We start from the raw sequence: 57,671 nt of genomic DNA on the forward strand, positions 1-57,671 counted from the left end.
GTGCAGTGATGCATTGAGCTAACCAGTACTAATGATCCAATAGTGATTACCTGCATAACTAAGTAACTTGTGTTCTTTGACCTAATACTAACGACTTACAAGTCCTACGGTTATTAGACGCTTTTATTGCTCACGCATCAGAAACCTCGATGCGGCGTTGAACTGAATATTTTTATACCACGTGTGTTGTCCAAACAACTTAACGACCACAACTCGCAACACACAGTAACCAGGAGTAGACTAAATCCTTACTTCTTCCGTTACAGACCTGGTGATCATAGGTGTGGGGAAATACCCGTTCCCATCTCGAACACGGCCGTCAAGCCCACAACCGCTGATGGTAGTGCCGCCCCGGTGCGGTGCGAGAGTAGGTCGTTGCCAGACTTATGCCCTGGTTTTAGTTAACTCTAGAACCAGGGCTTTTTTGTGTCCTAATTTAAGCCTGATTAGGGGATGCCTCTTTCTGAAATGCTAGTAGCACTCCCCAGCACCCCCCATGGTCGGTAAGTTTGGTATAGAATTCTTTTATATTATCATTTTGTAAAATATGGATAATTTGGTTCAAGTTATAACAATTCATTTCCATAAATGGGTCAATTTCGCTTCTGAATTTGATTAATCTGAGTATTCGTTTCACTTTTCTTTTAGTTTTGCGAAAAATTGAAACTTCTTTCTGTATACCATTGTTGTTTGAGTATTCGCTTTTCGAATACAAGAAATGTATTGCACCCAGACCTCCAGGTCGAAGATTAGTCAGCAAAGTATTAAACAAAACGATTCCTCTCGTAGTTGGGATATGTTGAAAAACAATCATCGAATGGATAAAATCTACCGAGAGACTGCTATTTTCCCTGTAATCAGAGAGTTTTAATAATCTAACGTTACTTATATTCTTTTTTTGGCAGTTCCTATGCGCTTCATTTAGCATAGAAACAGATACATCTACTCCAATAGTCTCTTCTGAAATTCGCGCTAAAGGGATTAAAACTCTTCCTACACCACAGCCAAAATCAATCGATCTCTTTGGAGAAAGATCCACTCCAAACCTGCTCTTAAAAATATCTATAAGTTCATTTATATCGCTCTCTCCTTGTCTAAAGAACTCAGATAGAGCAGCGGCATCTAGATTTTCTTTTCTGAAAGACTCATTCGTCAAAACCCCAAAATATGGATCTTTTTTGCCCCATTTTTCCCATTCTTCATCGCTGCTCTCAGACAGTGTACTTTTCATTTTTAGTATTTGGGTGAAATCGATCTCTGCAGTTTGAAGTAGTCAGTTTTATATTCTTACCCTTCAAATAAAGATCTTTATCAAGAATTTGGTGAGATTTATTCAAATGGATAAAGCTTTATGAAAACATCTCACAGTTCGAATTTTTCCCACTCTTGTTTCTGATAGCAATACTTCCATTTTATTCCATTTTTGCTATATAAATATCCCCAATCTTCAGTTAGAGTGCTATAAATATAAGGCATAGTCTCCTCTGAGAAATACATCCACTGATGTTTAGTATGGAATACCCAATAGCCGGGAGGAGCGATTGATTCGGATTGGGAAGGTAGATCCAAATACAAGAATCCATATTCTCTAAAATAGATCCACGGCTTATTGCTTATTTCAGCGAAGCCGATCCATGGAATGTATTGCCAATCTTCATCCAGTCGTATCGCAGAAGGGAAAATATCAGCAAATGAGTCGACCTGGATGTCGAAGCGCGTTGACGCATAATATCCTTCACCAAAAAAACTTAGCTCATAAAAGCCTTCGTCTTGATTATTCGCATCTTTGATCAACAGTTCTCCCCCGCTCCCCTGTATCGGTTCTCCGTTAAATGTCCAATAATAGCATCCATCTATGGGCTGGCGTTGGGAGTCTTGGCTCAAAGCCACCCCGCTGAGTGTCTTGGACTGTCCCTCTTTAATCAAAGTGATATCACTCTTTTTAAAGAGCATAACATCGCTTCTGTAGTCCATTTCCTCTAAAAAGAATAAGTTGCCGGAAATGGATTCTTTGATGTTTGATTCAGGGTCAGTGACAAGGAGTGTATAGCCTCCTTGGTCTTCCTCTGAAGGATTCTCCAAAAAAAGCTGCGGTGTGCTTTGGCCGCGGAGTAGAGTTTCGTCCTTGAACCATTGAAATTGTAGTTGATTGGAATCTAATGATAGACCAGAAGGATCGTTAAATTCAACGAATGCTTCAATCGTTGTAGGGCTTTCCGGGTAAATAATGGAGTTGATATTATCAGAAGATAGAACGATCTTTGGATAAGCTTCTGTGACTGTTAGTTCAAACATGTCGACTATGTCACTTTGTCTAGTCTCATTATCGAAAATTTCAAGCTGGTAGAGGCCAGTATCATCAGGTGTGACTGTGAAGCCGATACGCGTCTTGTCGAACTGGCTAAATTCTCGAATGCCTATCCCATCCTTTAGCCAAGTTAAATTCACATTAAACGAATCAACAACACTTCTAGAATATCCGATAATCTGAGAATTATACTCGAAGTAGGCCCCTTCCGGAAGTACTATCTTTTCAAATTCGCTTGCGACAAAGTTTGTTGCCGATACTTCAGCCTCTGGAATTGGTTCAACAGAAAATTCATCAAACAGATACTCGGGCTTTGGGGCGAATTCGTAAAATCCAAAGCGTAGCTTTAGATTATGATCGCCTTTGGGTACATAAAATTCGATCGGAGTCCAATTCTCACCAATCCTTGACATTAGTGGATCTAAGTTAGTTTCGATTTCACCTTGGCTTGTCGGGCCAGAAGGTCCTGGAAGCAAAAAATCAACTGAACTGAAAACGCTTAGTCCGATCGTAGATTCGTCACAACCGGGAGTTCTTTTGACCGAGAAACTAATCCGTGCTGGACCTTGAATAGTTCCGATTTTCGAATGATTTGAAAAACCAGCTGTTTTCAGGGCATTGCCGTCAGAGACCCCAACCCCTTCCGCGACTTCAAATACATGACTGTTTTCGAGTAAATCGAATTCATATTCAAGAGTGTCATTGACTACAGCGTTTACGTCAAACGTCGACCTGAAGGTAAAGTCTATGTCAACGATGCCTGGAATTTGGGTTTCGTCAGAGGATGTGATTAAAGAAAAGACAATTTCATTTTCCTCATTTGATAAGTAAACAAGAAGGATCTCATTAACAGATTCCTGTCTGTTTAGTGCAAGGCTTTCTTCGCGCAAGCTAGCATTTATTTTATTGAGCGGTAAACTGGACTTGAGTTTTATAAATAAATATCCGGGCTCTGGGAGTGTTACTTTAAAATTATCAAAGTGCGTAATATATGGTTCAGAATTACCTGTTCTCTTCTGCCAGTTACTGGGGAACGTATCAAAATTCCAGTATGTGTCTGTTTCCCCATGTAAAATGGAGCCTAAGGTAATGTAGAAAATCAAAGAATTTAATAGATTTCTCATTTAATTATCATTCCAAGATTAATAGCTAATTTCTTTTGCGATCAAGCAGGAAAGCCTTATGTTTTTTTAGAAATTACGGTCGGTTTCATTTGAGATAGATCTCTCATAGGCATAACGAATGTGGAAATCTATGCAGTTTCCATCGAAATTTATTCTAATCCAGATCTTTCAGGTAAGTAATTTAATAGTCATGCTCCTGATGACTATGCGGTGCGAGAGTAGGTCGTTGCCAGACTTATGCCCTGGTTTTAGTTATTCGCTAGAACCAGGGCTTTTTTGTTGAAACACAGTCTCGTTTAGGTTGTCTCGAAGATCTCATTCTCAAGGAAACACTATGAAGACCCTTAAATTCTTATTTGCGGCGGCTCTTTTTTTTGTCGCAGGCCTCACCGCAGCTTTTGCTGATAAACTCACGCTTGTCTCCACCTGTGGGATGGTGACGGACATCGTCAAAAACGTGGCAGGTGATAAGTGCGAGGTGATTGGGCTCATGGGGAGTGGTGTGGATCCGCATTTGTATAAGCCGACGCGCGATGACGTGGTAAAAATGGTGGATGCAGATGTTATTTTTTACTCTGGGCTGATGCTTGAGGGACGCATGGCGGACACCTTTGCGCGGATGAGCCGTCGGGGTAAGCAGGTTTACGCGGTGACTGAGCTGCTGGATGAGTCTTATCTGATGGAGCCGGAAGAGTTCGAGGGACATTGGGATCCGCATGTGTGGAATGACGTGTCGGCCTGGAAAGAAGCTACGCGTCTGGTGGGGCAGGCTCTGGGTGAAGTTGATCCTGAGAATGCAGCTTTTTATACAGCAAATGCTGAATCTTACATTGCCAGACTAGTTGAGCTTGATGCTTACGTCAAAAAGGTTATCGCGACGATTCCAGAGAGCCGCCGTTATTTGATTACGGCACATGATGCTTTTGGCTATTTTGCTCGTGCCTATGGCATCGAGGTGCGTTCAGTTCAGGGCATTAGCACTGCCTCGGCAGCGGGTGTGGATGATATTAATCAACTGGTCGAATTTATCGTCGAAAATGACATCGGTGCGATTTTCGTTGAGAACATTACTTCTGATAAGGGCCTACAGGCGGTTGTCGAAGGGGCGGGGGCGCGCGGTCATACGGTGGTTATCGGCGGCGAGCTTTATTCCGATGCGATGGGCGCTCCGGGAACTTACGAGGGGACCTACATCGGTATGGTGGATCATAATGCGACGTTGATTACGCGCGCACTCGGTGGTGAAGCTCCAGCAAAAGGGCTCTACGGAAAGCTTACTTTCGAGTAGGTTTGTTTGATGTCCGTGTCTTCATCGCGATTAGCAAGTCACAGCGATCAGCCGCTGCGTGTCAGAGATCTGACGGTGGCATACGAGCGCAAGCCGGTGGTTTGGGATGTCGGTTTTGAAATCGAACCTGGGTCGCTGACAGCGATCATCGGGCCTAATGGTGCGGGGAAGAGTACGCTGTTGAAGGCGATACTCGGTCTATTGCCTGTGGCTTCGGGGGCAGCCCTGTTTTTCGGTAAGGAGCTAGGCAAGGTGCGTCCGCGTGTGACCTATGTTCCGCAGCGTGAGAGTGTTGATTGGGATTACCCGGTGACGGTCGTCGACGTGGTCACGATGGGGCTATATCGCAAAATTGGTTGGTGTCTCCCTATTTTAAATTCGCATCGCAAGCAGGCTATGGCGGCACTGGAGAAGGTCGACATGGTTGCGTTCGTAGACCGGCAGATCAGCGAGCTCTCGGGTGGACAGCAGCAGCGTGTCTTTTTGGCCCGTGCCCTAATTCAGAATGCCGATCTATTCTTTATGGATGAGCCCTTCGCCGGCATTGATGCCACCACAGAGAAGGCGATTATGGGCATCTTGAAAGAATTGCGAGACGCGGGGAAGACTGTGGTGTGTGTACATCACGACCTCACCACAGTTAAGGACTATTTTGACAGTGTGTTGCTCCTCAACCTCAAGCGTGTGGCCTTTGGGCCAGTAGATGAGGTGTTCACAATGGAGAATTTGAAAAAGACCTATGGGGGCAAACTCACCTTGTTGGACAAAGTGGCCCAATCACTCGTCAATGCTAACGCGTGATCCATTTACTCTCTAGTCTATCCGGGTTTGTTGAGAGGAGTGCGCTGTTAGGTTTGGGTCTCCTTTTGTGCTGTTTTGTTTTCTGCAATACGTCGGTCGGGGAAGAGCTGGAGCATACGCACAAGTCAGCTCGAGCTAGTGAAAACGCTGCATTTGCATTTCCAGGTTGGGAAAAAGTGGAGCGCGTGCTCAGTTTTCGGGACTACAATACTCGTATCGTGTTTGCCGGGCTGGTGCTTCTGGGTGTGGTTTCGGGGATAACGGGGACTTTTCTTCTCTTACGGAAACGTTCGCTTTTGAGCGATTCAGTGAGCCATGCCACTCTACCTGGATTAGCCCTGGTATTTATCGTGTTGGAGTTGGTCCAGGGCAAAGGAGATGTGCTTATATGGTTATTGGTCGGCGGGGCGGTGACGGGAGTGATGGCGATGGTCTCTGTGGTGTATGCGCCCATTGTGAGTAAGATAAAAAGTGATGCCGCCCTGGCGTTGAGCCTGACTTTTTTCTATGGACTGGGCGTGGTGCTCCTGTCGGTCATTCAACAGATGCCGACGGCAAATGCGTCTGGATTGGAATACCTCATCTATGGTAATGCGGCCACACTGACTCGGTCGGATGTTGATCTGATCTTGGTCGTAGCGATTTGTTCGCTGGTGGTGTGTACCCTTCTTTTTAAGGAGTTCTCTATTCTTTGCTTCGATAGTGGGTATGCGGACACACAGGGGTATTCATCCCTAGGTCTGGATTTTTTGCTGATGGGTGTGATTGTGTTTGTCAGCGTCGTTGGGCTGCAAGCGGTGGGCCTGCTGCTCATGATGGCGCTGCTGATTACCCCGGCCGTTGCGGCTCGTTTTTGGGCGAGGCGTCTCACCTCGGTAGCGCTCGTTGCCGGTCTGCTCGGAGGCTTGAGTGCGTTTAGTGGTGTGTTGTTGAGTAGTCTTTTTCCCCGTCTTCCGACGGGAGCCATCATTGTGCTTTCCGCGACCGCTTTTTTTCTACTCAGTCTCTTTTTCGGTAGGAATAAGGGGGTAGTGATACGCTGGTTGAATCGGCTCAAATCCCATCGACGGCTGAAATTACAACAATTTCTCCGAGCTGCGTTCGATGCTGTGGAAAATGAGATGGGTGAGTGCTTATTTGCGCAGTGTCGTCTGTCCGGTTTCAGTGCGAAGCGACCCATTGCTCCGGAACGTATTTTTCAGCGTCGTGCTTGGACCCGCCAGACATTTGATCGGATCCTAAAGCGTGCTGCTCGTGAGGGCTGGGTGCGTCTGGTGGATGATGGGACTTTGATGCTGACCGACGACGGGTTAAGCCGAGCCCAGCATCACGCCAAGCAGCACCGGCTATGGGAATTGTATTTGATCCGCTATGCCGATGTTGCACCGAGCCAGGTGCATCAGGACGTTGAGCGCATAGAAGAGGTGGCATCGCCTGATATTGTCCGGGAAATTGAAGATTTATTTGAGTCGGAAATACAGATGCGCAGTATGCCTCAGGAGCCTCACCCGGCCTAAACAAGATTTATGAATTGGTCAGAAGTAGACACGTGGATTGTCCTTACAGGAGCACTCGTTTCGATGGCGTGTGCGATTCCGGGTGTATTTTTACTTCTTGGCAAACAAAGCATGTTTGGCCACGGCGTCGTGCACGCCGTCTTGCCTGGACTCGTGATTGCATTCTTAATAACGCAGTCCCGCGATTTGGGGGCGGTATTGGTCGGCGCAACCATTGCTGCTATTCTGACAGGTGTGTTCACACAAATGGTGCATCGATCGGGGCATGTTGAAGAAGGCGCATCCTTAGGTGTGGTCTTTACATCGATGTTCGCCCTGGGGCTGTTGCTAATACGGGTCAGTGTGGATTCTGTGCATCTGGATCCGGACTGCGTTCTATTTGGGATTCTAGAGACGTCCGTAGTGGATGCAGTTTTGTTTAATGAAATCCCGCGCGTCACCCTGCACGGTGCGACGATTTTATTGTTAAATCTAGTGCTCGTCTCCTTGTTTTTCAAAGAGCTGCGCATTGCTACCTTTGATCCGGCTTTGGCAAGTGCCATGGGTCTGAGGCCCAAGCTTATCAATTATGGCATCATGATATCTACTGCGGTGACGGCAGTACTAGCGTTCGAGTCTGTCGGAAGTATCATTGTCATTGCCATGATGATCGCTCCGGCGGCGACGGCCTTTTTGCTCACACGTAGCCTGCTCCCGATGCTGCTCGTATCTTTGACTACAGCCGCAGCGACAGCATTGTTTGGGCATCTGTTTGCGCTCCATGTCCCCGCAGTTGTCTTCAACGCGATCACCGATAGTAATCGTTTTGGTTCCACCAATGTGGCGGGAGGCATGTCGGTGGTTGCTGGTCTTATTTTTCTACTGGCCCTTTTCTTTAGCCCGAACCGGGGGTTGGTTTTTCGCTCGTTTAAACGGCGTGCCTTAGCAGCGGAAGCTGGGACTAAGATCGAGCCGGATTTTGGATCGCTAAAAGGCTAATCCACGTAGATGAGGAGGGCGGTCGTATTGTCCCGACCATTGGTGCGGACGGCTTCTTCTACGAGGATTTGCGCACGTGATGGTTCGGTCTCTCCGCGAAATTTGCGCACTTGTTCCTCCATGCGTCGATTCCAAAGCCCATCGACGAGGCCATCGGAGCAGATGAGGAAGGCGTCACCGGGTTCGTGTTTAACTGCGCCGATGTGGGGGTCGAGGAATTGATTTTTACCCCCTAAGGCTTGTTGGAGCATACTGCGACGGGGGTGACTGCGTGCTTCACGTTCGTTGAGTTTCCCTTCGCGATAGAGCCAGCCTGCATGGGTATGATCCTGAGTAATCTGCTGAATCGATCCATCTGAGGGGATGTGGTAAATACGTGAATCCCCAATGTGCGCAAAATAGAGCCATTCGGGAGTGAGCCAACTCAGTGATAGGGCGGCGCCCATGCCTTCGCATTCTTCATAGCTTTTTCCCAGATCGACTATGTCTTGGTGAATGCCATCGCATAGCGTGGCGAGGACATCGGAAAAACCAGTGTTTAAGCCGGAAGCTGCGAGTTTGAATGAACTCGGCAGTAGCTTAATGATCCGATCGACAGTGATGCGGCTGGCAAACTCCCCAGAGCATGCACCCCCCATGCCGTCGCTCACTGCGAAAATGAAATCATGCTCACCGACATGGCTGTGGCCTTCCTTGCCGAGGCGTTCGGCGCCTTCGGCGTTGATGCGTATTGCGATGAAGGCATCTTCGTTGTTTTTACGAAAACGGCCCACATCCGTCTGCGCGGACCATGAGATACTGGGTGCTGGCATCGTCTAAAGATTGTCCAGGTTAGGATTACTTCGTATCTCCGGTGGTGGTGGGTAGCCGGGCTGGAGAATGGTAGAGAACTCAAAATCGATCACGCAAAAGCGCCCATCCTGAGGGCGGTAGGTAATATTGCGCAACTCGGCATCGTCGTGACGCACACCGAAGCCCTCAAGTTCTGCAAAGACTTCTTTAAGTTTTTGTTCACCCATGCGTTCGACCCGTTTGCCGCAGTTACTCGTTACCAGGTAGAGTTGCTCCGGCTCTGTAGCCATGATCTTCGGGACAAAATCGCAGCCTTTCCCCTCTAAAAACTCTAGGACTCGTATCTCATTCTCGAAGCGTTCTTCTGCCTGCGGGCCGCGGAAGTATTTATGGACGCGTCCATCGAAGCCGATACGGACGACGGAGCGGGCGGTGTTTTTGGTCTCTCGCATAGTGCTAAGTAGGGTTTAAATTCCTGAGACGAGATGGTGTGGCTATATTAAAGGGTTGGCATGAGCGTTGCTTGTTGGCTTACCCAACTTTGCTGGCTTCCAGCGTATACAAAAACCCAACTAAGACTGCAATTAGCAAACAATATGGCTAAACTAAGAGTAGAATACATCTGGCTCGACGGATACACTCCCGTTGCGGGCCTTCGTGGCAAAACTAAGATCCTCGAGGGAGATCCTGATACGTTCTCTTTGGAAGATTGCCCCATGTGGGGTTTTGACGGCAGCTCGACTGAGCAAGCTGATGGCAGCAGCTCGGATTGTATGCTGAAGCCTGTGGCGCTTTTCCCAGACGCTGCGCGTACGAACGGTTTCATCGTCATGAGTGAGGTCCTCCTCCCCGATGGCGCACCACACCCTTCAAACATGCGTGCTACCATCCCTGACGACGAGGGTATGTGGTTCGGTTTCGAGCAGGAATATTTCCTTTACCAAGATGGCAAGCCTCTGGGCTGGCCCGATGCCGGTTTCCCCGGACCTCAAGGACCTTACTACTGCGGTGTAGGCAATTCTAGCGTTGGCGATGTCGCGCGTCAGATTGTTGAAGAGCACCTAGACCTTTGCCTCGAAGCAGGCATCAACCACGAAGGTATCAATGCTGAGGTGGCGAAAGGCCAATGGGAATTCCAAGTCTTCGGTAAGGGTTCAAAAAGTGCTGCTGACCAAATCTGGGTCGGTCGTTATCTGCTCCTCCGCACCTGTGAGAAATACGGTGTCGACGTGAACTTCCATTGTAAGCCGTTCATCGGCGACTGGAATGGCTCAGGGATGCACGCTAATTTCTCTACGGAGTATCTCCGTGAAACAGGCGGTAAGGAATATTTCGAAGCGCTCATGGCTGCTTTCGATAAGAATCGTGACGAGCACATTGCTGCTTATGGTCCCGACAATCACCTCCGTCTCACCGGTCTGCACGAGACCCAGTCTATCGACAAGTTCTCTTATGGAATTGCCGACCGTGGTGCCTCGATTCGTGTGCCTCACAGCTTTGTTAACGCTGGTTATAAGGGCTACCTTGAAGACCGCCGTCCAAATTCAGAGGGTGATCCTTACGCGATCGCATCTCGCATTGCTGCGACCATCGCAGAAGTTCCTACCGCTTAGGGCGGCTTAGACTGTTGATTTCAGCCGATACTGGACGAAGCGATTCAAACCACTTTCGTTCGGTATCGGTTTTTTTGTGGCTATTTTAGAGAGGCCTCAGTTGCTCTTCGACTGATCGGGTGACGGCGGTTGTTAGGTCGCCGGTATGCTGGGTGCTCTTTTTCTCGATTAAGAGGATGCTGCACTCTTCTTCAGCAATGGGATTATGCATGACTCCTTTTGGGATGACGCACATTTCGCCTGGTCCGAGTTCGACTACGCTGTCTCCGAATTGAATCTTAAGGTGGCCATCGAGGACGAGGAAGAGTTCGTCTTCATCGTCGTGTTTGTGCCATTCGAAGCTTTCTTTTAACTTAGCAATTTTTGCGTAGGAGTCTTCGAGTTCGTCGAGAACGCGGGGCGACCAGTATTCTGTGAGCTTGGCTGCTTTTTCTTTTAGATTGATGGCTGTCTTCATTCTTTCTGCATGAGAAAAATAAGGCTGATACCTTGAATGCCAAACATACGCCAGGCAGCATCTTGTCCGTTCCAAGTCGAGGCCCACATAAAGAACCATTCGCCCCCCATGGTGATGAAGCCGAAGAACCAGAGCATCATGCCCAGACCTAAGCCAGCAACACTCCAAGGTTTGGCCTTATGAAATGTCTCTTCATCAGCTTTGAGGTTTTTGACTAAAAAATATACCCCAATAAAGCACAGGATCGCAGTCGCACCTTCCCAGGCTATGATAAAGGCATAAGAGATAGCATGTAGTGTGGGCGAGGTGATGGCACGCCAGTCAACGCGTTCGGCGGTGCCTTCAAACTGTAGGGAGTCTATCGAAAGGACACGCTCCACAAACATGCGGTTCGAGGGGTAATCATCGATCGCGTTATTGAAAGTGACGATGAGAAAGAAGAGGCCGGTGGTGGCTACCAGAGCGATTTTTAGAAGGCGGGCTACGGTCATGATTTCTATAGATACTGAGATGTTTCTTTTTGTCAGCAAATGCTGTGCTCGGTTGGCCTCCGAATTCTTGGTGTGAGGATCTGCGGGTTGTAATTATTGAAAGGAATGTCTCAACCTAATTATAAATTGAGATTGACTCGCATTTGCGTAAAGAGAATAGGTCTCGTTTTTAATAACCCATGACTGAATATAATAAACTCCGCATTGCGGACTCTCGAATTGGCTGCTCGGCCATCAAAAAGGCGCTATCTGTCTTATGCTTCAGTGCTTCTGCAGTTAGCGCGCAATCTGATGAGGCAGATACACTGGATACTATGGTATCTATAGGCCAGTATCTCTATAGCGACCAGGTTAATGCGTTGCGTAGTCCGACGCCGATCATTGATGTGCCTCAAAGTCTATCGATCCTAACTTCGGACCAAATCTCTCAAAGAGGGTTCACAAGCGTAGGTGAGATCATTGACTACACGCCAGGGGTGAACACTTCGCAGGGCGAGGGACATCGCGATGCTGTCGTGTTCCGCGGTGTGCGTTCGACAGCAGACTTCTTCATCGATGGGGTCCGTGACGATGTGCAGTATTACCGACCGCTTTACAATCTTGAGCAGGTGGAGATATTGCGTGGTCCCAATGCGCTTCTTTTTGGCCGTGGAGGTACGGGAGGTATTTTGAATCGAGTCACAAAGAAGGGTCTTCTTGGTGAGACTTTTACTGGCTATGAGGCCCGTGTAGATTCCTTTGGTGAATTTGGAGTCCAACTCGATTTTAATACACCTATCGGGGAGAACGCTGCATTTCGGATAAATGGACTCTACGAGGATTTGAACAATGATCGTGATTTCTATGAGGGTGAGCGCATCGGTCTGAATCCCACCGTTAAAGTAGCTTTTACGGAGGACACCGTTCTCGATGTTTCCTATGAATACGTGGATCACGAGCGATTCATTGACCGCGGTATTCCTACAGGAGCTAATGGTCGTCCCGTAGAGGCCTTCCGCGATACGGTGTTTGCAGATCCTGAGCTGAACATCACTGAATTGGAGGCGCACCTTTTGCGCGCAAACTTGCAGCACGCTTTTACAGATAATCTAAAGGGTAATTTCAGCGCTTTTTATGGCGACTACGACAAGCTCTACCAAAACTTCTACGCCTCAGGTTACGACCAGGCCACGAACATCGTGACGCTCGATGGCTATGTCGATACCACTCAACGTGAGAGCTTCGTGTTGTCGTCTAACCTCATTGGTGAGTTTCTATCCGGCAGCATTGGACACACGATTGTCGCCGGCGTGGAGTATATCGACACGGCTAATGACAACGATCGCTTCAATAGCTTCTTTGACCAGACGCAGGATGACAATGAACGCTTCCTGGCGACCCGTCCAATTGGGCTTGTAAATGGAGTCGGTGTAAACGCTGACGGTGCAACGACTACCGATGATTTTACTGTCGATCCTAACGATGACACTGAGGCCGACGTGACTGTCTTTTCTGCATATATTCAGGATGAAATCGAGATTTCGGAACACTTCGATCTTATCCTGGGTGCTCGTTTCGACAGCTTTGAGATTGATGTGCTCAATGTCCTAACTGGTGAGCGTCGCAGTCGGACCGATGAGGAGGTATCTCCACGATTTGGCTTCGTCTACAAGCCCCAGGAAAATGTGTCTATCTACGCGAGTTACAGTGAGTCATTTATTCCGCGCAGTGGGGAGCAATATGCCAACATCAACGGCGACAATAACCAGCTCGATCCCAACACGTTCACCAACCTAGAGGCCGGTGTGAAGTGGGACTTCCGCGAGAGTATGAGCCTTACCCTGTCCGTCTTCGAGATCGAGCAAAGCTCGCCTCAGGTTTCCGACAATGATCCGTCGACTCTCGATGTTATCGATTCTGATATCACTGGTTTTGAGGCTCAATTGCAGGGCGAAATAGCAGATAACTGGTTCATCTCTGCGGGTTACAGTTATCTCGACGGTGAGCAGGTGGATCGCAGTGGACCTACGGGTCTACGTCCCCGTGAGCTTCCTGAGCATATGTTCTCTGTTTGGAACACGTATCACTTTACAGAGAAATTTGGGATTGGCCTGGGGCTGGTCTATCAGGACGAAAGTTTTGTCAATAACAGCAACACAGCCATTTTGCCTGACTACACCCGTATTGATGCTGCTCTTTATTATCGGGTCTCTGAGACATTGCGTGTGCAGCTCAATGTAGAAAATCTGACTGATGAGCTCTATTTTCCAAACGCTCACAGCACGCACCAGGTGACTGTCGGTGCTCCGATCAACGCGCGTCTAGCTGTGATCGGTCGCTTCTAAGGCCGAGCATGCCCTTATCCGCTCCGAAATACTGTCGGAGCGGACCCGGTGCTGGCAGTAAATGCCTGTGTGAATCGGGATTGGCTGGAGTACCCGCAGCGTTCTGCGATTTCTACGATGCGGAGGTCAGTTTCAACGAGAAGCCCCTTCGCTTGTTTGATCCGTAAGGCATTCCATTCGCGATTAGGACTTTGCCGGTCTGCCTGTTTGAACTTCAGCTCCATGGTGCGGCGGGACATGCCATGCATGCGGGCGACGTCTTCGAGCGATGCATTGGCTGCGAGATGCGCGTTCATCCAAGCGATAATACGCCCAATGGTATCCGGTTCTCCTGTTCGAACAGCCAAACTTTCACGGACTTGAAGGGGGCCAGGGGCAAGCAGTTGACTTTCCTTTCGGCAATGCAGGATGCCTTCGACGACTGCTTTCCCAATCTCTGCATAAGGAATTGGAAAACTGGCTATGCCAACTCCCGCTAGCATAGATGCCTCAGGTTCATCGCCGAGTCCGATTACCTTGAGGTCTTCCCCGAGTGTGCGTCCCAGATCTCGCGCTAATTCGCATACAATGCGGGCAGCTCTGTCTGAAAGGGTTATGATTCCAGATTTTGGAACCAGCTTGGCGATCGTCTCACGCAGTCTTTCTCTTGTGAGCAGAGGAATGGTATCAAAGGGGATGTCCGTCGCTGCGCGTGCTTCGGCTAAGAGGCGTCGACTGCGTGCTTGTGTTTCCGGCGCAATCAAAAATCCATGGAGGGCGCCATGCTCGGCGAGTGCCTGGGCGGCGGCAGCTCCGATTTTCTCATAATCCACTCCAATTGAAGGTGTTTCATTCAGGCCTGACCACTGGGCCAGGTCGATCCATTGGGCGACGCGATTGCGATGGGGGGCGATCCATTCTTCGCCGATGAGGCTGCCGGCGTAGGCGTCGATCTGGTCGAGTAATTGGGGGTGTTGGACGATCGATTCTTGCGGTAGGCTGAGGGGTAAGATCTGGAGAGGTGTGCCTAGCCTTCGGTTTGCCTGTTGCAGTCCAGAGAAGAACGCAATTTGACCACTGGGCGGGTATTCGGCCTGAATGGCGACTTTCATTGCGCAAATCATAAACTATTTTTCGTTTATGCGTAAAGACAGCGTTCGAATTTTAGGCTATGCTCAGGTGTATCGTGGAGTTTGCCGATGTCTGTAGGCGCTTCCAGTAATTGAGAAAACAGGACTAGACTTATGAAGAAAGCGCTGATCACCGGAATCACCGGGCAGGATGGATCTTACCTCGCAGAGTTGTTATTAGAGAAAGGCTACGAGGTGCACGGTATCATTCGTCGGGCTTCGACTTTTAATACCTCTCGGATTGAGCATCTCTACAATGACCCGCATGTGCATGGCACAAAACTGTTCCTGCACTATGGCGATCTGGCGGACTCGGTGCAGATGGTGAAGTTGCTCTACGATCTAGAACCTGATGAGATTTATAATTTAGGGGCCCAGTCTCACGTTCGTGTTTCTTTTGATATCCCCGAATATACGGGCGACGTTTCTGGCTTGTCGACGGTGCGTATATTGGAGGCGATCCGTGAAGCCGGACTTGTTGAGAAGTGTCGTTTCTACCAGGCATCGTCTTCCGAGATGTTTGGGAAAGTTCAGGAAGTGCCACAAACTGAAACAACACCCTTCTGGCCCCGCTCACCCTATGCTTGTGCGAAAGTCTATGCCTACTGGCTCACAGTGAATTTTCGTGAGTCTTACGACTTGCATGCCTCAAATGGTATCTTGTTTAACCACGAGTCTCCGCGCCGTGGTGAGACCTTTGTGACGCGGAAGATTACGCGTGCGGCGACGCGTATAAAGATGGGGCTTCAGGACAAGCTGTTTCTCGGCAATCTAGATGCAAAGCGTGACTGGGGGTATGCGAAGGAGTATGTCGAAGTGATGTGGATGATGCTCCAACAGGATAAGCCGGATGACTATGTATGTGCGACGAATGAGACGCACTCTGTTAAGGAATTCGTCCAAGAGACCTTTGCTCTGCTCGATCTCGATTGGGAAAAATATGTCGACTACGACAAGCGCTATGACCGTCCGGCTGAAGTGGACTTGTTGATCGGCGATCCGGCTAAGCTGAAGAAGCAGCTTGATTGGGAGCCCAAGGTGAAGTTCAAAGAGTTGGTCAAAATCATGGTTGAAGCCGATATGCAAATCGCTCGTCAGGAGCTTGCGTTGCAAGAGGCTCAAGCGGGTTTGTAGGACTTATTTGCTTCGATGGATTCTGGAACAAAAATCTACGTCTCGGGCCACTGTGGCATGGTAGGCGGTGCGATTTGTCGCTCATTACAGCGTCAAGGCATGGGCGAGGTGGTCACGCGCACGCGGCAAGAGTTGGACTTGTTGAGCGCCCAGGCGGTTGACGCCTTCATCGCGGAAGAAAAGCCCGAAGTGGTTGTGATCGCGGCGGCGCGTGTGGGGGGGATTCATGCCAATAATACTTACCCGGCTGAGTTCCTACACGAGAATCTTGCCATCGCGCACCACCTGATTCACAGCAGTTATGTGCATGGGGTAGAGCGCCTTCTGTTTTTGGGAAGTTCCTGTATTTATCCTAAGTTGGCACCTCAACCGATGTCGGAGGATGCTTTGCTGACTGGGCCTTTGGAATCTACAAACGAGGCCTACGCGATCGCAAAGATTACAGGCCTAAAGCTGTGTGAGTTTTACCGGAAGCAATATGGAGTGACTTATCACTCTGCGATGCCCACGAACCTTTATGGCCCGGGTGATAATTATCACCCAGAAAACAGCCATGTCCTGCCTGCATTGATTCGCCGTTTCTATGAAGCGGCTCAACAAAACGCTGAGGAAGTGGTGCTCTGGGGAACGGGGACCCCACTCCGCGAGTTTCTGCATGCGGACGACTGCGCAGATGCGATGGTTTATCTGCTCCAGCTCGAAGATCCACCAGACCTGGTCAATGTGGGGAGTGGCGTCGAAATTACTATTCGTGATCTGGCTGAGCTCGTTGCCGACGTCGTGGGCTACAAGGGTAAGCTCATTCAGGATATTTCGAAGCCTGATGGCACGCCGCGCAAGCTCATGGATAACCGCCTTATCAATGACTTGGGTTGGTCGCCCAGCTACGATTTGCGATCGGGTATCGAGCACGCTTTTGAGGATTTTAAGCGGCTGAGTGTGAGTGGTTCATTTCGGGAGCGGTAGGGCCTTTAGTTCACCGGCCAGTGTTTAATATTTGAGATCTTTTGGTTCAGGTGGTGGAAAATACTTTCCAAGACGTAGGTTCTATCTAGCTTCCTCTGGCAAAGTAAAATCTCCCAAAACCGACCGTGCCCGCGCCAGAAGACCCAACAGACAATCCGACTAAACCTGCAGCACAGCTGCTTAAGATTCTCGGAGGGTTAGATTGGTTTCCTATTCGCAAGACCTTAGCGCGCTACAATGGGGAAAAGTTTAGTGGCGACATCCGTGCCGGTATTAATGTGGCCTTGCTCGCTTTCCCACAAGGTATGGCCTATGCGCTGATTGCTGGGCTTCCTATCCAATACGGCATTTATGGCTCCGCAATCGCGACTTTGATCGGCTGTCTGTTCGCAAAGTCTCACTTCATCACTTTGGGCCCAACAAATGCGACTTCGGTTCTGTTGGCCCTCACCTTTGGCGGACTGGCTCTGACAGATGAAGAGAAGTTGGTCTATTTGCCGACGCTGGTCGCGATGGTAGGCATTGTCTTGGTCATTGGTGCTCTGTTGCGGGTCGCCAGCCTGATTCAATTTATTTCTAGGACTGTAGTCACTGGTTATATAACGGCAGCAGCGGCCTACATTATCGGAAACCAAATCCGAACGGCGCTTGGGTTCTCATTTGGACCGGACCAGAAGCCAAAGTCGTTCATCGACGTGGTTCATTACACGGCAATAAATCTACCCAACACGCACATGCCGACCTTGGCACTCAGTGCGATCGCGTTTGTCCTCGTCTTTTTATTACGTCGCTATTTCCGAGCATTGTCGAATGTGGCAATTACTCTGGTAGTCATGTCATTGGTTGCCTTGGGTTTCAAGCAAGGTGGTCTGGAGTTAGTCTATTTGGAAGGTATTGATGCCTCGCAGTGGCCGGTAAGTTTTCCGAGTTTCAACTACGATATCGTGGTCGGAATGTTTTCCGCCGCGCTCACTATTGCGCTGTTAGCCGTCCTAGAGGGCACTTCGATTGGCAAGAGCTTAGCGGCGAAAGCAGGTAGCCGTGTCGATACGAGCCAAGAGATGTTTTCTATGGGTATGTCCAATATTGGCTGCTCGATTTTCTCGGGAATGCCGGCTTCGGGCTCACTGACACGATCGGTGTTGAATATTGAAAGCGGCGCGCGCACACCGCTGGGTGCCTGGTATAGCGGTGCAATTGTGGCGGTCGGAGCCTTTCTCTTGGGTCAATATATTGGCTATATTCCTCGTGCGGCCTTGGCTGTCGTCGTTGTTTTTATCGGGATCAGTCTAATTAATCTGGATCATATCAAAATGGTGATGAAGTCGCGTAAGGAGGATGCTATCGTGTTTCTCGTTACGGTGATTATCGGTTTGGTGATCAAGCTCGATCTAGCCATCTATCTAGGATCGGCTGTATCCATCGGCTTATTTCTACGACAGGTGGCACGACCTGAGTTCAGCGAGTATGCCTTCTCGGACTCGGGTGAGTTGAAGGAGCTGCGCGACGAGGGTCGCCCCATGCCAGAAATCTCGATCGTGCATGTTGAAGGGGATATCTTTTTCGGTGCCGCTGAGCTATTTCGTGATCAAATGCGCCGGATTTCTGAAGATCCGAATCTCAAAATCATTATCCTGAAAACGCGTAATGCTCGTAATCTCGACGCTTCGGCGATGATGGCTCTGCATGAGCTCATCACAGTCATGAACGAGGCCGGCCGTTACCTTGTCGTGTGTGAGGCGACCCAGGAGATAGCGCGCTTACTTCGAAATTCTGGGGTGATCGATCTGTTGGAGGAGCGCAACCTGATCATGGATGATGTGGAAAATCCGACTTTGTCGGCGGCTATGGCACTCAAACGCGCTCAGGAACAACTCGGCGAGTGGGCAAAAGATGCTAAAGTATCTGTGTACGTAGGCGAGAAGGAGTTTACGGTCTAAGGTAGAATTCAAATGCAGACCATCCTGGAGATCCTGCAAAAGACGACGGCCTACTTTGAAGATAAGCAGGTGCCGAAGCCCAAGTTAGATGCCGAACATTTGATGGCTCAGGCATTGGGGTGTCGTCGGATGGATCTTTACTTGCAATATGGTAAGCCCATGACAAAGGCGCAGTTGGATACCTTGCGTCCATGGGTGCGACGGCGTGGGCAACGTGAGCCGCTGCAATATATTCTGGGACATACGCCGTTCGTTGACGCCGATTTACTATGTAAGGCTGGCGCTTTGATTCCTCGTCCGGAGACTGAAGAGATGGTGGATAGGGCGACCCGAAAGTGGGCGACTCTATCGGATCGACCGCCCCAACGGATCGTTGACCTCGGTACAGGCACGGGGGCCATTGCAATCTCTTTGGCTCTCGCTTTTCCGGAAGCCCAGGTGGTTGGAGCTGATATTTCGCGCGAAGCGCTGGATTTGGCCAGGCAGAATGCCGAGCGCAACGGCGTTTCAGACCGTATGGAGTGGGTGCGGTCTAGCTGGTGGGATGAGCTCGAAGGTGAATTTGATCTGGTTCTTTCTAATCCGCCCTATCTCACCCAAAAGGAGGTCGATGCTACCGAGCCTGAAGTCGCTGAGTATGAACCCATCCAAGCGCTACTTGGCCGTGATATGGATGGTGCGGGTGACTTCCGAGAGATCATTTCTGGTGCGCTTGAACATGTTGGAATGGCCTCTCCGTTTCTCATCGGTTTGGAGACGGGGATAGCACAACACGACACGCTTACAGAATTCGCGCATAAGGCAGGTTGGTCTAGCGTTGAGTCTGAAAAAGACCTGGATCGACGTCCGCGCTATCTTTGGATTTCATCATAGACAAGATTTAGGTTGTCACGTTGCTGATACAATAGACCTTTGAGGGTTTCGGCTTATTGTGAAGTCTCCGATCCAACTCTTATCTTTCCTCACTTGCGATGGGTTGCACGTGGATCCACACACGGGCAAGCAGACGATTCTAGGTGTTTTTGCAAGTTTGCGGGCTCAGCGTTTCCCCCTCGTGGTGCCGCGCATGTTTTGGTATCTCAGCATCACTGATGTGCCCGTGGGAAAGCATCAGCTCAAGGTTTCAATTGGGTTACTTATCGAGGAACCGCGCGTGGTTATTAATCGGGAATTCGAATCCAAAAACCCCGCGCATCGCATCAACATGGTGAATGAGCTGCGCAAGCTTCAGTTCGATCGGCCGGGCGACTACACTATTTCAATTGATATCGACGATCAGGATCTTCTCGTCACGTCATTCAACGTTGGTAACTGACATTTATTTCTATGACATATACACCTGCATCTGACGTCCTCGTGGTGGGCTCTGTCGCCTACGACGCCATACAGACTCCTTTTGGGAAAGGAGACAGTCTTTTAGGCGGTTCTGCTTCTTATGCCTCGGTGGCGACTTCATTTTTTGCTACACCTCGTCTGGTGGGGATCGTGGGTAACGATTTTCGGGACGTGGATCTAGCTCGCTTTCGTGAGCGGGAAATTTGTCTCGAAGGTTTAGAGGTGGACAACTCGGGCGGCACCTTTTTCTGGGCGGGCCGCTATCACGAAAATTTTGAAGGGCGCGATACGTTGGAGACGCGTCTGAATGTATTCGATGGTTACAGTCCGGTGCTTCCGGATAGCTACAAGGAAGTGGACTATGTGCTTCTGGCAAATATTGGTCCGGATCTTCAACTCCATGTGCTGTCGCAAATGGCGGCGGGGCACCGCCCATTCGTTGTAGCCGATACAATGAACCTGTGGATAGACATCATGCAGGCGAAACTGCTCGAGCTCTTACAGCATATCGACGTTCTAGTATTGAACGATGAAGAGGCGGAGCAGCTTACTGGAGAGTCCAATATTTTTAAGTCAGGCCCAGCGCTCCAAGCTAAGGGTCCAGCGACGGTGATTGTCAAAAAAGGCGCTCATGGGGCTGTTTTATTCTCAGGGGATGAGCGTTTTATTTTGCCAGCCTATCCTGTGACTGACTTGAGGGATCCAACGGGAGCCGGGGATACATTTGTCGGAGCATTTGTGGGCTATTTAGCTCAAAAGCGAGACACATCCTTCGATGCGATGAAGCGGGCCATGCTTTACGCCACGGTGACGGCTAGTTTTACTGTCGAAGCATTTTCGTTCGATCGATTGGAGGCCGAAGGCCTGGACGGGATCGAAGGGCGCGCCTCCGAGCTTCAGAAACTCGTGCGTCTGTGAGGACTGTTGGAAGCTCTCAGCTCACCCGAAGGGCGGCGAAGGGCGCGCGCGTTTGGGTCACGTGTGTGGGATCCCGATACTCTCCGTAAAGTATTACCGAGTGGCCGGTGACATGGAAGCTGGGATCCATTTCGATCAGCTCAAAGTTGATCGCTGTCTTATCGATGAAAAATGCGCGGTCCGATTTTTCGCAAAGAAATACATAGTCCTTGACGTGTATCGGTAGGGTGTATCGCGCGGGTTGCCCGGGAAGCTCGATGGGGACGAGTTCTTGTTGGTCGACCATGGTCTTGATGTTTCTGTAGACCGTAGCGATGCCCAAATTTGGGACCTCCAGACTGGCTTCCATCAATACCTCCTTCGGTCCAAGCGGTCGGTCTATGCGCTCGAACACGCTACGGATGGCTTGTCTTTGACGTGTATCTCTCATGTACCTGTCTGGGTTGGGCGTGTGTGACTTGGGTTTGGTGGGAAAGTGATAGCTGCCCGTTATGGGCAGGCTTGTGCATATCTATATGTCGGCGAGCTGAACATGACTTGAGTCGAATTCGAAAATATAGCGCCTGGCCTTAAATCCTACCCTTGTCGTAATACCAATATGTGATTTTTGAGGCATATTGTGATCTATTAATTGTTCACAATTTGCCATTAAACCCGGATTATGCAATAGATCAAGGAAAGGTTCTCTACCTCTTTGAACCCTCCTATTGCATAGTTTTGCATCAATCGATGCAAGTATACTTCACGACGGGAATGGGTAGCCTATCCATTATTTTCTTAGCCGTCTTTGCACCGACGATGTTGGGCTTAGCCTGAAGATTTTGGCTGGGCATCCGATTATTCAACAGCGGGCACCACCTGTGCCCACGTGGTGCCCTTGTATCCCTACTATTTTAGCATCACGTGTTACTCTCTCGTCATGCTAAAATTTGATGCCCAGGTTGTAGATACCCGGGCTGTCTTATAATGTAAAAAAACTTCTTAACCATTGAGTGGCTGTAAAAACAGAGTCAATGGATATATGAGTTTAAGTTATCAAATCTGAGAGTTGTACACAAAAAAACCCTTTTCAAAGAAGGGCCCTTTGAAATGAGTGTTATACCAGTGAGTTGTGACTTATTGAGCTTTCTTAAAAAAGCTGCGAACGGACGCCACTGCATAATCGCGGTTCATCTTCGCAATCATATCCAGCTTAATTTCCTTCGGGCAGACAGCCTCACACTCACCGTAGTTGGTGCAATTACCAAACCCCGCGTCATCCATAGCATGAACCATGGAGAGCGTACGGCGATCTTTCTCAGCGGCGCCTTGTGGAAGTGAGTTAAGCTGGGAAACTTTAGCCGATGTGAACAACATCGCGGAAGCATTTTTACAAGCAGCCACGCATGCGCCACAGCCAATACACTGCGCAGCATCCATTGCCCAGTCAGCGATTTCTTTGGAGATCGGAAGTGCGTTTGCATCGGGTACAGCGCCCGTGTTTACGGAGATATAACCGCCAGCTTGAATCACCTTATCGAAGGCGGAACGATCGACTACAAGGTCGCGCACGACTGGGAAAGGTTTAGCACGCCAAGGTTCAACGGTGATTGTGTCCCCATCGCTAAACTCACGCATGTGCAACTGACACGTTGTCGTAGCGCGGCGTGGTCCGTGGGGAATACCATTAATTGTCAGCGAGCACATACCACAGATCCCTTCACGGCAATCGTGATCAAACGCGATGGGATCGCCTCCTTGCTCGAGGATCTGCTCGTTGAGGATGTCGAGCATTTCTAAGAATGAAGCGTCTTCGCTGATGTCGTCCAAGGTATAGTCGACCAATTTCCCATCCTCATTGGGGGTCGGCTGACGCCATACTTTGAGTGTCAATTTCATGATATTGGGAGGGTTGGAAGTTACTTATACGAGCGCACGGCTAATTTCACGTTTTCGAAGATGAGCGCTTCCTCATGTTTTGCGGGATCGACGTCGTCGCCGAGATACTCCCACACCGATGCGTGACAGAAATTCTCATCATCACGCAATGCTTCACCTTCAGCCGTTTGATGCTCCTCGCGGAAATGGCCTCCACAGGATTCCTCGCGGTCGAGGGCGTCACGGCAAAGCAGTTCACCAAACTCTAAGAGATCGGCGACGCGGTTGGCGCGCTCAAGCTCGACATTGAGTTCTTTGTCCTCACCGGGAACGAAGACATTTTCCCAAAATTCCTTGCGCAGTTCTTGGATGAGCCCGGTGGCCTTCTTGAGTCCGGCATCGTTGCGGGCCATACCGGCGTATTCCCACATGATCATGCCGAGTTCTTTGTGGAAGGAACGCACCGTGCGCTTACCCTTGATGCCAAGTAGTTTCTGAGTGCGCGCTTTAACAGCTTCTTCGGCTTCTTTGAATTCCGGCATCTCCGGGTTGTTTGATCCAGCTTCAGAAAGTGGTATCCGCGCGAGGTAGTCTCCGAGTGTGTAAGGGATAACGAAGTAACCATCTGCCAAACCCTGCATGAGTGCAGATGCACCCAATCGGTTGGCACCGTGATTTGAGAAGTTACACTCACCGAGCGCAAATAGGCCGGGGATGGTAGTCTGAAGATTATAGTCTACCCAAAGGCCACCCATTGTGTAGTGAAGCGCTGGATAAATACGCATGGGACGTTCATAGGCATTTTCCCCTGTAATACGCTCATACATATCGAAGAGATTGCCGTAGCGCTCGGCAATTTTGTCGCGCCCAAGGCGATTGATTGCATCGGAAAAATCGAGGTATACGCCACGGCTTTCACCACCCACCTTTGGACCTACGCCGCGGCCTTCGTCACAGACCTCCTTCGCAGAGCGGCTTGATATATCACGTGGCGCGAGATTACCGAATGATGGATACTTTCGCTCGAGGTAGTAATCTCGGTCTTCCTCGGGGATATCCTTAGGTTCCTTTTCGCAGTCTTCTGCCTTTTTGGGGACCCAGACGCGCCCATCATTCCGTAGTGATTCGGACATGAGCGTAAGTTTGGACTGCTGGTCACCATGGACAGGGATACAAGTTGGGTGGATTTGCGTGTAACATGGATTCGCAAACCCCGCTCCTTTCTTGTATGCACGGTAAGCGGCTGTAACATTACAACCGACAGCGTTGGTGGAGAGATAATAGACGTTTGAGTAGCCACCCGTGCATAAAAGCACTGCATCGGCAGCCCAAGATTGTATCTCACCCGTTACCAGGTTGCGGGTTACGATCCCAATGGCCTTGTCGTCTTTTTTGACGAGCTCGACCATCTCGTGGCGGTTATACATTTTTACCTGGCCTGAGGCTATTTGGCGGCTCAATGCACTGTAGGCCCCGAGTAGCAATTGTTGGCCAGTTTGGCCACGTGCGTAAAATGTCCGAGAGACCTGAGCACCCCCAAATGAGCGGTTGTCGAGCAGGCCTCCATACTCGCGAGCAAAGGGAACGCCTTGGCCGACACATTGGTCGATGATGTTGACGGAGACCTGGGCTAGGCGGTGCACATCAGATTCGCGGGCGCGGAAATCTCCTCCTTTTACAGTGTCGTAGAAGAGACGATGCACGCTATCGCCATCGTTTTGGTAATTCTTCGCTGCATTGATGCCTCCCTGAGCGGCGATGGAGTGAGCACGGCGGGGGCTGTCTTGATAGCAAAAGCAGCTTACGTTGTAACCCAGTTCTCCAAGTGTAGCTGCGGCTGAAGCGCCGGCCAGGCCTGAACCCACAACAATGACGCTATATTTTCGTTTGTTGGCTGGGTTGACCAGCTTGATGTTAAACTTGTGGCTGTCCCAGCGATTCTCGATAGGACCTTCGGGTGTTTTGGGATCAAGATTCATGGTTCCTCTTTGTTGGCGTAAATTATTTTCTTGGGAGGGTGATTAATTTGAGATCGAGAGACCCCCTATATTCACTGCCCCAGCCAGCACAGCAACCGGGATGGAGACAAATCCGACAAAGATGAAAATTGCGAATGCCCTCGATAAGAAATCCAATCGTTTTCGCCAAACTGCATTGCGAAAGCCGAGGGACTGAAACATCGAGCTGACGCCATGATTCAGGTGCAAGCTAAGCAAGGCCATCGCGACGATGTAGATGGCTGAGATCCACCAGTATGAAAAACCGGCTACGAGCATGGTGTGGACGTCAAGGACGTCCTTATCTGCTTTGACCTCTCCTTTATATTCTAGCGGGATCATCGCTTGATAGACGTCGCCATTGGCCATTTTTATGGCGTCATCATATTCGTGTCCGGGCACGACACGCACGGTGTAGTGAGCCAAGTGGAATACGATAAAGAGAAAGATAATCAGCCCTGACGCGGGCATGGTGCGCGAAGCATAGGTCGCTTGGACAGTAGATTCCGCCTTGTAGCGCTCTGGACGAGCTGCCCGGTTTTCGCGAGTGAGCGCAATGGCCATCACGACATGCACCACGATGATGGCTAGCAGTACTGCGCGAATTGCCCACAGCGCTGGACCGAGCTCTTTCAACTTCAGCGCGTATGCATTAATAAAGTAGGGATCTAAATATACCTGTAGATTACCAACGAGGTGTCCGAAGACAAAACCGACGAGAGCCAGGCCGGTGATCGCCATCAGGAATTTTTTTACTAGGGAAGGAATTCTCATAGTGGAGCGTTGGTGTGTCGGGAGGGACTATCAATTTCTCGGTTAGACGTAAGGTCGCCAAGATGGAAGCAAATTCAAATAAGGTGGTAAAGGATGCTTATTCTATTAATCGCGACCTGCGCATTATAAGCGTTTATAATTGAGTTAAGTTGGCTTTCAGATGGCGCCTTTGGTTGCCGACCTTGGGAAGGTATGATGCAGCACGACATTCATCTCGATCTGCGAGAAGCTGTAATCCTCGTTGTCGACGACTCTCGGCTCGGTAACGAAATGTTGTCCCGTTCCTTGGAGCAGCACAATTGCCATGTGATCGCCGAAAGAGATCCAGAGGTAGCTTTCCTCAGGGCGGTAGAAGCGACGCCTGACCTTATTTTGATGGACTTCGAAACGTCGGTATCGCGCGGGATCGCATTTTGTGAAAAGCTCACGGAAAGTCCTGTGACTAAGGACGTTCCAGTCATTTTTATTTCAGGAACGGCAACACGTGATGAATGGTTGCAAGGACTCGACGGAGGGGCTGTGGATATTATCTCAAAGCCATTCGACCTCATCGAACTGGGTTTCCGTATCCGTAACCATATTGAGCTGCGGCGTGCTCGAGAAACGGTGCGAAAGGCGAACGCTCAACTCGAGGCCCTCAATAAGAGGAAGGATGAGTTTTTGGGTATCGCCGCCCACGACCTCCGGAATCCGTTGGGGGGTATCAATGGTTTTGCTGAGCTGATGCTGATGAACTCGGCACTTGATGACGAAAAACGGAAAAAATATCTCAGCTACATCCTCGAGACGAGTCAGTATATGACGACGTTGCTCAATAATTTTCTCGATATTTCCAAAATCGAGCAAGAGGCCTTCGACATTAAAATAAAGCCTCTGAGTGTTGGCGAGATTGCCGAATCCGTCATCCGTCTCAACGAGACCCATGCCGTCAAAAAAGATCAAACGCTGCACGTCGAGATCGACGCTGAGATCCCCGAGATCTCTTCTGATGGCAACATCTTGACCCAGATCTTCGCCAATTTCATTTCCAACGCTGTGAAATACTCTCCATTGGGTGGCGATATACGTATCGTCTTGCGGGTCGATGGTGAGCATCTTCATTTTTCGGTGAAGGACTCGGGTCCTGGGATTCCAAAAGAGGGTCAGGAAAAACTCTTCAAAGATTATGCCCGTTTGGATACCGAGCCGACCGCAGGGGAAAAGGCCAATGGTTTGGGCCTCGCCATCGTGGGGAAGTTAGCAAAAAAAATTCATGTGGCTGTTGGCTGCGAAAGTGAATTGGGGGCCGGAGCTCTCTTCTGGGCTCGCCTCCCTATGGAACACCGAATTCAAGGCTCCCATAGCCGTCCACCGATAAATTCCTAGGGAATCCTGCGCTAATTCAATCGCGTGGGCAGTGAGACGCCTCAAAGCGTCCCCTTCTATCCGTAGAAAGCTCTGGAGTGCGGTGCTTCGCCACCGCTGGTCCAAGTTCTTGAAGTGGATCGACGAAAGAATATCAGATTTTCCCAAAGGAACTGCAGCATACGCGGCGTTTGGTTTAGACAAACCCATTGCGCTTCTGATGATCACTTCCATGAGCTTCCCATCTTCTTCCGCAGCCGGCGACAACGCAGTCGATGTGGATGCCTGGGTCATGGAGCAGACGCAGAGTATCGTGGACGGCAGTCATAGCGCCTTTACCGCGTTTTGCCACCGCTACAGCGCTCAGCTCCATCGCTACTGTCTGACATTGGTGAGTGGTAATGAAGCCGAGAGCTACGAGCTACACCAACTTGTGTTGCTGCGCATCGCTAAACATCCCAAAGCGATCAGCAATGAGACGGAGCTCTGGCGATGGCTCAAACGCATCATGCGGACCGCTCGCATCGATATGGCGCGCAAGCAGCAGCGCTATGGTAAGGCGATGCAGCTCTATTGGGAGCATGTTACCACCACAGCCCCAGACCCGCCCCAAGTGGAGCGTTCCATTACTGGGCTGATCATGGATGAACTCGCCGATCTCAATGAGGATGAGCGGGAGGTGGTGGAGAAAAAATACCTCGAAGGCTGGTCAGTTCGATCCATTGCCGAAGCGCTGGGAGCCAGTGAAAAAGCCATCGAGTCGCGCCTCACTCGAGCGCGCAAAAACCTACGTGCTCGTGTATCTGAAAAACTGAATGCTTCCCTATGAAAAAGTCGTCACTTTCCGAAATCCTCTCCGACCAAACGCGCCTTGATGCTCATGCCCAGGCTGCACGTGATGCGATGGTCGCACGCCGAGACCAACAGGCCCCCGAACTATCACGTCCGCCTTCATGGGCTTGGGCACTTGCGGCTCTGCTCATCGCATTGTTTTTTTGGATCAGTCAGCCTGCGGCGATTCAAGAAACGGAGAACGACGAAGGAGAGACGATCCATACGCTTTTGCCGCAGCACCAAGTCCCCGCGAGTGCTGGAGAAACGGTCGCGCCCGGCGAAACGCTCTCAGAATAGCTGGTCGAGCATTTTGTAGTAAGAAAGTTTCTCCGCGTCTATGGGATCGATGCCATAGCTTTTCAGAAAAAGCGGCGCGTAATCGGTATCGGGGAAATTGTAACCGAGGCTCCATGTGGCCAAAGCCAGGTCTTGATAACGATCTGCCAGCCCTGTCCAGCCCACGTCGATAAATCCAACTAGCTCGCATCCATCGAACAATACATTGGGCAAGCAATAGTCACCGTGGCAGACGACGCAGTCCTCGTCATTCGGTCGTTCCTCAAGGCATTGCTTAAAGACAGCCTCGGCTCCCTTGCCGGAGAAACTGAGTGAGAAGTCTTCCTCAAATACATGGCCGATCTCTATGCGAGCACGCGCATCCATAAGTCTGTTATCCAGGCGACGATCATCGGGGACGTTCTCGGTGGGGAGTGCGTGAAATACTTTGAGGGCTTCCGCTAAAGCAACGACCCGATCGGGAATGGGTGTGGCGTTCTCTCTATCCTCATAGATGGCACGCCCCTCCAATTTTTCAGTCACCAAAAAATGGGCATCCCCGTTACTTGCGTAAGCGATCAGTTCGGGCACGGGAACTTTGTCTTGAAGCCATTCTAGATTGCGGCGCTCGCCTACGACCTCGTCATTTCCACCCGTGCGCTCGATCTTGATATAACAGCGTGCCGAGTGCGCCACAACCGCCCCGGACTCCCCAACTGTATCCAACTCAAGAAGCCCCGCTCCCATCGCCCGAGCGATAGCCCGCGGGATCGTGACGCCCGCGTGGTTTTCAAGTTCCCTGAGGGAAATGGTCATTGTGAAAGTTTAAATATGGATTGCGGCAAAGGCGGAAGAAACAGGAATTTCTGTTATCCGCGAATGGACGCGAATAAACGCGAATGTTTTTTATATCTACGTTGGTCGCTGTCTTGAGAGCTCTGTCTGAGCGCAACAAGCCGTTCTTAGTCCTTTGTTTAAGGCCCGACGGCCTACATCTCCCGGACTACCTTTGCGCGGGCGTGGTGCTGTGCGATCAAGGCTTCTAGATCTAGATCGACAAAGGCACTGTTGCGGATGCGTACCTTACCGTGGATAATGAGGATATCGACCGTGCGGGGCCAACAGAGGAGGAGAGCGTCCACCGGATTTTCGTGACCGGATGAGAAGAGGTCGACGGCCGGAAAGATGGCTAGGTCGGCGCATTGGCCGGGCGTGATCGAGCCGATGTCGGTGCGTTTGAGGATTTTTGCGCCTTCGAGTGTGCCGATCTCCAGAGCCTGCATCGCCGTCATGGCGCTCGGGCCGTAGCGCACACGTGCGAGCATCAGGGCCTGGCGGAGTTCGCCGAGGACGTGGCCTGAATCGTTGGAGCCGGAGCCGTCGACGCCAATGCCCACGGATGCGCCCGCCGCGCGTAGATCGCCGACGCGGCATATTCCCGATCCCAGGCGCATGTTTGCGTAGGGGCAGTGGGCGACGCCCATCTGACGCTCGCCGAGAAAGGCGACCTCCTCATCGGTAAAGTGGATGCCATGAGCGAAATATACGCCGGAAAAGTCCCAGCCTAAGTTTGCCAAGTAGGGCACAGGGCGTTCGCCAAAATGCTCGTGTGAATATGCGTTCTCAGCCTCGGTTTCTCCGCAGTGGATATGCAGAGGGATGTGATGCTGTTTGGCGAAAGTAGCCGAGTCTTTCAGGAACTCTTCCGTGCACGAGGTCGCGGCGCAGGGTGCAAGAAACACCTGCTGCATCGAACCGGAACTCGTATCGTGGTAGGTGGCCAGGAGGCGTTCCATATCGGCGAATATGGCATCAGCCGATTGGCAGACTTCTGGGGGATTGAGTTCAGACGGCTTATCCATGGCACCGCGCCCACAGTGGAAGCGCACGCCGAGTTCTTTTGCGGCTGCGAATTGCGCGTCGTGATGCTCGGGAGTACCCCTGGGGACGATGTAATGGTGGTCGGCTGCCGTGGTGCAGCCCGTCAGCATCATTTCGGCAAGGGCCAGTTGGCTCACGAGATGGAGGTCTTCGGTAGTGAAGCCTCGAAAATTACTATTCATGGCGGCTAACCAGGGTAGCAGCGTTGCATTGTTTCCGGGGGTGTAAGCCCGGGCCATAGTTTGGTAAAAGTGGTGGTGGGTATTGATGAGCCCGGGGGTCGCGATGCCGCCTTGAGCGTCGATGTGCTGGGCGAAATCTCCTTCGGGGATCTTGCCGGAGCCCACTGCTGTGACGGTCCCAGATTCTGTGATGATCCAAGCATCCGTGTGGACGGTCCGTTTTTCGTCCATCGTTACGAGATGGCCGATGTTGTGTATCAGGTCAGGCATGGGTGTCGTCGGCTTTTTTGTCCCCGTGCCGTGGCATGACGGCGTTGAGGATCAAGGCGGTCAGTCCGCCTGTAGAAATGCCGGATGACAACAAGCTTTTGGCAAAATCTGGTAGGGGCTCAAGGACTTGCGGGGCTGCGCTGACGCCGACACCCATGCCGAGCGAGGTAGCGAGGATAACTAATCCACGTTGGTCGAGCTGTGCATTGTGCAAAATACGGATCCCTGCTGATGCGATCAGTCCAAAGAGTACCAGGGTCAATCCACCCATGACAGGTTGAGGCAGGGCAGCGGCGAGACTTCCGATGGCGGGGATCAGTCCAAGGAGTATCAGGTAGCCTCCGGCGATCAGACCGATTTGGCGCGATGCGACGCCGGTGAGTTGTATGACGCCGTTGTTTTGAGAGAAGGTGGTGTTGGGAAAAGTGTTGAGACAGGCGGCAAGGGCGGAGTTAAAGCCGTCGGCAAACACGCCGCCTTTGACGCGTTTCCAGTAGGTGTCCCCGGTGGTGGGCTCGCCGGAAATCGAGGACGTCGCTGTCAGGTCGCCGATACTTTCCACGGTCGTTACCAGGTAGATGAATAAAAAGGTGGGAAGTAACTCCCAGCTAAAGGCGAGACCGTATTTGAAGGGCACGGGTGCAGTAAACCATCCGCCTGAAGCGCCGCCGTCCCACGCCAATACGCCCAGGGTCGAGCACAGAAGGATTCCAGAAATGAGCCCGATGATCACCGCAGACATCCGCGCCCAGGGGCGATTAAGCCCATTGAAGACTAAAACAACGAGCACGACGACAGCTGCGACCACCAGATGGAGCCACTCCGCTTGTCCCTCCTGGAGCGGGAGGCCTGCTGCGATGTTGCGCATCGAAGTCGGGATGAGAGAGATCCCGATGAGAAGAACGACAATCCCCGAGACTAAGGGCGAAAATACGGTCCGCAATTTCGGTAGAATGGGGGACAAAATCATTTGCACGGGCGCGCCAACCAAGGCCATGCCCAGCATCATCGGTAGACCTCCTGCCTGTCCGGCTGCGATCAACGGGCCGATGAAGGAGAAGCTGGTTCCGGTGATGGTCAGCAATCCGCTACCGAGGGGTCCGATGGTGCGGACCTGAATCAGGGTGCCAATCCCGCTCGCAAACAGAGACATATTGATCACATAGGCTGTATCCTCTGCTGACAGTCCGACGACCGAAGCGGCAATCAGGGGGGCGGTTACACACCCTCCCAACATCGCTAAGAGCTGCTGAAATGCGACTGCCATGGCCTGCGCAGGAGGTAGCCGGTCCTGCAGGCTGTAGAGAATCTTCGATGAGGGAGTATCAGACGATGCGCTCATTCGATTGCGGGAGCAGGCAAGTTGCCAATGGGACGACTGACCGAGCTCGGTTCAATTCTAGACTGGAATGGATATTCAAGTCCAAGATGTTCAGGAGGTCGAAAAGCCAAGCAATTTTGAATGAGCTTCAGCAATTCGCGTAATTTCGCGTCTATTCGCGGATAATTTTCCGTCGTTTCCGGGTTATGCTGCTTCCCGGATGCGTCTTATGTTTTCTCTGAGGACGGCATGTTGATCGGTCGTTTCTTCATAGCCGAGTTCGGTACGGATCTTGGTGCTGTCGACATACCAGTGCTGCTGGGTGTCGATGTTGAAGGGGATTTCGGCTTTTGAATCGTAAAGGATTTCGGCTTGGATATCGGCGGCGTGCCACACGGCCTGGCACCATGCTTCAGTGCTGAGTGCTGTTTCCTCGGATACATTATAGATGTGATGTCCCATAAGTCCGGCTGTGAGGGTGATGCCGTGAGCACAGTCTGGAGCGGATGCCCGCGAAAATCGCCAGTGGGCATAATCAGGATGGAGGCGTAAGACCCGCTCGCTCTCCTGTTCGAGTCGGATGTATTCGTCGACGCGGCGTCGATCAGGCCAGCCATAGATGGCGGGCAGGCGGAGGATGGCGACGTTTTCAAAATGCTTCAGGTAGGTGTTCTCGACACTGATCTTATCGTAGGTGTCATTACGGATGCTAGGCTGCTCGCGGAGCGCATCCGTTTCCCTGATGGGACAGGTTTGGTAGGGGCCGAGTTCAGTCCGGTGGAGCCGGCCGTAAGCCTGGTAGACATCGATACTCGAAACGGCGATTATTTGCACCTGTGTCTGCTCCTTCAATGCCTGGCACACGCCTTCAGCGTCCGCTTGAATAAAGGGAATCATGTCGATGACGACCTCAGGCTCTAGAACCTCTAATGTCTGTTTCAGCTGCTCGTGATGCCTCCGATCGCACGAGAGGCTTGTGCCATATTCCGATTTACCACGCCGGTTGAGGCAGTTGACCTGATGGCCCTGGTTAATGAGTGCTTTCACTAGATATGGGCCCATGAGCCCCGTTCCGCCGATGACTGTGATGTTCATTGTGGTGATAGTTCTCTTTAGGAAAGTTTAGTGCTCATCCCCCTGATAGATCCACATAGACTGCGTGTGACCAGCCGGTTGGAAGCCCATCGATTTGTAAAATGCCATGGCCGCACCGTCGGCGACGAGGATTTGCTGGTGTAGCTGCCCGTATTTTTTGGACATACGCTGCATGATAGCTCGTCCGATACCTTGACGTTGATAGTCCGGGTGCACGATGAGGTGGGGATAATAGACTACGAGGTGTCCATCGGAGAGTGCGTTGCCTAGACCGACGAGTTGTGACTCGAAGCGCGCTGTGATCAGGCTATGTGAGTTCCTCAAGGCCGCTATCAGCGCATCGGGTTTCTTTGCTGAAGACCAATTATTCGCCGTGTAGAGGTCGACGACTTCGGTAGTCTCGATCTCGTCATTGGAGCTGTAAGAAATATTCATTAAACCAACACGTGGGTGTAAGTCGTTGTCGTGATCGTGATCGTATTCGGGATTGGGCCGGCTCGGGGCGTGACCACAAGGCATGAAGGCGGTTCTAAAGGCTGGTTATGATTGCCAGAAAAAGTCGGAAATTGGATAAGGCGTCGTATTTGAGGATAGGCATCCTGTAAGAAATTCTCCTTGTCAAGGCTCCAGCGTGCTCATGCTGACTTTCTGTTTATTTTCTTAGGGATCAATATGATCGAAGGTTTCGTTATTGGCCGGAAGCTCGTGAGGAAGAAAGAAATAGTAAAGGCCGAGCCAAGCTCCCCAGGACCAGCGGTAGAGGGCGATAGGTATGACGAGGGTAGTGATTGCGATGCCGCCGACTGCCCACCAGAGGGGGATGATGCCAAAGAGCCCAAGTAATAAAATAGGGATGACCAGGCCAAATACAGTGATTCCGTAATTGATCACCATCGGGCCCAGAAACCAACCAGTACCGCGCTGCAAACGCATGAAACATAGGGGGCAGCTTTCTCTGAGTCTGAGGCCATTTTCGAACACCAGATGGTGGCCACAATTCGGGCACTGCATGCGCAGGCCACGTATTAAAATGATAATTGGGGGAACTGAATGACTGACGCCTTTTGAGGCCATGTATGATAGCCAATGAGTTTGGTCGTCTAGAGCAATGCGGGAGAAGAATTTGTGTCTCTAATATCCACACATCAATTCTGCGGTAAATCGTGATCCAAGGAAAAGCCCCATCCCCCTGCCAAGGGATGGGGTCTTTTTTTCGCTTACCTGTGTTCTGCCTATTTTTTCTATTCTGCCGTAGAAAAAGGGTTTTGGGGGATGAATCTTGGCTAAATGATGACACGAAAGATTTCGTTTTCTTTTCTGAATTGGATAAGTTGGGTCAGTTCACCGTTATTTGGATGCATGACATACCAGCCTGTTTCCGTGCGGATTAGGATCTTGTGGACGAGGTCGAATGACCCCTTGGCTCGAGTCCGTATCACCCCAACAGGCACATCACCTTTTTTTGCTCCTCCACCACGAATATTGGCCTGATAGGCAATCGATTGGAACACGTGGCAAAGCCCGATGGATAGTGCATCATTATCTAGTGCAGGAGCTAAATTCTGTTGAGCATAAGCAAGATAGAAGGGAATCAGCTGCTCTTTAACGAAAGCTGAGCTTGGTAATATATATTTGTTATCTCTAAGTTCAGGCTTCAGGGAATGACTGACGATGAGCTCTCTAAAGATGATTGAACGGTTCAGCGTTTGTGTCGTCGCGTGGGCAGTAATCCCGGTTAATAGGAAGGCAAGGCAGGCGGTGAGGATGTGTTTCATTTTCGTGGCAGTTGCAGGTTTTTGTTAATGCCGTAATACTAGACCACCGGGTCGATTTGGCCTATCAGGTGGTTTACTGATTTGGTCTCATTGGGGACCGCATGTTTTTTTGGAAAGTCCTCTGATGGAGCTTTGATTGTCGCGTAACCTGGGCATCGTTTTATCCGAGAACAGCTGAAAATTTCGCTTAGATCTTCTGGGGTAATTTACGTAGGCAGTCCTGATCGAGGCATGCCTTTGCTGTTGATCCTAGATAAGGGCAGCCGTAGGGAAGAGGCATGACAGATGAATCTTCAGGAGCCGCCGACCTGCAACTGCATGTGGGCCTGATTATGGGTAGTATCTCCGATTGGGAGACGATGAAGCATGCGGCGGAACGTCTACGCCAGATGGAGATTCCGTTTGAGAAGGAGATAGTCAGCGCGCATCGGACGCCAAAGAAATTGGTTCATTATGCTGAAACCGCCCGCAGTCGGGGACTCAAGGTGATCATCGCAGGGGCCGGGGGTGCAGCCCATTTACCCGGCATGGTTGCATCGCTCACTACCTTGCCTGTCTTGGGCGTTCCCGTGAAGTCGCGGGCTTTGAATGGCTTGGACTCGCTGCTATCCATTGTTCAAATGCCCGCAGGGGTGCCCGTGCCCACCCTGGCCATCGGGCAATCTGGAGCCGTCAATGCCGCTCTGACAGCAGCGGCGATTCTTGGCGTTGCTGACGAGGCAGTGGCCGATCGCCTCAGTGCTTACCGCACCTATTTGACGGAGTCAGTAATGGAGATGACGCTCCCTGAAGAACCGATTGAGGAGGGCGTATGAGCGGAAAGACGTTAGAGCAATTTTCACCTGGATCGACGATAGGGATTTTTGGCGGGGGGCAGCTGGGTCGAATGATGATCCAATCTGGACGTTCAATGGGCTACCGTTTCCACGTTTATGACCCCTCCGAACTTTCGACCGCCGGGTTTATCGCAGATTCCTTTACCTGCGCTTCTTATGACGACACCGAAGCCTTAGATGCCTTCGCTGCATCTGTGGATTTGATCACTCTAGAGTTCGAAAATATAGCAGTCTTAGCGTTGGAGCATGTGTCGAAAACGCGGCCGGTAATGCCGGGTATCGAAGTATTGCGGACCTGCCAGGACCGAGCCTTGGAAAAGACCTTCCTATCGGACAACGAGATTGCGGTGGCGCCTTTTAAGGTAGCGCAGTCACCAGACGAGTTGGCTGAAGCTATTAAACTCATTGGGACTCCCTGTGTCGTGAAGAGCGCTCGTTCAGGCTATGACGGGAAGGGCCAGTTAAAGTTGGATAGTTTCAAGGTGAGCCAGAAGAAGAAAGTGTGGGATACGATCGGAGCTGACACTGTTGTGGTAGAGCAGTGGATTCCGCATATCGGCGAGTTTTCCGCCATTTGTGCACGGCGCTCTGACGGTGCCACACGATTATTTCCGATGATGCGTAACCTGCATCGTAATCATATACTGGCAGAGACGCATATTCCCTGTGGTTTGGATCCCCAAATTGAGCAGGCGGGGCAGCGTATCGCCCGTAAGATTGCCGAGGCTCTCGACGTCGTGGGGCTGATTGCAGTCGAGTTTTTCCTGACGAGTGAGCAGAAGCTTCTGGTAAACGAGCTGGCGCCGCGTCCCCATAATAGTGGCCACGCGACGATGGATGCCTGCTATACGAGCCAGTTTCAGCAGCACATTCGTGCTATTTGTGGACTGCCTCTAGGAAATCCACGCCTGCACACGCATGCCAAGATGATCAACCTGCTCGGTGATCGTTGGGAGGAAGGGGAGCCAGATTGGTTTGGTTTCCTGAAAGATCCGAATGCGCGCCTTCATCTCTACGATAAGGGGGAGCCACGTCCGGGCCGGAAGATGGGACATGTGACTTACCTACAGATTTCTTAGGCTATTTGGACTTTAGATATTCTGATCGGTAGGCTGTGGGTGTCATCCCATGTGCTTTGCGGAGTACGCGATTGAAGTAGGAAGGGGCGGAAAACCCCGATGCCCAGGCGATTTCAGCAATCGTAAGACCAGACGATTTCAAATGCTCAATTGCCGTTCGCAAGCGTGCGTAGTTGAGAGCCTGAGTGAAAGGAGTCTTGGTGTACTCTTGAAAAGCGCGGGAGAGATAATCGGCCGAGCAATCGAGAGTATCCGCCATATATCGTAGGTTGAAACTCGGATTAGTATAGTCGATGTCGATGCTGCGCTGAGCCAATCCCACTTTTCGGTTTGGAATGATGCCCTCAATCGGAGCAACTTGATCTATGACTGTCAGTGCATTTCCCATTAGACTCATCATCAATCCACGGCATACAGTCGTCGGTTTGACTGACATACTCCACGTGTGGCTGACTAAATCATTAGCATGGCGTTGCATCATCCTACTGGCTTCCGAAGGAAAGACATCGAGTGGGCCACACACGGTCCGAGCAGTGGGGGAAGCATAACCCACGTGGAAGGAGAATCCGTTGCTGCGAAACATGACGATCAGGTCGCTAAATCTGTCACCAATCCGACGTGGAATCTCACGGTGGGGAATTTCTGCAGGCATAACGGTTACTTCGCCTGGACGATTTTCGAACGCTCCTCCCGGGGTTTCGAACTGTTTAACACCATCGATCTGAATGAATAGTTCAGGTGTGGGATGAAAGGGAAATCCATAACTAACATCCCGTTGACCGGCAGGATTTGGAACATGTGTGGTGAGCGTTCCCCTGTCTAAGCGACTCAATGTGGTTTCAAGGGTTTGGCGATAAAGCTGAACCCGATCCCCTGCCTCTTCGGTCCTATTTATCATGTAAGATATGTCTTATTGAAAAGGAATAATAGAATCAATCTTTCTGGAGTCTACGGATACTCCGTACAATTTTCGAAGCATGAAGAAAATAAGAACTGTCTTGGTTGGTTGTGGGGGTATCAGTAGATCATGGCTTAACGCCGTGAGGAATAATTTCGCGGATAATATCGATCTAGTGGGCTTCGTAGACTTAAATCCCGAGGCAGCCCGAAACCGGGCGGATGAATTTGAGGTGAATGACGTATGGATCGGAGACGACTTAGCTGAGGCGATCGATACTTTGAAACCCGATGCAGTGTTTAACTGCACTATCCCTGCAGCGCACTATGCCCTATCTAAGTTGGCACTCGAAAAAGGCTGCCACGTGCTCATAGAAAAACCACTGACTGAAACGGTTGAGCAGGCAAAAGAACTGATTGCGTTGGCAGAAGAAAAGCAGCGGGTGTTTTCGGTAATCCAAAATCGTCGCTATCACGGAGCCATCCAGAAGGTGGTGCGTGTTCTAAGTAGCGGGGTATTGGGTCGGCTGAATACTTTGAACGTAGATTTCTACATGGCTATGCACTGGAAGGGGTTCCGAGCTGAGATGAAGCATCTTTTGTTAATGGATATGGCAATCCATACCTTTGACCAAGCGCGGTTTATGAGCGGTCAAAATCCGACATCGGTATTTTGCTATGACTACAATCCACATGGTTCCACTGTGAGCCATGGTTCCGCTGCTATGGCGATTTTTGAGATGACTGACGATGTCATGTTTAACTATCGAGGCAGTTGGATGGCCGAGGGATTCAAAACTAGCTGGTATGGCACCTGGCGGGTGATCGGAGATAAGGGAACCCTCATTTGGGATGGCCTGGAGGACATTCAAGTGGAGACGACCGAAGATTTCGCACCTGATGCGCGGGCATCCAGCCACATGCGTAGCATTTATCCTGTCGGCAAAGCATCTTCCTCTCAAACGGAGCATGCCGGTGTTATTGGCGATTTCATCGACGCAGTCCAAAACGGGGGTTCTCCCCTGACTGCGGCATCGGATAATATCTACAGCCTCGCCATGGTTGAAAGTGCGTGCCTGAGCGCTGAGACTGGAAAACGGATCGAGATCAAAATCTAGCCTGATTTCTCGGTGAACTGCTGAGTTTTCGTAACGGCGCTCACTCGCCGTGTATCCAAAGCTTTGATTTTTCTTCCAAGCCCGTCCTGGCTCTGAGTCATCGGACGTCCGACTTCATCTTCAGCAATTTCCATGGCATCAGCAGTGTAAGGGTCATCATAATTGTGCTACTGAGCGCTAAAAATGAAACATCATGATCCATTTGACCGTGCATATTATGAGTGGCCTTCAAGAGGTTCGGGAACAGTTGATCGATGATTGCCGCAATAACCCAAAGGCTGACCACCAAAGCGCTCAGGCTAGCGAGCGTGGCCTTGAAGCCGATTGTTTTTTGAAGGATTCCAAAGGTGGCCGCATTCGCAGCGGGACCCCCGACCAGGAAAACGAGCGCGGTTCCGGGGGAAAAGCCAGCGACGAGCATCGCAGCTGCAATGGGTATCGCCCCAGTTGAGCATACATAAACGGGAAGGGAGATCGCCGTTGCCAATAGATAGGTCAGTGGTAACGGCCAATCGCTGATCGCCCAGGTCTCAGGAGAGAGAAACTGCGCCATGGTGGCAGCGATGAATACCCCAAGGACGACTGGAATTCGCACGTCTCCGGGTAGAGTTTGAAAGGCAAAACGTGACCCTGCACTCAGCTTTTGTGACCAGTTGGCCGCGTCAGCCTGAGTCTGCTCGCCGTGCTTGCCGCAACAGGCATCGCAGGACTCGGATTCGGCTGAGAGGGGTTCGTTTTTAAAACGGTCTCCGACAAGCCCAGCAGCAGTTCCCGCTACGAGCGAAACGACGAGCCTGAGGAGAGCGGCGGGGAGTCCCATCAGCCCGTAGGTCGCAAGTAGACTATCGATCCCCGTTTGCGGTGTGGTCAGAACAAAGCCCGCGGTTGCGCCATTACTGGCGCCCTTTTGTTTGAGTGTCGCCCCGAGCGGTATGACCCCGCAGGAACAAACCGGTAGAGGAATGCCAAGGATGACGGCTCGCAGCACTTGACTGGGGCCTGGTCTGCCTAGAAGGCGGGTGACTGCATCTGCGCTTAGCCAAGCGTGCAGGAGCCCCGCGAGCGCAAACCCTATTAAGAGATAGGGGGCCATTTCGGTCCAAATCTGCCAAGTTTGCTGGAAGAATGAGATCACGACAATATACCACGTTATCTGTCATTGAGTCATTGGGCTAGTTTAAAGCCTGCAGCAAATAGAATACGGCATAGATGAAGCCAAACATGCCCATGAGCGATACGACTGCATGAAGCTTAGAGACTCGCATAACCCCGGATACAGCTTGAACCGTATTAATAGCCGAACCGATCGTCCCCAGCATTTGCATCAACGCAAACATGGGGATCCAGCCGGCAATGCTATCACTCGGAGCTAGAATAAATACCGGTAGCGAAACTAACAGAGTGACGCCTAAGGGTAGCAACCCAACGGCTAATGCGCCGTGGCAGAGCGTGGCACTGGCGTTGCCTCCAAAGAATTTGCCCGATTTAGATAACACCCATCCGCATAAGCGAAACCCGAGAAGTCCCACTGCTGGAGAGACTAAACCGAGCGTAGCGAGGGCATCAGAAAAGCCAAAGCCCTCCTGTGGATAGACTGAAAGGATGAGGTAAAAGACAATTCCCGCCGCCGCTAAGACTGACCACATGGGTGTGAAAGGCACATGCGTGGATGAGCCCAGTGTCTCCATAATTGATCGAGGCCGAATAAGGAGGTCCAAGACACGCACTGAGGGCGGGGGCGATGTAGAAGAAGCTTCAGATGAGTCCATAAGTCCGAGTGTCTAAAAAATGACGAAAATTGTGGGAAATACTTTCAGGTTAAAACCCAGAAAGACGACTTTCAAAACCACACAAGAGTTAGCTAAACACGCCATCCCGAATCAAGGCCAACCCGCTTATCCAAACCTGGGTGCCTAGTAAGTCTCAACGACTTCGAGTACAGGCCAACTGTATTCGCGGATCGTGGTTGATCTAACAAAATAGGTCGGTGCGCACCGAACATGCGGACCGGCCTTTTGTGTGTCTGCGTATGGCGAAGTTACGGTGGGGCCCCTTGGGTCATTGTTTGTGCTACATGAGAGACTTCTGCCAATATGTCTGTCTCTAGGTGCCGTGGATTTGGTCCAAGAATCGAGTCGCTGTGCTTTGGTGGCTAGCGAGTGTCTCGGCTTTCATCCGGTCCAATTGGCGCGTCATCATGGCGAGACGAGGTTGATTACGGAAAAAATCTTCATGGTCTTTGATGAAAGCCCAGAATAAGCCGTCCCAGATCGCACACCAGTCACCTTTACCGTAGTTGCTCATTTTGCGGATATAATTCGAGGACGAAATATAGGGCTTTGTTGTGAAAATACCGCCGTCAGCGAATTGGCTCATTCCGTAAACATTCGGGACCATTACCCAGTCGTAAGCATCGATAAAAAGCTCCATAAACCAGCGATAGACCGCGTCGGGATGAATGCGGCAGAGAACCATGAAATTGCCTAAAACCATAAGCCGCTCAATATGGTGACAATAGGCCGTATCGAGAACGCGGCGGATGGTCGTATCGATCGGCTCGATTCCAGTCGTGCCGTCATAGAAGGACTGGGGCATCGGGTGTGTGAAATGCCAAAAGTTACGTGTGCGTTCTTCAGTACCATGCATGATATACATCCCATGCATAAATTCGCGCCAGCCGATGATTTGGCGAATGAAGCCCTCGAGAGAATTTAGCGGAATATTCTGAGACTCTGCCTTTTTAAGAGCGGCGTCCACGATCTGTTGAGGTGTGAGCAGACCGGAATTTAGGTAGGGTGTCAGCACAGAGTGGTAGAGTACCGTTTCGTCTGCTGCGATCGCATCCTCATAGTCGCCGAATAGCGCGAAGCGGGTATCCAGAAACTCCTGCAAACGCGCCTGCGCAGAAGCGTGGTCGACTGCATACCAAAAAGCATCAGAGCCTCCGGGTGCGTTCGGGAATTTTTCCGTAACGTGTGCGCGTGCCTCAATGACTTGTCTGTCGGTGTTGGCTGAGGGTTCCGCTGGGCATCGGTGCCCCCGAGGGAGCTTCTTTCTATTGTCCTCGTCAAAGCTCCACTGTCCACCTCTGGGCTCGCCCTTGGAATCCATGAGAATATCCAAGTGCTTACGCTGCGTCTTATAGAAAGTAGCCATGAACCGCTGTTTTCTGGTGCCGAAATAGTCCTCAAGTTCCCCGCGTTGACGTATGAATGCTGGGGAAGGGTAGATTTCGAGCGTGACGTTGTGAGTGTTTGCAAAGCGGCGTATGCGTTTTTCTAAAAGATGATCGGCAGGTTCAGCGAGGTGTATTGTGGAGGGCGGGATTTTGAATATTTCTGGAAGCCATCGATCTATAGTTATTCCTGTCCACTCTTTATAATGAGCCTCGTAGCCTTCCCGTTTTAATCTCTCGAAATATGCCTGCATCGTGGCACGGTGGAAGAGGAGTTTTTGAACGTGAAAATCTGCCTGAGCGTGGGGGTCGGAGAAAAAGAGACTATCTTCTATCATATAGACGGGCATGTCCTTGAAGATAGCAGGATGATGCTCGAACAGTTGGTGAGGGAAAATGAGCGACGCGTCCACGTGTGAATTATCGGGTTGTGGTGTTGGTTATTTTGAGAGATTGGCTTTGGTGAAGTGATGGAGACTGTGGAACGATGCCCTGGATGTGGAAGTAGCCGTTATGAACGAGTCGAAGAAACGGGCGTTCAAATGGATCATACGTCATGCGAGATTTTTACTTTCCAGAAATGTAAGGTGTGTGACTTGGTGTTTCTTAGCCCGCGGGTGGAAGCAGAAAATCTTGGGAAATATTATCCAGATTCTTACCTGCCCTATCGAGGTGCATCGGTCTGGGGGCGTTTTTCAGGATTGGTGGAGGCGGATCAAAAAAAATTGGACGCTGCACGTGTGGGACGCGTTCGCGAGGCGCTTGGTGGTGAGCGGCTTGGTTCAGAAGATTTGCTCTTGGATGTAGGTTGCGGAAAGCCGACCTTTTTGGAGATGGCCAAGCAGAGACTGGGCGGCCGGGCGCTGGGGCTAGATTTCTCAGACCATGGCTGGCGCGAAGATGCTGAGCGTTACCGGGAATTGGATTTGCAGGTCGGCACGATGAATGACCTCGAAGACCGATTGGAGCCCAGGGTAATCTCGATGTGGCATTATCTTGAACATGATTACGCACCCTTCGAGACACTGGAGCGCTTGGGGGAATTGTCGAACGACCGGACGCGATTACTCATAGAAGTGCCTAATTATGACTCCGAAACGCGCCGGAAATATCAAAAGCATTGGGCGGGGTACCATACTCCCAGACACATCTCTCTTTTTTCTCCCAGTAGCATGTCAGCGCTTCTCGAGCGTACGGGTTGGACGGTTATACGGATCAACACCTACGGAACACTCGATCCTTATGTGTTGGATTGGATGAGTCGAATGGAGCGCAAGGGCATCAATTGGGGAGCGAGCATGGAGTCGAAATTTCCAGCGTTCGTTTTGGAAATGTTGGTTTTTAGGTTAAAACAGCTGCTGTTTCGTCGCAAATCTTGGGGCATTATGTCTGTGTTAGCCTGCCGATAGCTTCGATTCATATCGTTATTTTCAGAAGAAAGCGTCAAAATGGAATAATTTCGTCGATATCTTCCTATCATACTGGAACGTATCCGGCTTCTCGGGTATCCATCATCACATTAATTTCATCATGAAAAAGAAAACACTAGCCCTGGCCCTCACTGGAGCACTCGGTATTTTTGCCGCTGTTCCTTTCGTTGCTTCCGCCGATTCAAAGGAAAGCTGCGCAACTAAAACTGAAGTAGCTCAAGCCGGTGCCACCTGCTGCGCTTCTGCCAAAATGACTGAAGTCGCCAAAGCTGATTCGGCTTGTGCGTACAAATCCGCAGAAGTTGCGAAAGCAGGAGCTGATCGCGCATCTGCGTGCGGAGACAAAGCGATCATGCAGGCACAAGTTGCCCAAGCTAAGGCGTCTTGTGCATCATCTGCTGAAGTCGCGAAAGCCGATTGTGCCTCAGCTTGCGCTACAGCAAACGTAGCCGAGGTAGCATCTGCTGCATCATGCGCTTCTGCGAAGACAGCTGAGGTTGCAAAAGCTGACTGCGCTTCTGCTTGTGCGACGACTTCAATGACCGAAGTCGCCAAAGCTGCTGCAACATGCGCTGCCGAAAAGGTTGAGGTTGCAGATGCCAAAGCTGGTTGTGCAATGTGTGCCAAGAAAGCTGCTGAGGTAGCTGCGGTTGCTGAAGCGAGCGCTCCTCGTTCGTAAGCTGGCTTAGCTTTATTTTTAAAGGCCGTTCCGATGCTGGGACGGCCTTTTTCTTTGGGTCACAAAGAGGAGAGAGTCTAAGTTCAACGCCTGAGCTGTGTGTGAGGGTTACATGCAGAGTAGCAGATTGATTCCGTTTCCTCATTAATAGGATTGGGAGGTCTTTTGTGTTTTCTGAATTGAAAGTTCCGATGCCTCTCTAGGTAGGATCCAACAAATTCATGCCCTCCAATGACTATGCCTCGTGCAAAATGCCTTACTTTGTGCAGCAGTAATTCGGAGAGAGGAATGTATCCCTCCAGTTGATCGACTTCATCAGCTCTGTCGGTGTCGATACGGTGTCCAGATCCACGTTGCTTGCCGTTCACACCGATACCAAACACGAACTTACGATACGCGGCTCGGGCTTCTTTTGAATTTAGACCAGGGTAAATGCTGGTGACGCTGTTAGTCAGAGAATCGTGACTGGCACAGAGATCACTGAAACTACAAAAATGGTAGTCCTTAGGGTCCTCCACCAGGCCAGCTCTCACAGGATTAAGGTCAATGTAGGCCATGACTCGTAAGAGGGTTTCAGGAGAGTTTTCAACTAGAACGCTAGCAAACCGTTCACACCAAAGAGTTCCAAATCGCTTATAGGTTTTGTTAAAATACATCGTGAAACGCTGCTTAAACGTCTTCATAAATTGTGAAATATCCCCCATGCGCTCCTTAAGTTGCTGGCGAACATCATGTGCCTCTGGAGAATTTGACTCGAGGAGCTGTTCCAAGTGTTCAGGAGGCATCGGCTGATATTCAGTTGGGGTGGGATAGAGGATCTTATATCGGCGTAATAATTCTGCATCATCAACTGCATCGGCCTTATCAGAGATACGCACTAGAACGTGGAAGTGATTTGTCATTACAGCGTAAGCAAGCACTTCGACCCCACAAAACTCCGCCACCTGAAATAGCATCTTCCGCATTACAGCTTTATCTCGATTATTGAATAACATCTCCCCGTTCACCGTCCGAGACATGCAATGATACACATTAAATTCAGCCCATCCCTTGATTCGAGCGTGTCGCATTTGAAAAGAGATGAAAATAATGAACTAAAAGACAAATTAAAAATGACTGTCCTAAAAAATACGGCGCAAAAAAACCGGGACCCTGGAGGGGGTCCCGGCTTGTCTGCTATGCTGTGTATCGATTATCCGTTTCCTGAAACAACATAGCGAAATAGCTCTGGTTTGTTGGGGTTTCAAGTTGGGTAGAGCGATTTTTTTGAATACTGCCACGTAAGTGGTCGCTTGACGCGGTTTTGTGGTTGTTCAGTTTGCTGAATCGATGCTGCAGTTCTTGAAGATCGAAAATCTGGCGCTCTTGAATCGGGCTGAATTAAATTTTGAGTCTGGATTCCATGCGGTGACCGGTGAAACAGGTGCGGGAAAGAGCGTCTTGTTGGGTGCGTTGGGGATTCTTGCGGGACAACGGGTCGAAAAATCAGTTATCAAGCGAGGTGTAGATGCTTGCCATGTGGAGGCAATCTTTCTGCTGAGTGGGGATGTCTTGAGGGATTTTGATTTGTGGCTTGATAGCGCAGGGCTACCGGCGTGTGAGGAGGGGGCCTTGGTCCTAAGCCGTAGTGTTTCGCGGACGCGGGCTCCAAAGATACAGATCAACGGCAAAGTTGCTACCCTGGCCAAGCTGCGGGAGCTGGGAGGATATTGGATAGACTTTCACGGTCCCCATGAACCACAGAAGCTAGCTAACCCTCGATTCCAGCTCAATATGGTCGATCTGTTCGGCAGTTACAAGGGCGAGCTTGAAACCTACCGATCCGCTTACAGCACTTGGAGGTCGGTACTTCTAGAATACGAGCGAATTAGAGATCATGATAAGCTGGATGCAGACGAGATTCGTTTTCTCGAGGCGCAGTTGTCGAAAGCTGATCAACTCGAGCTTGGAGCGGAAGCGATTTCTGAATTGGAGGCCAATTATAAGCGTTTGAGCCAAGCTCAGGAAATATCCTCGGCTAGCACTGATGTGGTTGAGGCTCTAGCAGGTTTTGACGGAGCGATTTCAAAACTGAGTGATGCTCTGCGGCCTGCCCAAGAGTTGGCTGAGTTGGATGAGCAGGACGAGGCACTGATCGATCGAATGAATGGCTTGATTATAGAGCTCGAGGATCTGTCTTCTGAATATCGTTCCCTTGGCTCAGATGCTTACTTTGAAGAGTCGGAGGCTGGTGAGCTGAATCAAAAAATGGAGCTTTGGCTCGGGCTGAAGCGTAAGCACGGTGGCGATTTAGAGGGTGTGCTTTCTTGGCGCGATGGCATTCGCGAGCAGCTGGAGCTACAAGGTAATATAGACGGGCGGCTGTTAGTGCTAGAGTCACAGGTAGCCGAAGCAGAATCCGCGGCTCGAATCGCTGCAGACCAGCTTACGCAGCAACGTAAGAGAGCAGCCGGTCGCTTACAGTGCGAGGTGATTGACGTGTTACACACTCTTGGCTTCAAGAAGGCAGACTTAAGGATAGAGATTCAGCCCACTCAGCTATCTGTGACAGGGTCTGATCAGGTCAGTTACCTTTTTTCTGCAAATCCTGGAACAGATGTTTTGCCGTTGGGCGAGATAGCTTCGAGTGGTGAAATGGCTCGTGTCATGTTGGCGTTCAAGTCTATCTTGGCCCAGCATGATCAAACGCCTGTCTTGGTGTTTGATGAGGTCGATGCAAATGTGGGTGGAGAGATCGGAAAGGCAGTCGGTAATCGACTCTATGAATTGTCACAGGGGCGCCAGGTGTTCTGCATTACCCACCTTCCTCAGGTAGCTGCAATAGGGAGCCATCATTGGCGCGTCCAGAAAGACCAATCAGACGCCGAAACGACGGTTATCATCGATCCGTTGAACGCTGATTCTGAGCAACGCAGATCAGAGCTAGCTCGGATGATGGGAGATCGCGATTCTGAAACGGCGCTTAAGCACGCTGACGAACTGTTATCGGGTTGTTAGGCCGGCTTCGTTTCTGCGGTCGTTTCAGCCAACTTCGCAAATCGTTTTTCCTTGCGGCCTCGTAATGCAGTACCGAGATCATCGGCCACCAAATAGAGGCTAGGGATGAGTATGAGTGTCACAATGGTGCTGAAAAGAATCCCGAAGGCGAGGGTGACGGCCATAGGGATAACCATCTGAGCCTGCATGCTTGTTTCCGAAATAATGGGAATTAGGCCGATAAAGGTGGTAAGCGACGTAAGCAAGATCGCTCGAAAACGGCGCACGCCGGCAGCTCGTGCAGCATCGCGAACGTTAAGGCCTCGTGCTTTGCCTTGATTTACAAAATCGACCATCACCAAGCTGTCGTTGACGACTACTCCTGCGAGAGCGATCAGTCCGCACATTGAGAGAATGCTGATGGGTAAGCCCAAAATAAAATGCCCTACCAATGCGCCGATGAAGCCGAATGGAATGACCGCCATAATAAACAAGGGCTGCGTGTAGGATTTCAATGGAATTGCCATGAGTGCATAAATGGCAAAAAGGGCGAACCCCAGTCCGACAAAAAGTTCAAATAGGGACTCTTCGCCTTCTTCGCTTTGACCGGTTAGCCGATAACCTACGGTTGGGTAACGGGGTTGGATCCGCTCTTCGAAATATTGCCTCACTTCGCCAACGATTCTTCCTGGCTCCGCAATCGTTTTGTCGGCGGTGGCAGTAATCTCTGTGGAACGTTTACCATCAAAACGGCGTATGGACGTAAATCCGGTGCGCATTTCGACATCTGCCACCGATGCAAATGGCATTGAACGTCCGTCCACAGTTCGAAAATACATGGATTCCAGATCGTGCATGGAGCGACGCTCTTCCTCGGGGTAGCGTACCATTACTTTGACTTCGTCTTCCCCGCGTTGCAGGCGTTGCACCTCAAAGCCGTAGAAACCGTAGCGTGCTTGAGCTGCGATGTCCGCCAGTGTCAAGCCGAGTGCTTCGGCTTCCGGTTTTACTTCAAGGATAGCCTCTGGCGGGCCGTCACTCAAATCGCTCTTCACATTGTAGACACCTGCATATTCGCGCAGTTTGTTTTCTACGAGGGTGGCGACTGCTGCGAGGTCGTCCATGTTTTCACTTTCCAAGCTCAGTCCTATGTCAGCTCCGCCATCACCGAATGACCCGCTGATATCGACCGACTCAGCGCCAGGGACTTCGCCGACTTTTTCGCTCCAGAGTCGCGCGATTTGTTTGGAATCGATGGAGCGGTTTTCTGATGGATTTAGCTCAATGAAGATGAAGCCATTGCGGCGATCGGATAACCAACTGCGGGTGTGTTTCACGAGTGGATACCCTGTTTCGTCGAGCATTTCCTGATCTAACTCCTCAAGGGCGGTTTCTAACTCGCGGACTGTGCCTCGGAGGCTTTCGAATGATGTGCCCGCTTTCATTTCAACACTCGCCGAAATATAGTCGCTTGGGTTGTCGGGAAAAAACACAAAACGTACGATACCTCCGGTGACTGCCCCGACTGAGATCATGAGGGCTCCAATGAATAGGGACAACGTGGTATATCTATGTTGCAGCGCTTTGTTGAGGATCGGTTCGTAGACTCTTCGGATAAGCCACTTTAGTTTTGCTTCTAGCCCGTCCTGTAAGCGGGTTAGAGATGTAGGTTTCCTAGGTTTCGTTCTGCGCTTTGCCAAACTCATGAGATGGGCTGGCAGTATCCATTTGGACTCGATGAGTGAAAACACGAGGGCGAGTATGACGACCATGCCGACTGATTTCCAAAGCGGACCGGACGGTCCAGAGATCATGGTCATCGGGATAAAGGCTGCGATCGTCGTAAGGACGCCAAAAGTTGCTGGCAGCGCGACTTGCTGAGCACCGGAGATGACATTGTCCACGGTGGGGCCGTGTTCTTCGACGTTTGAGTAGACGTTCTCACCGATTACGATTGCATCATCGACCAAGATTCCGAGCACCAGAATAAAGCCGAACAGGCTGATCATGTTTACTGAGACATCGAATAGTGGCATCAGCCATAGGGTGCCCAGGAAGCAGACGGGGATGCCGACTACGACCCAGAATGCCACGTTCAGGCGCAGAAATAGCCCAAGCATGAGGAAGACTAGGGTAGCTCCCAGGGCGAGATTTCCCATCATCATGTTTAGACGCCCTTTTAAATAATGAGAACCATCGGCCCACGTTGAGATGTAGATGCCATCGGGAAGTTCTGCTTGTTTCTGAGCTACGTATTCTCGAACAGCTCGGGCGATGGCGATTTCGCTTTGGTCCCCTACAGAGAAGACGCTCAGACTCAGACTCGGCTGCCCATTGAATGTGGCGAAACGTCGGTTCTCCACGAAGCCGTCTCTTATGTTGGCAACGTCCCCGAGGGTCACACGGGCGCCGTCAGGTGTTTTGATAAGCGTAATTTCAGAGAATTCGGTTCCCGTGTAAACTTTGCCATCTGTGCGCAATCGAATGTCGGCGTTATCAGTTCTTATGGTGCCCCCGGGTAGGTCGACCGACGAGGCGCGCACGCGCTGAGCCACTTGGGCCAGGGTGAGGTTATAGTGTTTCAGTGTATCCTCGGAGATTTCGATCGAGATCTCGAAAGCACGGGTATCATTGAGTTCGACGAGCGAAATTTCAGGAAGGGCGGCAAGTTCTTCACGCACCTGTTGCGCAATCTCTGTCATCTGGCGTTCATCGATGTTTCCGTAGACTTGAACGTCGATAATATCGTCTTGAGTACGTATGCGGCTGATGATGGGGCGCTCTGCGTTTTCTGGAAATGTGAAGATGGAGCCCACACGGAGGCTCACTTCATCCATGACTTCAGATATAGAATAGCTGGCTTCGACGCGTGCCGTTATAGTACCCACGCCTTCTCTCGCCTCTGAGCGTATCTCTTCGATACCTTCGAGGCCCTCGATTGCTTCCTCGATCTTGATATTGATCCCGCGTTCAACTTCGAGCGGACTTGCGCCGGGGTACGGCACGGAGATGCGGATAACTTTTAGACGAAATGCGGGTTCAGCTTCTTTAGAAATGGTGAAGGCAGAGAAGGTGCCTCCGATGATCAGGACCAGTAATAGAAGGTTCGCCGCGACTGGATTACGCGCGAACCAAGCAATAGTGCCCTTAGTTGTATCGTGGTTACGCATCGTTTTGTGTAGATGCAATGGGCTGTGGATTTACTTTTATCCCATTGAACAGGGTCTGTGGTGCGGTGAGACACAGGCGGTCTCCAGTGCTCAATCCGGCTGCAATGTATGCAAAGTGGGAATCTGTGCGCCGAATGGTAACGTCCCGTATCTCAACAGTATTTTCTTGAGTGAGCACGGCCACTTGATCGGTTCCACGGAGCGCGGCGCGCGGGATACGAGCTACTTGTTTCATCATTTTTCCGGTCACCTCAGCGGTGACAAATGATCCGAGGATAAGCGGTAGGGCCTTTTCAGAGTGTCTAGCATAGGGGTCTGCCAGTCGAGCGACGATAAAGAGTGTGCGGCTATCAGCATCGATAGTCTGTTCTGACCTGACTATGGGAGTTTCCCAGGTGTGTGTATCGCCGTTGATGGCGAAGGTGAGATGGGCTGAATACTCCGTGTCGTTGGGGAGGTATGTGATATCGTCCCAAGGGATACCGAGGCGAATTTCTGCGTAGTCGATTGCATCGAGCCGCGCAATTTGTGAGCCGGGGTTGACTACTTCTCCCATTTCAGTCTCGACCGTGCGGATTAAGGCTTCGAAGGGAGCACGGATTTCTGTGCGTGAGAGGTTGCGTTTTGCGCGGTCTAGCTCTGCTTCTGCAGCAGTGAGTTGGGCCTCGGCTTCTGCTAATTGTGGTTTCCGTAGGGACAGTGGGCTCGCTGCACCATTTCCGGATGCTTCCCAGTCGAGTCGTGCTTGCTCGGACTGGGCGATTTCCTGTGCTAGGCGAAGGCGTGCCGAGGCGACCTGGGCCTGTTGGCGGCTGACTTCGGCTTTGAAGTCAGCATCGTCGACACGGACGAGCAATTCGTCTTTGGCAACAAACTCCCCGGGATAGAAACGTGGGCTGACCTCAACGATTTGTCCTGAGACCTGGGATGCGAGGTCAGATCGGCTGCGGGGTGTGACAAAACCTTGGGTATGGATTCGGACGGGATAGTCCGATAATTGCACATGGATCACCTCTACTTGCCTGGGCGGAATGGGATCGGGCTCTCGGACTTCTGCACTCTTTGGTCGTGAAATTATGGCTGTTATTCCCGCAGCAACGACGATCACCAGCAAGGGAGGAACGATTTTTTTGGACATGCTTCGAGCGCTCATTGAATCCGTGGAGCGTCTGGCGCGCCGTGGAATGTCTGAGATATAGGGTGATTTGTTAATCTTTTCATTTCCAGGCTTCCGTATCGGGTCTGTGACAGCAGTCCTGGGGACTTGGGTGCTGTATGTATCTTAGCCCTGTCACTGAATAGGTAAACGCGTGCGATCTGTTTCAGCGTAAGAAGCCTCATTAATTTAGCAAAAGCTTAGCTAATTTTAGTAATTAAGATCTCTGTTTTAGGGGCGAATTTTCTTTACGCTCTGCTATACAATTATGAAGAAATTTACTGTCAAAGCACGTATCCTTATCGGATTCGCCACGCTGTTTGCCGTCACGACTGGTGTCGGATTGGCCACAGTTATTCAACAACGTCAAGTCGTTCAAGAGGCCGTTGATGAAAAGGCTGCATGGCTCACTGAGATTCTTCTGCCTAAGTTGAGCCAAGGAAAAAGCATCCAGTCTGAGACGCTACTTACAATGTATGCTAACAGAGCCTATGGTTATAGTGCCGACGAGCGATTTTTTGAAGAGGGACAGCAACGTTTTAGTGCATTGGCCACATTGCTGGATGAATCCCTTGTGAAAAATGAGGAGCTAGGCCTCTCAGAATTTACTGAGATCGAAGAGCAGATGCTTTCGGATGCCCTGGCATATAACGAATTGGTATTGGACACCCGCCAGAGCAATGAAAGCTTAGCGGAGGAACGTAAGGCGATGGATGCAGCAGCAGCCAAATTTGTTAAGTTGGTCGACACCTTCGCCGCGAGCCAGGATGACCAGCTTGAACATGAACTTAAGGAGCGGATGTTTAAGATCGACCGCTCGGCTGAATTGTTAGCGTTGGGGAACCGGGCGCGCATAGCCAATTTTAAAGGTCAGGCCAAAGGGGAAATTAAGTATTTTGACGCGGCGCTCCAGTCGCTTGGAGAGGTGAAAGCGGTTCTCGATGCCCTAGATCCCGTTATTCGAGATGTGGAGGACATAGCACGTTTAGATGCTGTGAGGGTGTCGTCAGTGGACTACAGTGCAGCGATTCGAGCTTTTTCGGAGATGTCGGAGCAGGAGGTAATCAAAGAGGGAGATCTGTCTGACATCCGCGTCGCGATGGATACGGCTGCAGACACATTTGTCACCAATACTGAGGCGCTGTTTGCTGATCAACAGACAAAGACCAAGCAGGATATTCAAGAACGTGTATTCAAGCTGAAGTTGATAAAGAGCATCGCTAATAAGGGTAATCAGGCTCGAGTGGCTAATTTCAAATTTCAGGCAAAACGGGAAGCGACTTATGCTCGAGAGGCGATGGGTTGGATCGACGGTATGTCAGAAGAGTTTGGCCAGCTGTATCCCCTTACCCGGCGCCCGGTGGACATTGATAGCTTGGATGGCATACGTGAGGCGACAACGGCTTATAGCGAAGCGATCGCTGCATTTCTCGAGGACTTTGAAAGAATCAATGCGCTTGCCGACCTCCGGACACAAGCGGGGGAGCGCGTCCTTTCGGGTGCGCGGAATGCATCGAATCTGGGATTCAGTGGGGCACTGCAAGTGGCAGACGAAACCATGGACCGCCTCCGGGCTGCCAATGGGTTTTTGATCTGGGGTTTGGTTGGCTCTATAGCCCTTGCCTTGGTGCTGTCAGCCACTATCTCTCGCAGCATTACATCGGCTTTGAAGAAAGCCATTGAGATACTTTCCGACAGCTCCAATCAGACTACTGCGACCGCCGAGAAGATTGCGCATTGTACGAATAAGCTGTCGCACGGCGCATCGAGCCAAGCGTCTTCTTTGGAGGAGACCAGTGCGAGTATGGTGGAGATGGCCAGTATGACGAAGCGCAATGCTGAGTCTGCTCAAAACGCGAGTGCTATGTCTGTGGACTCGCGCAAGGCCGCGGATAAGGGCGTGGGTGAAATGACTGAAATGACGCAGGCTATGTCAGATATCCAGGATTCCAGTGAAGCAATTTCGAAAATCATCAACACCATCGACGAGATTGCGTTCCAGACTAATATTTTGGCGCTCAACGCAGCCGTGGAGGCAGCGCGTGCCGGTGAAGCCGGACAAGGTTTCGCGGTCGTAGCCGACGAGGTGCGAAATTTAGCGCAGCGCAGTGCCGTTGCGGCTCGCGAAACAGCGGAGAAGATTGAGGCGGCGATTGGCATCAGTCAGCGAGGAGGCGAAATCAGCGAGCGTGTTCAATCGAGCCTTGAGGAAATCGTCGAGAAGACTCGCGAGGTGGATAGCTATATCAGCCAGATCGCTGCTGCATCGACAGAACAGAGCCAGGGGATTTCTGAAATTAATGATGCTGTCGCTAGCATTGATCAAATTACTCAAGCCAATGCGATCAGTGCTGAAGAGACGGCTGAGGCTTCATCGAGCCTCGATACCCAAGCTGCAGAGCTCGCTCACATTGTGCAAGACTTCCGTAAATTGGTAGGGAGCTAAATCATATTAGATTCGTGGACCAGCCTATGTTCTTAGGCTAAGAGGGCGTATTTTTCTTTTTGGGCTGAGCGGGTTGATACATGAGGTCCTCGAAGCCTAGACCGGTAATCTTTTTAATATTGGTGAATACGTACCACATAGCGTAGCCGAGCATAAGAATCGAGGGTAGGGCAATGACTGCGAAACTCATTGCTTGGAGTTTCCCGAGTTCTGAATTGTAAGCGTCAGTGCCGGGCTCGCTGACTACGATTATTGTGGTGAGGATATAGTTCAATATGGATGAGACGACAAAGGAGGCTGCGAGATACCAAGTGCCCCGGGCGAGCACTTTGTCGAATTCACCACGGTCTCCTTCGGGAATAGCGGCATCAATTCGGTCAACATCCATGATTTCGCGGTTAAGAATAAAGAGACGGACCAAGGGCTTTTTTGTGAGCGCACTCGCTCCCGTGATGATGGCGAAAATTGCAGGAATACCCGCCTCTTTGACGGCAAGCCATTTGTTATCTAAGTGCAGTAATCCGATTCCCCCAGTGAGGAGCACAGACACAAAGCCGATGATGGAAAAGAGGTTTGCTTTTTTTCGGGTGACAAAGTCGTAGATACCGTAGCCGAGTGGGAACACTAAAGCGATGATAAGCACCGCTGTCGGAGACGCGTTAAACCAGTCGTCCCCTTTGTTCAGGAGGAGCACCGGCAGGACGAGGTTCATGCCCAGGTTGAGGAAGGCATTTTCTTGCTTTTGGGGCGTCGCTTTGGGCGCGGAATCGGTCATGGCGAGTAAGATTGTAAGTTTGGGATGGGAGTAAATGGGAAACAGCGTTATCTCATAAAGATGCGATGTCTTATCACAGCAGGCCCCACCCGCGAATATATTGATCCGGTCCGATTTCTCAGTAACCCGTCTTCGGGTAAGATGGGGTTTGCCCTCGCTGAGGCGGCGCTGGAGATCGGGTGGACTGTCGATCTAGTGAGTGGACCGTCCACCCTGGTGGAGCCTTCTGAAGTGATCCGATATCCGGTAGAAACAGGCGATGAGATGTTTGACGCTGTGGATGCTTTGTTTGACGCCTGCGATGTGTTCATTTCAACGGCTGCGGTGATGGATTTTCGTCCGGTGCAGCGCTTTGAGCAGAAGGTCAAAAAGAATGAGGCTTCGCTGACTATAGAGTTAGAACCCACGCGCGATATCTTAGCGACGATGTCGGCGCGCAAAAAAGATCAGCTTATGGTGGGTTTTGCGGCAGAGTCGCACGATGTAGAGAAATTTGCCTGTGAGAAACTTATCAAAAAAGACCTCGATTATGTGGTGGGCAATCAGATTACCGGGCCAGACACAGCCTTTGCAAATGACGATAACTCTGTGGTTTTGATAGATAGAGCGGGTACCATGCGTATCTTTGAGCGTACAGGAAAGCATGCTTTGGCGCGACGACTCATCACCATTTTTAGAGATGATGTTATCTCTGCGAAGTGAATTTCTCTCGGTGAATCAAAGCTGTTTTATAACTCATCGTTTTGTTATTTTCACTGTCAAAACCGCGCTAAAGCGTGGGGATTATTTATTTAGAGTAGACAACCTTTCGATAAATAACGTTTATTAAGTGAGTATTTTGTCATAGGCTGCCCTACCTACGGCAACGTGCAATACCCTACTACCCTAAATCTGACCCCAGACCCCTATGGCCTCCTACAAGATGTGGCTGATGGCGGCTGCATTGACTGCAGCCGGCTTGTTGCCGACTACCCTGTTACCGCAAGTTTCTACTCAAGGTTTTTTGAACCTTCCTCGAAGTGAGGTGCCTGGAACGCTCCTCAGTGACCCTTATTCTAACGACTCGATCTATCTCGGTCGCACTACGACCGTTCAGTATCTCAATGGCTGGGTGATTGTTGGGGGCGAAGGCCCGGGGTCTGCGACAATTGACGGAGTGAATCGAGATTTGCACCTACGCATTTACGACATCAGTGATCCCGCCCAACCAATCCGGCGCCTGCCATCAGACTTTGGTTTGCCTATAGGAGAGAATGAATGGTACGACGGCGACGTTTGGCATTCTGGTAACTATGGGTCCAATGCGCATGGCTCGTTCCATGTAGAGAACTTCTTGGGGCGCCCTTACATCTATGTAGAAGAATTTGGGGGTATTGTTCAGAAAACTAATATAAGTACAACTTTTGATCTTTCAGGAAAACGCGTCGACCGTTTGGGGATAAGTACTAATAGGTCAGGTATGTCAGGGCGTTTTAACGCAACTTTGAGTTGGTATGAAAAAGACGACGTAAGTTTTGCGCCGTTTGAGATCAAAAAGGAGGTGCTGCATGAAGATGGGCGGTATGAAAAAGTTATACTGGCGACGATTGATCACAAGGGAGAGTTTGGAGGGGGCAATTGGCACCCAATTTTTTTTGGAGACTTACTCATCTATGTGCGTAGTGGGTCCTCAGCAAGTGACGGTGTGGTCGTTTACCGTCTGCAATATAACGACTTCACAAACCTTGAGACGATGTCAGTTACGCCACAACTGGTTGCTACATTGGATGGGGGCTTCCAGGGTTACTGGCCTGATCTCTACAGTGATGGGTCGGGTCTATATGTCCTTGGTTCTGCCAATAGTGAGGTAAACGTGGCCGACATCACAGCTGCTGCTGATCCCAACGGTGATAGTAGTGTGACTCTAGCTGGTAGTCACGTTCATCCCGGCCTGAGTAGTGTAAACTATCCAGTATATCAGGATCACTTTACATTCATTGATAATGTTAAGTTCGACGTTACTAAAATCATCGCCGGGGATCCCAATCCGGAAGTTCTAATTTTAGATACACAAAGCGCAGGGTTTGATACTTCTCAAATGTCCTTGCCTTTGGGTAACTTGTGGATGACCGGCGGAAGTAATCGGGGGGGGGGAGCTACAAGGGTTCTCGGTTTGGGTACAGCAGCAGGAACCCGATGAGATTGCTCCCAATGTCTACTATCATATTCCTCAGGCCGGTCGCACAAACTACCCTGTTCACGCCCTTTTGAGCTTCATGGTCCAAGAGTCCAAGATTATGGGACCGCGTAATGGTATCGATTTTAAGGTCCGAAGGGTTTTGAATGGAGGTGATTTAGATACTGAGTTCGTGCCTGGATTCCTGACTCATGATATGAGTGGCATGCTGACTTTTAACCCCGATGTCCCTCTCGATTATGATGCTACCTATCAGGTAGATTTTCTATCTGATGCAGCGAATCAAATCGGATTTCGTGACGGCGCCGGAAACTACATCGAACCCTACAGTTTTCGCTTTTCGACTGGTTCTGGATTAGATGGTCAAGCGCCACCGATTATAGATTCGATTGTAGCTTCGGATTATCAACCCCTTCCGGGTCAGGTATTCGATGTGACTACAGATGCTGAAGGTATTGATCTGGAATATCGCTTCAACTTTGGGGATGGTTGGAGCGATTGGACGCAGTCCGCCATAGCGACCTATGCCTACGCTGAACCTGGCCGATACCGGGTGATTGGTCAGGTGCGTGATAGTGTTGGTACGGTAGCAGCGAGTTCAGTGCGCCTCTTAGTTATTGAGCCGCCAAGCGGCCCATCGCCCACACATAGCAATACAATGACGATGGCAGACTTTGAGGGATCTCGAGCAGTTTGGATGGTTAATCCTGATGCGGACACTGTGAGTATGTTTAATCCAACGACGGGATCTAGGCGGGGAGAAATTAGTGTCGGCGAGCGGCCCCAAAGTGTAGCGGCGGCCGCTGATGGAAGCGTTTGGGTAACCTGTGAAGGTGAGGACGCGATCTATATATTGAACAGCGCTGGTACGATACTTGAGGTTCTCGAACTGGGTTATGGAAGCGCGCCTTGGGGGATCGCACCAACACCTGATGGACAACAGATGTTTGTCACACTCTATGGTTCGGCACAGTTGGTTCGGTTCGATGTCGCCAATCCATCTGTCGCGGTTTCTACGGCGACCTTTCCCACACCGCGATCGATAGCCGTTACTGCT

At 50.7% G+C, this 57,671-nt stretch carries 51 protein-coding genes and 1 rRNA gene (1 of these 52 running past the window's edge); 26 read left to right on the forward strand and 26 right to left on the reverse strand.

Translation table 11 applies throughout. From position 1 onward, the window contains the following. Nucleotides 1-267 precede the first annotated feature (267 nt). Nucleotides 268-384 (forward strand): 5S ribosomal RNA (rrf, locus tag HRU10_03325). A 52-nt stretch (nucleotides 385-436) separates the two neighbouring features. Here rrf and HRU10_03330 read toward each other — a convergent pair. Together HRU10_03330 and HRU10_03335 are read right to left on the reverse strand one after the other, a co-directional pair. Next, nucleotides 437-1,231, reverse strand: coding sequence for a class I SAM-dependent methyltransferase (locus HRU10_03330; GenBank protein NRA26263.1), 795 nt, complete (start codon nucleotides 1,229-1,231; stop codon nucleotides 437-439). A 131-nt stretch (nucleotides 1,232-1,362) separates the two neighbouring features. Next, nucleotides 1,363-3,432 (reverse strand): hypothetical protein, encoded by a 2,070-nt coding sequence (locus HRU10_03335; GenBank protein NRA26264.1) that lies wholly within the window; start codon nucleotides 3,430-3,432, stop codon nucleotides 1,363-1,365. Nucleotides 3,433-3,766: 334 nt separating this feature from the next. Between HRU10_03335 and HRU10_03340 the strand changes: the two genes are divergently transcribed. Genes HRU10_03340 through HRU10_03355 form a run of 4 tightly spaced genes read left to right on the forward strand, consistent with a single transcriptional unit; the run spans nucleotide 3,767 to nucleotide 8,016 of the window. Then, nucleotides 3,767-4,720, forward strand: a complete 954-nt coding sequence (locus HRU10_03340; protein ID NRA26265.1) for a zinc ABC transporter substrate-binding protein — start codon at nucleotides 3,767-3,769, stop codon at nucleotides 4,718-4,720. A gap of 9 nt (nucleotides 4,721-4,729) precedes the next feature. Further along, on the forward strand, nucleotides 4,730-5,521 hold the full coding sequence (locus HRU10_03345) for a metal ABC transporter ATP-binding protein (protein NRA26266.1): 792 nt from the start codon (nucleotides 4,730-4,732) through the stop codon (nucleotides 5,519-5,521). After that, nucleotides 5,518-7,038 (forward strand): metal ABC transporter permease, encoded by a 1,521-nt coding sequence (locus HRU10_03350; protein ID NRA26267.1) that lies wholly within the window; start codon nucleotides 5,518-5,520, stop codon nucleotides 7,036-7,038. The genes HRU10_03345 and HRU10_03350 overlap by 4 nt, the downstream gene beginning before the upstream one ends. A gap of 9 nt (nucleotides 7,039-7,047) precedes the next feature. Then, nucleotides 7,048-8,016, forward strand: coding sequence for a metal ABC transporter permease (locus HRU10_03355; GenBank protein NRA26268.1), 969 nt, complete (start codon nucleotides 7,048-7,050; stop codon nucleotides 8,014-8,016). Here HRU10_03355 and HRU10_03360 read toward each other — a convergent pair. Both HRU10_03360 and HRU10_03365 read right to left on the reverse strand, forming a co-directional pair. After that, nucleotides 8,013-8,828, reverse strand: a complete 816-nt coding sequence (locus HRU10_03360) for a serine/threonine-protein phosphatase (GenBank protein NRA26269.1) — start codon at nucleotides 8,826-8,828, stop codon at nucleotides 8,013-8,015. The two genes, HRU10_03355 and HRU10_03360, sit on opposite strands and share 4 nt — an antisense overlap. A gap of 3 nt (nucleotides 8,829-8,831) precedes the next feature. Beyond that, nucleotides 8,832-9,260: a serine/threonine protein phosphatase gene (locus tag HRU10_03365; GenBank protein NRA26270.1), complete on the reverse strand. Its 429-nt coding sequence runs from the start codon at nucleotides 9,258-9,260 to the stop codon at nucleotides 8,832-8,834. A gap of 144 nt (nucleotides 9,261-9,404) precedes the next feature. Between HRU10_03365 and HRU10_03370 the strand changes: the two genes are divergently transcribed. Next, entirely contained in the window at nucleotides 9,405-10,421 is a 1,017-nt protein-coding gene (locus HRU10_03370) for a glutamine synthetase beta-grasp domain-containing protein (GenBank protein ID NRA26271.1), read from the forward strand. Nucleotides 10,422-10,506: 85 nt separating this feature from the next. On the opposite strand, the gene HRU10_03375 is transcribed toward HRU10_03370, so the two are convergent. Continuing rightward, on the reverse strand, nucleotides 10,507-10,878 hold the full coding sequence (locus HRU10_03375) for a cupin domain-containing protein (protein NRA26272.1): 372 nt from the start codon (nucleotides 10,876-10,878) through the stop codon (nucleotides 10,507-10,509). Further along, entirely contained in the window at nucleotides 10,875-11,369 is a 495-nt protein-coding gene (locus HRU10_03380) for a DUF2165 domain-containing protein (protein NRA26273.1), read from the reverse strand. Before HRU10_03380 ends, HRU10_03375 begins: the two co-directional genes overlap by 4 nt. Nucleotides 11,370-11,548: 179 nt before the next feature. On the opposite strand from HRU10_03380, the gene HRU10_03385 reads away from it, so the two are divergent. Then, nucleotides 11,549-13,693: a TonB-dependent siderophore receptor gene (locus HRU10_03385; protein ID NRA26274.1), complete on the forward strand. Its 2,145-nt coding sequence runs from the start codon at nucleotides 11,549-11,551 to the stop codon at nucleotides 13,691-13,693. A 14-nt stretch (nucleotides 13,694-13,707) separates the two neighbouring features. On the opposite strand, the gene HRU10_03390 is transcribed toward HRU10_03385, so the two are convergent. Continuing rightward, nucleotides 13,708-14,784 carry a helix-turn-helix domain-containing protein gene (locus tag HRU10_03390; protein NRA26275.1) on the reverse strand — a complete coding sequence of 359 codons (1,077 nt, stop codon included), beginning with the start codon at nucleotides 14,782-14,784 and terminating at the stop codon, nucleotides 13,708-13,710. Between the two features lie 132 nt (nucleotides 14,785-14,916). On the opposite strand from HRU10_03390, the gene gmd reads away from it, so the two are divergent. The 6 genes from gmd (at nucleotide 14,917) to HRU10_03420 (ending at nucleotide 21,095) form a co-directional block, all read left to right on the forward strand. Then, a complete protein-coding gene (gmd, locus tag HRU10_03395; GenBank protein NRA26276.1) occupies nucleotides 14,917-15,936 on the forward strand; it encodes a GDP-mannose 4,6-dehydratase in 1,020 nt (339 codons plus the stop codon). Nucleotides 15,937-15,951: 15 nt separating this feature from the next. Then, nucleotides 15,952-16,902: a GDP-L-fucose synthase gene (locus HRU10_03400; GenBank protein NRA26277.1), complete on the forward strand. Its 951-nt coding sequence runs from the start codon at nucleotides 15,952-15,954 to the stop codon at nucleotides 16,900-16,902. 176 nt (nucleotides 16,903-17,078) lie between these two features. Next, nucleotides 17,079-18,842, forward strand: coding sequence for a SulP family inorganic anion transporter (locus HRU10_03405; GenBank protein NRA26278.1), 1,764 nt, complete (start codon nucleotides 17,079-17,081; stop codon nucleotides 18,840-18,842). Between the two features lie 12 nt (nucleotides 18,843-18,854). Beyond that, nucleotides 18,855-19,715, forward strand: coding sequence for a peptide chain release factor N(5)-glutamine methyltransferase (gene prmC, locus HRU10_03410; protein ID NRA26279.1), 861 nt, complete (start codon nucleotides 18,855-18,857; stop codon nucleotides 19,713-19,715). 58 nt (nucleotides 19,716-19,773) lie between these two features. After that, on the forward strand, nucleotides 19,774-20,157 hold the full coding sequence (locus tag HRU10_03415) for a hypothetical protein (protein NRA26280.1): 384 nt from the start codon (nucleotides 19,774-19,776) through the stop codon (nucleotides 20,155-20,157). 11 nt (nucleotides 20,158-20,168) lie between these two features. Beyond that, a complete protein-coding gene (locus HRU10_03420) occupies nucleotides 20,169-21,095 on the forward strand; it encodes a bifunctional hydroxymethylpyrimidine kinase/phosphomethylpyrimidine kinase (protein ID NRA26281.1) in 927 nt (308 codons plus the stop codon). A gap of 16 nt (nucleotides 21,096-21,111) precedes the next feature. Here HRU10_03420 and HRU10_03425 read toward each other — a convergent pair whose 3' ends face one another. The 4 genes from HRU10_03425 to HRU10_03440 all read right to left on the reverse strand — a co-directional run bounded on the left by HRU10_03425 (nucleotide 21,112) and on the right by HRU10_03440 (nucleotide 25,723). Continuing rightward, nucleotides 21,112-21,525: a transcriptional repressor gene (locus tag HRU10_03425; protein NRA26282.1), complete on the reverse strand. Its 414-nt coding sequence runs from the start codon at nucleotides 21,523-21,525 to the stop codon at nucleotides 21,112-21,114. Nucleotides 21,526-22,211: 686 nt separating this feature from the next. Beyond that, the gene (locus HRU10_03430) at nucleotides 22,212-22,973 is read right to left on the reverse strand and encodes a succinate dehydrogenase/fumarate reductase iron-sulfur subunit (protein ID NRA26283.1); all 762 of its coding nucleotides are present in this window, start codon (nucleotides 22,971-22,973) and stop codon (nucleotides 22,212-22,214) included. Nucleotides 22,974-22,993: 20 nt separating this feature from the next. Then, on the reverse strand, nucleotides 22,994-24,931 hold the full coding sequence (locus tag HRU10_03435; GenBank protein NRA26284.1) for a fumarate reductase/succinate dehydrogenase flavoprotein subunit: 1,938 nt from the start codon (nucleotides 24,929-24,931) through the stop codon (nucleotides 22,994-22,996). 42 nt (nucleotides 24,932-24,973) lie between these two features. Further along, entirely contained in the window at nucleotides 24,974-25,723 is a 750-nt protein-coding gene (locus tag HRU10_03440) for a succinate dehydrogenase cytochrome b subunit (GenBank protein ID NRA26285.1), read from the reverse strand. A 192-nt stretch (nucleotides 25,724-25,915) separates the two neighbouring features. Here HRU10_03440 and HRU10_03445 point away from each other — a divergent pair, with 192 nt between their 5' ends. Genes HRU10_03445 through HRU10_03455 form a run of 3 tightly spaced genes read left to right on the forward strand, consistent with a single transcriptional unit; the run spans nucleotide 25,916 to nucleotide 28,198 of the window. Beyond that, entirely contained in the window at nucleotides 25,916-27,088 is a 1,173-nt protein-coding gene (locus HRU10_03445; protein NRA26286.1) for a response regulator, read from the forward strand. Between the two features lie 31 nt (nucleotides 27,089-27,119). Continuing rightward, nucleotides 27,120-27,896: an RNA polymerase sigma factor gene (locus HRU10_03450; protein NRA26287.1), complete on the forward strand. Its 777-nt coding sequence runs from the start codon at nucleotides 27,120-27,122 to the stop codon at nucleotides 27,894-27,896. Further along, nucleotides 27,893-28,198 (forward strand): hypothetical protein, encoded by a 306-nt coding sequence (locus tag HRU10_03455; protein ID NRA26288.1) that lies wholly within the window; start codon nucleotides 27,893-27,895, stop codon nucleotides 28,196-28,198. The genes HRU10_03450 and HRU10_03455 overlap by 4 nt, the downstream gene beginning before the upstream one ends. Here HRU10_03455 and HRU10_03460 read toward each other — a convergent pair. The 7 genes from HRU10_03460 to HRU10_03490 all read right to left on the reverse strand — a co-directional run bounded on the left by HRU10_03460 (nucleotide 28,190) and on the right by HRU10_03490 (nucleotide 34,701). Beyond that, a complete protein-coding gene (locus HRU10_03460; GenBank protein ID NRA26289.1) occupies nucleotides 28,190-28,993 on the reverse strand; it encodes an aminoglycoside 3'-phosphotransferase in 804 nt (267 codons plus the stop codon). The genes HRU10_03455 and HRU10_03460 overlap by 9 nt on opposite strands. A gap of 173 nt (nucleotides 28,994-29,166) precedes the next feature. Next, entirely contained in the window at nucleotides 29,167-30,510 is a 1,344-nt protein-coding gene (locus tag HRU10_03465; protein NRA26290.1) for an amidohydrolase family protein, read from the reverse strand. Continuing rightward, nucleotides 30,503-31,852 carry a purine permease gene (locus tag HRU10_03470; protein NRA26291.1) on the reverse strand — a complete coding sequence of 450 codons (1,350 nt, stop codon included), beginning with the start codon at nucleotides 31,850-31,852 and terminating at the stop codon, nucleotides 30,503-30,505. The genes HRU10_03465 and HRU10_03470 overlap by 8 nt, the downstream gene beginning before the upstream one ends. A 183-nt stretch (nucleotides 31,853-32,035) precedes the next feature. Further along, a complete protein-coding gene (locus tag HRU10_03475) occupies nucleotides 32,036-32,926 on the reverse strand; it encodes an NAD-dependent epimerase/dehydratase family protein (protein ID NRA26292.1) in 891 nt (296 codons plus the stop codon). 27 nt (nucleotides 32,927-32,953) lie between these two features. After that, complete coding sequence (locus HRU10_03480; protein NRA26293.1) at nucleotides 32,954-33,361, reverse strand: GNAT family N-acetyltransferase; 408 nt, start codon at nucleotides 33,359-33,361, stop codon at nucleotides 32,954-32,956. A 225-nt stretch (nucleotides 33,362-33,586) separates the two neighbouring features. After that, nucleotides 33,587-34,000, reverse strand: coding sequence for a DUF983 domain-containing protein (locus tag HRU10_03485; protein ID NRA26294.1), 414 nt, complete (start codon nucleotides 33,998-34,000; stop codon nucleotides 33,587-33,589). Nucleotides 34,001-34,209: 209 nt separating this feature from the next. Next, nucleotides 34,210-34,701, reverse strand: a complete 492-nt coding sequence (locus HRU10_03490; GenBank protein ID NRA26295.1) for a hypothetical protein — start codon at nucleotides 34,699-34,701, stop codon at nucleotides 34,210-34,212. Nucleotides 34,702-35,009: 308 nt separating this feature from the next. Here HRU10_03490 and purE point away from each other — a divergent pair, with 308 nt between their 5' ends. After that, nucleotides 35,010-35,516, forward strand: a complete 507-nt coding sequence (gene purE, locus HRU10_03495; protein NRA26296.1) for a 5-(carboxyamino)imidazole ribonucleotide mutase — start codon at nucleotides 35,010-35,012, stop codon at nucleotides 35,514-35,516. Then, the gene (locus tag HRU10_03500; GenBank protein ID NRA26297.1) at nucleotides 35,513-36,616 is read left to right on the forward strand and encodes a 5-(carboxyamino)imidazole ribonucleotide synthase; all 1,104 of its coding nucleotides are present in this window, start codon (nucleotides 35,513-35,515) and stop codon (nucleotides 36,614-36,616) included. The genes purE and HRU10_03500 overlap by 4 nt, the downstream gene beginning before the upstream one ends. A gap of 1 nt (nucleotide 36,617) precedes the next feature. On the opposite strand, the gene HRU10_03505 is transcribed toward HRU10_03500, so the two are convergent. Further along, nucleotides 36,618-37,514 (reverse strand): AraC family transcriptional regulator, encoded by an 897-nt coding sequence (locus tag HRU10_03505; protein NRA26298.1) that lies wholly within the window; start codon nucleotides 37,512-37,514, stop codon nucleotides 36,618-36,620. 79 nt (nucleotides 37,515-37,593) lie between these two features. Here HRU10_03505 and HRU10_03510 point away from each other — a divergent pair, with 79 nt between their 5' ends. After that, on the forward strand, nucleotides 37,594-38,631 hold the full coding sequence (locus HRU10_03510; protein ID NRA26299.1) for a Gfo/Idh/MocA family oxidoreductase: 1,038 nt from the start codon (nucleotides 37,594-37,596) through the stop codon (nucleotides 38,629-38,631). A 97-nt stretch (nucleotides 38,632-38,728) separates the two neighbouring features. Here HRU10_03510 and HRU10_03515 read toward each other — a convergent pair whose 3' ends face one another. From HRU10_03515 to HRU10_03525, 3 genes are all read right to left on the reverse strand, one after another. Beyond that, nucleotides 38,729-39,724 (reverse strand): permease, encoded by a 996-nt coding sequence (locus HRU10_03515; protein ID NRA26300.1) that lies wholly within the window; start codon nucleotides 39,722-39,724, stop codon nucleotides 38,729-38,731. Between the two features lie 79 nt (nucleotides 39,725-39,803). Beyond that, nucleotides 39,804-40,400 carry a hypothetical protein gene (locus HRU10_03520; GenBank protein ID NRA26301.1) on the reverse strand — a complete coding sequence of 199 codons (597 nt, stop codon included), beginning with the start codon at nucleotides 40,398-40,400 and terminating at the stop codon, nucleotides 39,804-39,806. 334 nt (nucleotides 40,401-40,734) lie between these two features. Further along, the gene (locus tag HRU10_03525) at nucleotides 40,735-42,219 is read right to left on the reverse strand and encodes a cryptochrome/photolyase family protein (protein ID NRA26302.1); all 1,485 of its coding nucleotides are present in this window, start codon (nucleotides 42,217-42,219) and stop codon (nucleotides 40,735-40,737) included. Between the two features lie 57 nt (nucleotides 42,220-42,276). Here HRU10_03525 and HRU10_03530 point away from each other — a divergent pair, with 57 nt between their 5' ends. Together HRU10_03530 and HRU10_03535 are read left to right on the forward strand one after the other, a co-directional pair. Beyond that, nucleotides 42,277-43,215, forward strand: coding sequence for a class I SAM-dependent methyltransferase (locus tag HRU10_03530; protein NRA26303.1), 939 nt, complete (start codon nucleotides 42,277-42,279; stop codon nucleotides 43,213-43,215). A 121-nt stretch (nucleotides 43,216-43,336) separates the two neighbouring features. Then, nucleotides 43,337-43,915: a hypothetical protein gene (locus tag HRU10_03535; GenBank protein NRA26304.1), complete on the forward strand. Its 579-nt coding sequence runs from the start codon at nucleotides 43,337-43,339 to the stop codon at nucleotides 43,913-43,915. An 83-nt stretch (nucleotides 43,916-43,998) separates the two neighbouring features. On the opposite strand, the gene HRU10_03540 is transcribed toward HRU10_03535, so the two are convergent. Further along, complete coding sequence (locus tag HRU10_03540; protein ID NRA26305.1) at nucleotides 43,999-44,985, reverse strand: transposase; 987 nt, start codon at nucleotides 44,983-44,985, stop codon at nucleotides 43,999-44,001. A 259-nt stretch (nucleotides 44,986-45,244) separates the two neighbouring features. On the opposite strand from HRU10_03540, the gene recN reads away from it, so the two are divergent. Then, entirely contained in the window at nucleotides 45,245-46,912 is a 1,668-nt protein-coding gene (gene recN, locus HRU10_03545; protein NRA26306.1) for a DNA repair protein RecN, read from the forward strand. On the opposite strand, the gene HRU10_03550 is transcribed toward recN, so the two are convergent. Both HRU10_03550 and HRU10_03555 read right to left on the reverse strand, forming a co-directional pair. Continuing rightward, the gene (locus HRU10_03550) at nucleotides 46,909-50,061 is read right to left on the reverse strand and encodes an efflux RND transporter permease subunit (GenBank protein ID NRA26307.1); all 3,153 of its coding nucleotides are present in this window, start codon (nucleotides 50,059-50,061) and stop codon (nucleotides 46,909-46,911) included. The genes recN and HRU10_03550 overlap by 4 nt on opposite strands. Then, nucleotides 50,054-51,199 (reverse strand): efflux RND transporter periplasmic adaptor subunit, encoded by a 1,146-nt coding sequence (locus HRU10_03555; GenBank protein NRA26308.1) that lies wholly within the window; start codon nucleotides 51,197-51,199, stop codon nucleotides 50,054-50,056. Before HRU10_03555 ends, HRU10_03550 begins: the two co-directional genes overlap by 8 nt. 286 nt (nucleotides 51,200-51,485) lie before the next feature. Here HRU10_03555 and HRU10_03560 point away from each other — a divergent pair, with 286 nt between their 5' ends. Continuing rightward, the gene (locus tag HRU10_03560) at nucleotides 51,486-53,663 is read left to right on the forward strand and encodes a hypothetical protein (GenBank protein ID NRA26309.1); all 2,178 of its coding nucleotides are present in this window, start codon (nucleotides 51,486-51,488) and stop codon (nucleotides 53,661-53,663) included. A 37-nt stretch (nucleotides 53,664-53,700) separates the two neighbouring features. Here HRU10_03560 and HRU10_03565 read toward each other — a convergent pair whose 3' ends face one another. After that, nucleotides 53,701-54,438, reverse strand: a complete 738-nt coding sequence (locus tag HRU10_03565) for an MFS transporter (GenBank protein ID NRA26310.1) — start codon at nucleotides 54,436-54,438, stop codon at nucleotides 53,701-53,703. A gap of 60 nt (nucleotides 54,439-54,498) precedes the next feature. Between HRU10_03565 and HRU10_03570 the strand changes: the two genes are divergently transcribed. From HRU10_03570 to HRU10_03580, 3 genes are all read left to right on the forward strand, one after another. Further along, on the forward strand, nucleotides 54,499-55,140 hold the full coding sequence (locus tag HRU10_03570) for a phosphopantothenoylcysteine decarboxylase (protein NRA26311.1): 642 nt from the start codon (nucleotides 54,499-54,501) through the stop codon (nucleotides 55,138-55,140). 205 nt (nucleotides 55,141-55,345) lie between these two features. Next, nucleotides 55,346-56,617: a hypothetical protein gene (locus HRU10_03575; protein NRA26312.1), complete on the forward strand. Its 1,272-nt coding sequence runs from the start codon at nucleotides 55,346-55,348 to the stop codon at nucleotides 56,615-56,617. Then, nucleotides 56,559-57,671, forward strand: the start of a protein-coding gene (locus tag HRU10_03580; GenBank protein ID NRA26313.1) for an Ig-like domain-containing protein. The gene runs 1,419 nt beyond the window's last position; 1,113 of the gene's 2,532 nt are visible here — the first part of the coding sequence; its start codon is at nucleotides 56,559-56,561; the stop codon falls past the right edge of the window. Before HRU10_03575 ends, HRU10_03580 begins: the two co-directional genes overlap by 59 nt.

The sequence above is a fragment of the Opitutales bacterium genome, from assembly GCA_013215165.1.
Lineage (GTDB): Bacteria > Verrucomicrobiota > Verrucomicrobiia > Opitutales > JABSRG01 > JABSRG01.

Bases quoted from the DNA above. Each gene is read 5' to 3' on its own strand.
- HRU10_03570 (NRA26311.1), top strand. From the start codon at position 54,499: ATGCGATGTCTTATCACAGCAGGCCCCACCCGCGAATATATTGATCCG.
- HRU10_03500 (NRA26297.1), top strand. From the start codon at position 35,513: ATGAGCGGAAAGACGTTAGAGCAATTTTCACCTGGATCGACGATAGGG.
- HRU10_03430 (NRA26283.1), bottom strand. From the start codon at position 22,973: ATGAAATTGACACTCAAAGTATGGCGTCAGCCGACCCCCAATGAGGAT.
- HRU10_03485 (NRA26294.1), bottom strand. From the start codon at position 34,000: ATGGCCTCAAAAGGCGTCAGTCATTCAGTTCCCCCAATTATCATTTTA.
- HRU10_03435 (NRA26284.1), bottom strand. From the start codon at position 24,931: ATGAATCTTGATCCCAAAACACCCGAAGGTCCTATCGAGAATCGCTGG.
- HRU10_03475 (NRA26292.1), bottom strand. From the start codon at position 32,926: ATGAACATCACAGTCATCGGCGGAACGGGGCTCATGGGCCCATATCTA.
- HRU10_03560 (NRA26309.1), top strand. From the start codon at position 51,486: ATGAAGAAATTTACTGTCAAAGCACGTATCCTTATCGGATTCGCCACG.
- recN (NRA26306.1), top strand. From the start codon at position 45,245: ATGCTGCAGTTCTTGAAGATCGAAAATCTGGCGCTCTTGAATCGGGCT.
- HRU10_03385 (NRA26274.1), top strand. From the start codon at position 11,549: ATGACTGAATATAATAAACTCCGCATTGCGGACTCTCGAATTGGCTGC.
- HRU10_03360 (NRA26269.1), bottom strand. From the start codon at position 8,828: ATGCCAGCACCCAGTATCTCATGGTCCGCGCAGACGGATGTGGGCCGT.
- HRU10_03565 (NRA26310.1), bottom strand. From the start codon at position 54,438: ATGACCGATTCCGCGCCCAAAGCGACGCCCCAAAAGCAAGAAAATGCC.
- HRU10_03540 (NRA26305.1), bottom strand. From the start codon at position 44,985: ATGCGACACGCTCGAATCAAGGGATGGGCTGAATTTAATGTGTATCAT.
- HRU10_03330 (NRA26263.1), bottom strand. From the start codon at position 1,231: ATGAAAAGTACACTGTCTGAGAGCAGCGATGAAGAATGGGAAAAATGG.
- HRU10_03375 (NRA26272.1), bottom strand. From the start codon at position 10,878: ATGAAGACAGCCATCAATCTAAAAGAAAAAGCAGCCAAGCTCACAGAA.
- HRU10_03340 (NRA26265.1), top strand. From the start codon at position 3,767: ATGAAGACCCTTAAATTCTTATTTGCGGCGGCTCTTTTTTTTGTCGCA.
- HRU10_03345 (NRA26266.1), top strand. From the start codon at position 4,730: ATGTCCGTGTCTTCATCGCGATTAGCAAGTCACAGCGATCAGCCGCTG.
- HRU10_03460 (NRA26289.1), bottom strand. From the start codon at position 28,993: ATGACCATTTCCCTCAGGGAACTTGAAAACCACGCGGGCGTCACGATC.
- HRU10_03480 (NRA26293.1), bottom strand. From the start codon at position 33,361: ATGAATATTTCTTACAGCTCCAATGACGAGATCGAGACTACCGAAGTC.
- HRU10_03455 (NRA26288.1), top strand. From the start codon at position 27,893: ATGAAAAAGTCGTCACTTTCCGAAATCCTCTCCGACCAAACGCGCCTT.
- HRU10_03440 (NRA26285.1), bottom strand. From the start codon at position 25,723: ATGAGAATTCCTTCCCTAGTAAAAAAATTCCTGATGGCGATCACCGGC.
- HRU10_03535 (NRA26304.1), top strand. From the start codon at position 43,337: ATGAAAAAGAAAACACTAGCCCTGGCCCTCACTGGAGCACTCGGTATT.
- HRU10_03370 (NRA26271.1), top strand. From the start codon at position 9,405: ATGGCTAAACTAAGAGTAGAATACATCTGGCTCGACGGATACACTCCC.
- HRU10_03515 (NRA26300.1), bottom strand. From the start codon at position 39,724: ATGGCCCCCTATCTCTTAATAGGGTTTGCGCTCGCGGGGCTCCTGCAC.
- HRU10_03505 (NRA26298.1), bottom strand. From the start codon at position 37,514: ATGATAAATAGGACCGAAGAGGCAGGGGATCGGGTTCAGCTTTATCGC.
- HRU10_03425 (NRA26282.1), bottom strand. From the start codon at position 21,525: ATGAGAGATACACGTCAAAGACAAGCCATCCGTAGCGTGTTCGAGCGC.
- HRU10_03530 (NRA26303.1), top strand. From the start codon at position 42,277: ATGGAGACTGTGGAACGATGCCCTGGATGTGGAAGTAGCCGTTATGAA.
- HRU10_03445 (NRA26286.1), top strand. From the start codon at position 25,916: ATGATGCAGCACGACATTCATCTCGATCTGCGAGAAGCTGTAATCCTC.
- HRU10_03420 (NRA26281.1), top strand. From the start codon at position 20,169: ATGACATATACACCTGCATCTGACGTCCTCGTGGTGGGCTCTGTCGCC.
- prmC (NRA26279.1), top strand. From the start codon at position 18,855: ATGCAGACCATCCTGGAGATCCTGCAAAAGACGACGGCCTACTTTGAA.
- HRU10_03400 (NRA26277.1), top strand. From the start codon at position 15,952: ATGGATTCTGGAACAAAAATCTACGTCTCGGGCCACTGTGGCATGGTA.
- HRU10_03465 (NRA26290.1), bottom strand. From the start codon at position 30,510: ATGCCTGACCTGATACACAACATCGGCCATCTCGTAACGATGGACGAA.
- HRU10_03555 (NRA26308.1), bottom strand. From the start codon at position 51,199: ATGTCCAAAAAAATCGTTCCTCCCTTGCTGGTGATCGTCGTTGCTGCG.
- HRU10_03390 (NRA26275.1), bottom strand. From the start codon at position 14,784: ATGAAAGTCGCCATTCAGGCCGAATACCCGCCCAGTGGTCAAATTGCG.
- HRU10_03380 (NRA26273.1), bottom strand. From the start codon at position 11,369: ATGACCGTAGCCCGCCTTCTAAAAATCGCTCTGGTAGCCACCACCGGC.
- HRU10_03575 (NRA26312.1), top strand. From the start codon at position 55,346: ATGGCCTCCTACAAGATGTGGCTGATGGCGGCTGCATTGACTGCAGCC.
- HRU10_03470 (NRA26291.1), bottom strand. From the start codon at position 31,852: ATGAGCGCATCGTCTGATACTCCCTCATCGAAGATTCTCTACAGCCTG.
- gmd (NRA26276.1), top strand. From the start codon at position 14,917: ATGAAGAAAGCGCTGATCACCGGAATCACCGGGCAGGATGGATCTTAC.
- HRU10_03550 (NRA26307.1), bottom strand. From the start codon at position 50,061: ATGCGTAACCACGATACAACTAAGGGCACTATTGCTTGGTTCGCGCGT.
- HRU10_03520 (NRA26301.1), bottom strand. From the start codon at position 40,400: ATGGACTCATCTGAAGCTTCTTCTACATCGCCCCCGCCCTCAGTGCGT.
- HRU10_03490 (NRA26295.1), bottom strand. From the start codon at position 34,701: ATGAAACACATCCTCACCGCCTGCCTTGCCTTCCTATTAACCGGGATT.
- HRU10_03510 (NRA26299.1), top strand. From the start codon at position 37,594: ATGAAGAAAATAAGAACTGTCTTGGTTGGTTGTGGGGGTATCAGTAGA.
- HRU10_03335 (NRA26264.1), bottom strand. From the start codon at position 3,432: ATGAGAAATCTATTAAATTCTTTGATTTTCTACATTACCTTAGGCTCC.
- HRU10_03365 (NRA26270.1), bottom strand. From the start codon at position 9,260: ATGCGAGAGACCAAAAACACCGCCCGCTCCGTCGTCCGTATCGGCTTC.
- HRU10_03355 (NRA26268.1), top strand. From the start codon at position 7,048: ATGAATTGGTCAGAAGTAGACACGTGGATTGTCCTTACAGGAGCACTC.